This window comes from Streptomyces sp. NPDC002499 (assembly GCF_053595415.1).
This window is the reverse complement of sequence record NZ_JBSFXO010000001.1, coordinates 962920-1018549: the sequence shown is the minus strand read 5'-3', so window position 1 is coordinate 1018549 and position 55630 is coordinate 962920. Positions and strand designations below refer to the sequence as shown.

Below are 55630 nucleotides of genomic sequence, written 5' to 3'. Positions count from 1 at the left end.
CCGGCCGTGGCGCCCGACGAGGTCAGGAGATGACGTCCATGAGCTCCTTCTCTCCCGGATTCCGCGGGCGCGCCCGGTCCCTGGCGGACCGGCTGCCGCCCGGCCAGTACCCGACCGAGCAGTTCCCCGTGCTGTCCGCGGGGCCCACCCCGAAGGTGGCGACCGAGTCGTGGGCCTTCACCGTGACGGCCGAGACCGGTGAGACGCACAGCTGGACCTGGGACCAGATGCTGGCCCTGCCGCAGGAGGACACGACCAAGGACATCCACTGCGTGACCCGCTGGTCGAAGTTCGACACCCGGTGGCGCGGAGTTCCCGTCGAGGCCTTCCTCGAGAACGTCGACACTACGGCCGCATACGTCGTCGCCCACAGCTACGGCGGCTACACCACGAACCTCCCGCTGACGGACCTCCTCGGCGGCAAGGCGTGGCTCGTGCACACCTACGACGGCTACCCGCTCTCTCCGGAGCACGGCGGCCCCGCCCGGCTGCTCGTGCCGCACCTGTACTTTTGGAAGTCGGCCAAGTGGCTGCGCGGACTGCGGCTCACCCACGACGACCGGCCGGGCTTCTGGGAGTCGGTCGGCTACCACAACCACGGCGACCCCTGGCGCGAGCAGCGCAACTGGGGCGACTGACCATGGCCATCACCTGGCGCGCCGCCCGCCTCGACCGGCGCGGCCCGCAGACCGCCACGGCCCGCTCCCTCGTCTTCAGCGCGCCGGGCTGGCCGGGGCATCTGCCCGGCCAGCATGTCGACGTACGGCTCACCGCCGACGACGGCTACCAGGCCGTACGCAGCTACTCCCTCGCCGCGCCCGCCGACGGCGACCGGATCGAACTCGGCGTGCAGAGCGTCCCCGACGGCGAGGTCTCCCCGTATCTCACGGACGAGTTGCCGCAGGGCGCCGAGGTCGAGGTGCGTGGTCCGCTGGGCAACTGGTTCGTGTGGCGGCCGGAACGGACCGAGCCCGCCCTGCTGGTCGCCGGCGGCTCCGGAGTCGTACCCCTCGCGGCCATGATCCGAGCCCACCGCGAGGCACGCTCCGAGGCCCCCTTCCAGCTGCTGTACTCGGTGCGCACCCCCGATGACGTCTGGTACCGCGACGAACTGGCCGAGCGGGACCCGCACCTCGACGTGCGCCTGCTGTACACGCGACAGGCCCCGCCGGGTAGCCCCCGCGCGCCAGGCCGCCTGACGCAGGCCGACCTCGACAAGCCGGCCGCCCGCCTCGAACCCACCAGTCCGGTCTACGTCTGCGGCCCCACCGCCTTCGTGGAGACCGTGGCCGACCTCCTCGTCGACCTGGGACGGGACCCCACCACCATCCGTACCGAACGCTTCGGCTGACCGGAGGCCACGATGGCTGACGAAACCGCGCACCTCGACGGCAACTGCCTTGCCGGCCCGCTCTCGGAGATCCTCGCGGCGGAACCCACCACGGCCTGGTGGCGCTGCCCGGGATGCGCGAGGTCGGGCCCGCTCGCCCAACTCCACGTCTACGGGCCCGAACCGGGCCTGACCGCCCGCTGCCCCGGGTGCGACCACATCGCGCTCAGGCTGGTCAGGGAGGGGGAGTACGTGTGGTTGACGGTGGGAAGCGGTGACGGCGCTTTCCGGTTCGCCACCGCCACCACCACTGTCACTGCTGGGGCCGTCACGGGTGGGCGGCCAGGTACTCCGTGATCTTCTCCCGCATGAACACCGAGGACTCGCGAGCCCGTTCCTCCCACGCGAACACGCAGGCGGTGAGAGTGCCGTCGAAGCCGCCCGCCCTGAGTTCGCGGAAGAGTTCGTCGAAGTCGACCTCGCCCTGCCCGATGTCCAGATGCTGGTGGATGCGGGCCGGGGTGCCGGGTGGGTTGAGGATGTAGCGGTTGCCGGAGGACGCGATGTGGTCGAAGGCGTCGGCCAGGTGGACATGGGTCAGGAGGTCACCGGCGTACTTGATGATGCCGGGGGCGTCGGCGCCGATGTGGAAGGTGTGCGGGGCGCAGTAGAGGAAGCTGACGGCCGGGTGGTTGATGCCCCGGATCAGGTTGACCGCGTCGTAGCCGTTCTCGATGAAGTCGTCGGGGTGCGGCTCCAGCGCCAGGCCGATGCCCTCCCGCTCGAAGAGGGGGAGCAGTTCCTCCAGCGACCGCCAGAACTGGGCCTCGCTGCGGTCGGATTGCTCGGGGCGGCCGTTGAACTCGGAGATCATGCTGGTGACTCCGAGGTCCGCGGCGATCTGAATGGCGCGTTTCCAGTACCGTACGGCGGCCTGTCGGTCGTCCTCGTCCGGTCCTGACCAGCGGAACAGCGGCAGGAGCGAGGTGATGCCGACGCCGGCGGAGTCCAGGGCCTTGCGGAACGCGCGTACCGTGCCGTCGTCGACGCGCGGGTGCCGGAAGAACGGGATGAAGTCCTCGCGGGGTGACAGCTCGATCCACTCGTAGCCCAACTCGGCGACGACGGCGGGTAGTTCGAGCAGCGGGACGTTGCGGATCATGTACGGGTCGAGTGCGATCCTCATGGTGTCAGCGGGTTCCCTTCGCGGCGAACTTCGCGACGCTCGCGATGTCGGACTTGTCGACGAAGGCGGGACCGGTCAGCACCGGCTCCTCACCGCCGCCGCTGTAGTTGCCGTTGGTCTTGTAGAGCCACAGCGAGTCGACCGCCAAGTAGCCCTGAAGGTAGGGCTGTTGGTCGACGGCGAACTGGATGGTGCCCTTCTGGACGGCGGCCACCAGGTCCTTGTTGAGGTCGAAGGTGGCGACCTTGGCCTTGCTGCCCGACTCGGACACCGACTGCACGGCCGTCAGCGCGAACGGGGCGCCGAGGGTGACGACGTAGTCGATGGAGGAGTCGGTCTTGAGCTTGGCGGTGATCGTCGACTTCACGGACGGCATGTCGGTGCCGTTGACGTACAGGTTGTCGGTCCTGCCGCCGAATGTCTTCTTCACCCCGGCACACCGCTGTTCGAGGTTGACGTCACCCTGCGCCTGGATCACACACAGGACGTGCTTGGCTCCGGTGCCGTTGAGCTTGGTGCCGAGCGCCTGCCCGGAGACGGACTCGTCCTGGCCGAAGAAGGACAGCAGCCCCTGCTTCTTCCAGTCCGTGAGGCCCGCGTTGAAGCCGACGACCGGGATGCCGGCCTGCTCCGCCTTGGCGACCACGTCCTTCATCGCGTCCGGTTTGGCCAGCGTGACCGCGATGCCGTCGACCTTCTGGTCGATCGCGTTCTGCACCAGGTTGGCCTGGTCGGCGGCCGTCTCGTCGTTGGAGTAGATGAGCTTGACGTTGTCCTTGGCGGCGGCTGCCTGGGCGCCCTTGCGGATGGTGTCCCAGAAGGTGTCACCGGAGGGCGCGTGGGTGACCATCGCGATGGTCATGCGCGGGGTGGAGGCCTTCCCGGCCGAGACGCCGGCAGCGCTCTCCTCGGACTTCTTCCCGCCGGAACCGCTGGAACAGCCGGCGAGGGCGAGGGCGGCCACCGCGGCGACGGCCACGACGGGGGTGATTCTACGAACGCGGGGACTGGTGGGGCGAGTTGTCGAGTGGTTCATGGTCGATGCACCTCACTGTGCAACAGGGGGACGGGAGTCGGCGGCCTCATGCGGGCCGGCGTTCAGATGCGGGCCGCGGCGGCCCTGAGGTTCTCGGCGGCCAGGCGCAGGCCCTCGAACTGGTCGAGTTCCTGGTCCTCGTGCTCGATGTTCACGGCCATGCCGGGGTCGACCTCCCGCAGCGCCGTCAGGAACTCGGCCCAGAACTCGACGCCGTGACCGCGCCCGACGGCGACGAAGTCCCAGGAGGCGTTCTTCGGCCAGCGGCTGAGCGTGTACCGGCCGCCGAGCGAGACGGCGTCCGGCTCGTCGGGGAGCACGCGCTGGTGGCGGTGGTCGAGGACGCCGTTGATCCGGGCCTCCTCGTTGATCCGGGTGTCCTTGGCGGCCGCGTTGTAGACGAGGCTGCCGAGCCGGCGTACCGCCGCGACCGGGTCGATGCCCTGCCAGAACAGGTGACTCGGGTCCATCTCGGCGCCCACATGGGTCGCGTCGATCTCCGTGGCAAGGCGTTCCATGGTGCCGACGTTGTAGACCAGATTGTGCGGGTGCATCTCGATGCAGACCTTCACATCGGCGTCGGCCGCCCGCGCCTGGATGTCCTTCCAGTACGGGATCGCCACCTCGCCCCACTGGTAGTCGAGGGTGTCCAAGTAGGCGCTGTCCCACGGCAGTACGGACCAGGACGGCAGCCGGCCGGCCGGATCGGAGGCGGGCAGCCCCGACATGGTCACCACCCGCTTCACCCCGAGCAGGGCGGCCAGTTCGATCGCGTCGCGCACGTCCTGCCCGTGCTTGGCGCGCACTTCGGGATCGGGGTGCAGCGGATTGCCGTTGCAGTTCAGGGCGGTGAGGGTGACACCGGCGTCCGCGAAGAGCGCCAGGTACGCGTCCCTCGCGTCCTTGCTCGCCCTGATCTCGGCGATCGGAAGATGCGGGGCGGGCAGGAAGCCGCCGGAGTTGATCTCCGCGCTGTCCAGGCCGAGTTCGCGCAGGATCCGCAGCGCCTCGGGCAGGGGCTTGTCGTGCAGGACGGCGGTGTAGGCACCGAGCTTCATGGCGTGGCTCCTTGGTTCGTCACGGGGTTCGTCGACGGGCCGCTCACTGGACGGTGACGGCCTGGCCGTCGGCGCTCGCGGAGGCGACGATCGCGTCGAGCACCCGCAGGTTGTGCAGACCTTCGGCGAGGGAGGCGCAGTGCGGCAGCCGGTCCAGGCCCGCGATCTGCTCCAGGAAGGCGCGCGCCTGCCAGGTGAAGAAGTCGTTCTGACCGTGGCCCACGCTGGGGAAGTCCATCGGCAACCCGCCTGCCACATAAGGGTGTTGCGGGCCGACCACGACCTGCCGGTAGCCGCCGGTCGCGGCCGGCAGCGAGGAGTCCGCGAAGCCGAACTCGGCCGGTCGCGCCATGTCGAACGTGGCCGCGCCACCCTCCCCGAAGACCTCGAAACCAAGGGAGTTGGCGAGACCGCAGGCGATCCGCGAGACGGAGAAGGTGCCCACGGCGCCCGAGGCGAAGGTCGCGGTGAACGTCGCGATGTCCTCGTTCTCGACGGCCTCCCGCTCCTCGCTCACCCGGACGTCCGCCGAGTGCCCCACGGCGGTGCCCAGCGGCACGGGCCGCTCCCGCACCTGCGTCGACAGCACCGCACCCCGCACACTCCGCACCGGCCCGCAGAAGTACTCGCCCAGGTCGACGAGGTGACTGCCGATGTCCGACAGCGCCCCCGAGCCCAGCGGGCCGCGGTACCGCCAGCTGATCGGGGCGCCCGGGTTGTGCCCGTAGTCGCACCAGTAGTGCCCGTTGAAGTGCTGCACCCGCCCGAGCCCGCCGTCGCCGAGCTGCTGCCGTATGCCGTTGATCGCGGGCGAACGGCGCAGGGTGAACCCGGTCGCGGCCACCAGCCCGGTGCCCTCCGCCGCCTTCACCATCGCCTCGGCGTCGGCCACCGTCGGGGCGAGCGGCTTCTCGCACAGCACGTGCTTGCCGGCCGCCAGCAGCCCCTCGACGATCTCGCGGTGCAGCGGGTTGGCGACGACCACGCTCACCGCGTCGACGTCGTCGGCCTCGGCGATCGCCCGCCAGTCGGTCTCGGCCCGCCGGTAGCCGTAGCGACGGGCGGCCTCACGGGCGAACGGCTCGTGGGTGTCGGCGACGGCGACCAGCCGGACCTCGGGCAGCCCGGCGTCGTACAACGTCGAGGCGGTCCGGTACCCGCCGAGGTGCGCGCGTCCGGCCATGCCGGCGCCGATGACGGCCACGCCGATCGACTCAGAAGCCATGTGGAGTCCTCTCTCAGCCCTGATCCGGGTCCGAGACCCCTGTCCCGGTGCGGATCCATGTCCAGGCAATAGAACTTTTTAAAGCGCTTTAAGTCCTGGTACTATCAGACCGGTTTCACGGGCGTGTCAAGGGTGTTGCGCGAGGAGATTCCGACAGGAGGACCAGTGGTCGACGCAGGTTCCCGGCCCCGGTTGGAGGACGTGGCCGCGCGGGTCGGCCTGTCCACGGCCTCGGTCTCCCTGGTCCTGCGCGGCGCCCCCGGCCCCAGCGAGCGGACCCGCCGCCGTGTCCTCGACGCGGCCGCCGCCCTCGGCTACCAGCCGGACCGCAACGCCAGCCTGCTGGCCAGCAGACGCAGCCGGCTGCTCGGCGTGATGGTCGACATCCACAGCCCCTTCCACGCCGAACTGGTCGAGCACCTCCACACGGCCGCGGCCGAGGTCGGCTACGACCTGGTCCTGAGCACCCAGACCCGCACCCGCGACGAGCACACCGCGGTCGAGACCCTCCTCGCCTTCCGCAGCGAGGCCCTCATCTTGCTGGGCCCGATCGCCCCCGCCGACACCCTGGCCTCCCTCCACCGCAAGGCCCCGGTGGTCGTCGTCGGCCGCCGCATCCCAGGCGCCGAACTGGACGTCGTACGGACCGCGGACGACGACGGCGTCGGCCAGATCGTCGACCACCTGGCGGAGCAAGGACACCGCTCGATCGTCTACGTCGACGGCGGCAAGGGCGTCATCGCGACCGACCGCCGCCGCGGCTACCGCACGGCGATGCGCCGCCACGGTCTCGACGAGTACGTCCGTGTCCTGCCCGGCGACCACACCGAAGCGGCGGGCGAACGAGCCGCCCGTCACCTCCTCGAGGACGGCCAACTCCCCACCGCCGTGGTCGCGTTCAACGACCAGTCCGCCATCGGCGTGTTCGCCGCGCTCACCCGGGCCGGGGTCCGCGTGCCCACCGACGTCTCCGTCGTCGGCTACGACGATGACGCCCTGTCTCGCCTGAGCTGCTTCGACCTGACCACGGTCAGCCAGAGCGCGAAGGAACAGGCGGGGCAGGCGGTGCGGGCCGCGCTGGAGCGGCTGGACGAGGGGCGGACCGAGGCGCGGGAAGTGGTGTTGGCGCCGCGGTTGGTGGTGCGGGGGAGTACCGGGCCGGTCGGCTGACCCGGAGTGACCTGTCGAGGCTCTGCGGTACGACGGGTCAGCGCTCCGCCGCGCCCCTCGTCACGAGCCCGATCACCGCTGCCGTCGCCGCCAGTACCGCCACGCTGGTGAGGGCGGCGGGGAGGGAGAACCAGTCGGCCATGAAGCCGATCGCGGGTGGGCCGAGCAGCATGCCGCCGTAGCCGAAGGTGGAGGCGATGGCGACGCCGTCCGGGCCGGCGAGGGTGCCGGCGCGTTCGATGGCGACGGGGAAGAGGTTGGCGAGGCCGAGGCCGGTGATCACGAAGCCGATGATGGCGGCCCAGAGGGTGGGCGCGAGGGCGCCGAGCAGCATGCCGAGGGCGGCGACCGTGCCGCCGGAGATGAGGGTGCGGGTGCGGCCGAGGCGTTCGAGCAGTCGGGTGCCGGTGAGTCGGCCGACGGTCATGGCGAGCGCGAAACAGGAGTAACCGACGGCCGCCGCGCCGGCCGAGGCGTCGAGGTCCTGTTCCAGGTGCAGCGCGCTCCAGTCGGCCAGGGCCCCTTCGCCGTAGGCCGTGCACAGGGCGATCAGGCCGAAGGTGATGACGAGGCCGCGGGTACGGGAGTCCAGGCGGCGCGGCGGAGGCTGTTCGCTGGGCGCGGTCTCGGGCGGTTCCGGGGGTTGGATGCGCAGCAGGACACGGCCCGCGAGTGCGGTGACGAGCAGGCCGATCACGGTGAGACAGAGCAGGTGCTGGGTCGGGGTGAGCCAGCCGGCGACCAGTCCGCCGAGCCCGGCGCCGACCATGCCGCCGAGGCTGAAGGCCGCGTGGAAGCTGGGCATGATGGGCCGCCGCATGGCCCGCACCAGGTCGACCGCCGCGCTGTTGAAGGCGACGTTGATCCCGCCGTACGCGGCGCCGAAGACGAGTAGGACGAGGCCGAGGGTGAGGACGGAGTGGGTGAGTGGGGGGAGGGCGACGCTGAGGGAGAGGAGGATGGCGCAGACGACGTTGACCTGGTGGTTTCCGTAGCGGCGGCAGAGGCGGCCGGTGATCATCATGGTGATGACGGCGCCGGCGGAGACACCGAGGAGGGCGAGGCCGAGGGTGCTGGCCGTGGCGCCGGTCTGGTGCTTGATGGCGGGGATACGGACGACCCAGCCGGCGAAGATGAAGCCGTCGAGGGCGAAGAAGACGGTGAGGGCGGTCCGGAGGCGTGCGAGGTCGCTGTGGCTGCCCGGCACGGCGTTGTGCGATCGGGTTTTGTTTATTAGCGGCACAAAATCAGGCTAGGTGCATGAAGGGGGTGGGGACAAGGTCGGGGTGCGAGGCCGTTGCGCGCGGTCCATGGTCGAGCTAGCGGCACGGCCTCCTTCTGTCATGGCGTCCGAGGAGGAGTGGTGGGCCCGGGCTGTCGTCAGGCCGGGGCGCGGGCCCGGACGGCGTCGAGGTCGTCGCGGACCCACCGCGGCTCGGCGTCGAGCGGCCCTGGTCGACGCCGATGAGCACCATCGGCGACACGACTCCGGTCAGGCAGGGCGTGTGCAGGTCGAGGCGATGGAGCCAGGCCGCGCGCGCCATGGTCAGGGCGAGTCCGGTGGTGAGCATCTTCGGCCTGCTCGCCCGTTCCAGGAGCCGCGGCGCCATGCACGGGCGAGGACGACGTTCGCCCGTGCATGGCGACGTCGCCGGTCCCGTCGTACATGAGCGCCGCGCGGACGGTCGTGTCCTCCGCTTCAGGGTGGGGCCCGGTGTCGGACTCCCGGCCTTCGGTTCTCCCCATGACAACCCCGCGCGGGCGCAGGCGTGGGAGTCACTGGTCTTCCGGGTACTGGCAGTACCTCGCAGGTCCTCGCGGACAGACCTACGGTGAAGGTCAACGCACGATCGTCGTAGGCCGGGGCCGGACCGTCCCACCGGGACGCGAACGGACGGCGCCGGAGCTATGTCAGGGATCTGGACGATGGCAGACAGAGACAAGAAGAGCGTGGCCGCCGAGGTCCGCGAGTTCCTGAGCACCCGGCGTGCCCGGATCACCCCCGAGCAGGCCGGACTGCCGGTCTACGGCGGCAACCGGCGCGTCGCGGGCCTGCGTCGTGAGGAGGTCGCGCTGCTCGCCGGCATGAGCGTCGACTACTACGTCCGCCTGGAGCGCGGGAACCTCTCCGGCGCCTCGGACTCGGTACTGGAATCCCTCGCGCACGCGCTGCAGCTGGACGAGGCCGAGCGCACGCACCTCTACGACCTGGCCCGCGCGGCGACACCGCCGGGCCGGCACCCCACGGTGACGGCGTCCCGGGTGCGGCCCACGATCTTGCGTCTGCTGGACTCGATGACCGATGTACCGGCGTACGTTCGCAACGCGCGCTTCGACATCCTGGCCTCCAACACGCTGGGCCGTGCGCTGTACGCACCCCTCTTCGACTCGCCGCTGTTCGCTCAGCGCGGGCCGGTCAACAGCGCCCGCTTCATGTTCCTGGACCCCGCGAGCAAGGACTTCTGGGTCGACTGGGACAAGGGGGCCGGAGACGCCGTCGCCTTCCTGCGCACCGAGACGGGCCGGGCGCCCCACGACAAGGCGCTCACCGACCTGATCGGTGAACTGACGACCCGAAGCGACGACTTCGCCCGCCGCTGGGCCCGCCACGACGTGAGGTTCCACCGCTCAGGGGTGAAGAACCTCCACCACCCGCTGGTCGGCGATCTCGCCCTGCCCTACGAGGCGATGGACCTGCCGGCCGATCCCGGGCTCCGCCTCAACTTCTACACACCCGAACCCGACTCCCCGGCGCAGGAGGCCCTGGGCCTTCTCGCCAGCTGGGCGAGCACCGGGACCGTCGTCCCGACCGCGAACGACTGATTACGACCAATCACGACTATTTACTACTGTTTACGACTGCTTCCACCCGAGGAGAACCCCTTCATGCAGTACCGACCGCTCGGCCGCACCGGTGTCCAGGTCAGCCCGCTCTGCCTGGGCGCGATGATGTTCGGCCCCTGGGGCAACGAGGACGAGGCCGACTCGATCCGGATCATCCACCGTGCCCTCGACGCGGGCATCAACTTCGTCGACACCGCGGACGTGTACTCCGCCGGCGTTTCGGAGGAGATCGTCGGCAAGGCCCTCAAGGGCCGTCGTGAGGATGTGTTCCTGGCGACCAAGTTCTTCATGCCGATGGACCGGAACGACCCCAACCAGCGGGGCGGCTCACGGCGTTGGATCATCCGGGAGGTCGAGAACTCCCTGCGCCGGCTCGAGACCGACCACATCGACCTCTACCAGGTGCACCGCCCCAGCCCCGACACGGACGTCGCCGAGACCCTCGGTGCCCTCTCCGACCTCGTGCACCAGGGCAAGATCCGCTACATCGGCTCCTCGTCCTACTCCGGCTCCCAGATCGTCGAAGCCCAGTGGACCTCGCGGGAGCGCCACCTGGAGCGGTTCGTGACCGAGCAGCCGCCGTACTCGATCCTGGTCCGTGGCATCGAGGAGGACGTCCTTCCCACCGTGCGCCGCCACGGCATGGGCACCCTCACCTACAGCCCGCTCTCCGGAGGCTGGCTGTCGGGGCGCTACCGCAAGAACGCCGCCGAGGGGCCCGCCTCCGCGGCCCGCCCCCAGGCCCGCTTCGACATGAACACCCCTGCCAACCAGCGCAAGCTCGACGCCGTCGAACAACTCGCGCTTCTGGCGGAGAAGTCGGGTCTCACCCTGATCGAACTCGCCGTCGCCTTCGTCATCAACCACCCCGGTGTCACCTCGGCGATCATCGGACCGCGCACCATGGAGCAATTGGAGGCGTTTCTGCCCGCCGCCGACGTCACGCTGTCGTCCGACGTGCTCGACGCCATCGACGAGATCGTCGCGCCCGGCGTCACGGTCAACCCGGTCGACAACAGCTACGGCGACTTCGAACTCCTTGCCGACCAGCGACGCCGCTGACGCGTCCCGGGCCTGCCGGTCCCGCCGGTCAGCCGCACCGAATACGGAGATCGCCGACCGTTGACCCTGAGATCCCCGTACTTCGGTCAGAGTGAGCCGCGCGGCACCGTCACCACGTGCTTGCCCACGACGCCGCCGCGTTCGAATGCCCGGTGCGCGGCGGCGATGTCCGCGAGCGGGTACACGCTGTCGATCACCGGGCGCAGCGCACCCGACGCGACCTGGTCGGCCACGTCGCGCAGGACGGGGGTCTCGGGGTTGGCGCTGAAGGTGCGGATGCGGCGGGAGCCGTGCACGCTCGACGCCGCGATGGCGGCAATGGCGGACGGGGACAGCCCGACGGTGACCATCCGGCCGCCCTTGGCCAACCGGCCGCGGAAGCAGTGCAGTTCCGTGCCTACGGTGTCGACGATGACGTCGAACGGCCCGATCTGCTCCGAGGCGGTGGAGCGGTAGTCCAGGACCTCGTCGGCGCCGAGGCCGGTGAGGAGTTCGGCGTGGCGATCGCGTGCCAGCGCGGTGACGTGACCGCCCATGGCGTGGGCCAACTGCACGACGGCCGTGCCGACTCCGCCGGCCGCGCCCCGCACCAGGACCCGTTCCCCGTCCGCGAGGCGCACGCTGTCGCGCAGCGCGATGAGCGCCGTGGCACCGGCGACCACCAGAGAAGCCGCCTCGACCGACGAGAGGTCCGCCGGGGCGCGCGAGATACGGCTCGCGGGAACCACGACGTATTCGGCCGCACCGGCGAGGGAATGCCGCTGCCTGGGATGCACCATGCCCCACACGCGGTCCCCGACCCGGTAGCCCTCGACGCCGGTGCCGGTCGCGGCGACGGTGCCCGCGAAGTCCAGTCCCACGCCGATCGGGAAGCGGCGTCCCGACACCATCTTCAACTCTCCCGAGCGGACGATCACATCGTGCCCGTTCACGCTGGATGCCTCGACCGACACCAGTACCTCACCCGCACCGGGAGCGGGGCGCTCGATGTCGTTGACCCGCAGGACGTCCGCCGTACCGAAACCCGTGATCTGAACGGCCTTCATGTCGCTGTTCCTTCCGTGACCGGCTGTGGTGGATCCGATGCTGGACCCCGCGCGCGACATCACGGTCGTTCTCCTTTTCCTGGGTCCGGCAGACCCACCCTCGCGGGCCGCACCGACGGCATACTGACGCCGTGACCGACTCCTCCCGCGCCATGAGCGACGATCCCCGGCGCGAACTCGCCGACTTCCTGCGCACGCGCCGAACTCGGCTGCGGCCGGAGGATGTTGGACTGGAGCCCGGCCCGAGGCGGCGTGTCGCCGGGCTGCGGCGCGAGGAGTTGGCCCTGCTGGCGGGGGTGAGTTCGGACTACTACCAGCGCATGGAGCAGGGCCGCGACGTCCGCCCTTCGGAACAGGTCCTGGACGCGCTCGCGCGCGCCCTGAACTTCTCCGCCGAGGAGTCCCGGCACCTGCACGGCCTCGCCGCCGCCGCACGTACCCCGGCCCGACCGCCGCGTACCTACGAGCCGGAGGAGGTACCGGACACCACGCTACGGCTGCTGCGCACGACGACCTCGCCCGCTCTGGTCGTCGGGCGCTTCCTGGACGTGCTGGCCTGGAACCCGCTCGGTGGCGCCCTGTTGGGCGAGTTCACCCGACAGCCGCAGAGAGAGCGGAACCTGCTGGCTCTGTTCCTTCACCCCGAGGCCGACCTGACCTGCCCGAACCGGGCGGCCACCGTCGCCGAACTGATCGGGATGCTGCGGACCCAGGTCGCCGCCGATCCCGGCCACCCGCGCGCGGTCGAGCTGGTGGGTGAACTCGCCGTTCGCAGCGACGAGTTCGCGGCCCTGTGGGCCCTCCACGACGTGACGGAACCCACCCGCGGCCACATGAGCCTCACCCATCCTCAGGTCGGCGAATTGAACCTGGACTGGGACGCCTACCCGATACCGGGCAACCCCGGCCCCGCACTCATGGTGTGCACGGCCGCCGAAGGCAGCCCCGACGCCGAACGACTCCAACGGCTCGCCGACCTGTTGGGCACCCCTTGACCCACCACGGAATCGGGTGCTCGCGATCACCCACCGGCCAACTACCTTTTGGTGAATGCGTAGCCGTCTAGGACCGCGCCGCCGAAATAGGTCCGGGGGAAGGCCCCGAACTGGACGAGGGACTGACCGTTGACGGGGTCGAGGATCAACAGTCCTTCGCCCTGCACCCCGGCGATGACGACGAAGTGCGAGCCCCCGGAGTTCCAGGTGATAGCGGCGACGACGGGGCGGCCGGCATCGATCTCGCCGGCGATCTGCGCGAGGGTCAGGCCGGCGGACTGGTAACTGGCGTAGTTGCCGACCGTCTTGAGAGCGTCTGTCACGCCGCCGGATTTGAGGTAGCGCCGGTCGACCCCGAGCAGGGGATCGTCGAGGACGTACAGGGCGTTGCTGTTGTACGGGTCCGCGTAGCGGTTGGCGAGCGCCGGGTTGTTGTCGAGGGCCGCCTGGGTCGGGCAGGCCCCGGTGTCCGCTGGAAACCCATTGATCTTGTGCCCGATCTCGGTCATGACTTGGCACTGGGTCCAGGTACTCGCCGGGTAGTAGAAATGGTTGACGCTGGTGCCCGCAGCGATCCAGCACCATTCGTTGCACTCCTGGTACTGCATCCGCATACCGAGGTTGTGGCTGACGTCGGGCACATAGGTCTGGGTCTCAACGGGCTTGGCGTCCAGGACCGTGATGTCGGTGACAATGTTCAGCGGCGCACCCCAGTCGACGTTCACCACGAAGGTGACGCCGTGGTTCGGGTCGTGGGGCGGCCCATGCGGAGCGATGTTCTCCACCGTGATGGAAGCCGCGCCGATGAAACGGACCTTCTGCTGCGTGTACTCCGACACGGTGACGATCACAACCGAGTCGTGATCGATGGCGCCCCAGTTGTAGTTCAGGGTGACCCGGCCGTTGAAGGCACCCCAGTACTTCCGGATGGTCTGTGGCATCGGTGGCATCCCCGTCCCGGCGCTAGTAGTCCACCTCGACTGGAGGGCTGTCGAGAACGGTGATGTCGGTGACAATGGTCAGCGGCGCGCCCCAGTCGACGTTCACGACGAAGGTGACGCCGTGGTTCGGGTCGTAGGGCGGTCCATGCGGAGCGATGTTCTCTACGGTGATGGAAGCCGCGCCGATGAAGCGGTGCTCAGCCTCGGGCGGCGTGCTCACCAGGTACTCCGACGCGGTGACGAGCACCACTGAGTCGTGATTGATCGCGCCCCAGTTGAAGTTCAGCGTCACCCGGCCCTGGAACGGCCCCCAGTACTTTCGAATGGTCTGCGGCATCGTCCGGTGCCCCCGTTCCGAAGTCTGCGAGCAGTAATGCCCGCCATGGATATGGTGGGTTACGGCATGCTCTCCTGTCCATGAAATGGCGTGAGTTACGAATGATTACGCAATTCGTGAACGCTTGTACGAGTGAATCCATTAACAACGGCCAATAATATAAACAGATGCCATTTGCTGGGTACGTGCGAGATCGCCTCATTAAATCCACGCACCGCGCCCGGCGCGCCCCCGAGCCGGTGACAACCACCCGTGCCGGGCGCCAAGGTGTTCTCATGGCGCTGCGCTATCGGACCAACGACCCGGAGTTCGACTTCCCGCCCTTCACCGGACTGCCGCCCGTCCGTTACGTGCTCGCGTCGACCCCCCGATGCGGCAGCAACATGCTCGCCCGCGCCCTGTGGCACACCGGGCTGGCCGGCTTCGCCGAGGACTACTTCGCCGACGCCTACGTGCTGGACTACTTCGAGCGGTGGGGATTCGACTCCGATGATCCGCAGGAGCTGGCGGCGGGCTATGTGCGGCAGTTGATGACGTGCCGGACCAGCCCCAACGGCGTGTTCGGGCTACGGATCCACGCGGGGCATCTCGGGAACCTGGAGGTCGACCCGTACGACGTCCTCCAGGCACCCCGGTACATCTGGATCCAGCGCAGGGACCGGTTGCGGCAGGCCGTTTCGTACACCATGGCCGAGCAGACCGGTGTCTGGATCCTGGACGGGACCTTTCTGCCGGAGGGGAGCTCGCGTGCCGAACCCCGGTACAGCTACGCGGAGATCCGCCGGCATCTGCGGATGCTCGACCGCGACGCCGCGGTCTGGGAGGACTACTTCGGGCGGCACGGTGTCACCCCGTACACCGTCGTCTACGAGGACCTGGTCGCCGACTACGAGGCAGGACTGTCGGGCTGCCTGGACTTCCTCGGCGTCGGGGCGCCCGCGTCGGTGCCGGCTCCGGGGATCCGGCGTCAGGCCGACGAGTCGACGGAACGGTGGGTCGAGAGGTTCCTACGGGATCGTCGTGCTGAGCGGCCAGCGTCGTAGGCGGTACGGCGTCCACCACAGGTAGCGCCCGGCGCGATGGAGCAGGTTCTCGCGCAGGTGACGCTCCAGGACCCGCTCCGTCGACGCCGACGCGACCACTGGGACGCCGTCCAGCAGTCCCTGGAACGCCGTGCTCCGGGGGGCGTTGACGACCAGGCGCCGGAACGAGCCCCAGCGGTGGTCGCGGATCTCCAGGAAGCCGGGGCCGCGGCGGTAGCCGCACTTCGCGATGTGGAACGAGTCGCGCCACGCGGTGACCACGAGTTCCTCGCGAGCCTCTCCCGTGGAGCCGCGGAAGACGGTCGCCGGTGGGTGCAGATGGCTCAGCGCCCGCCACTGGGCCGGGTCGGGCATGCGCAGTGTCCAGTCCACCGCTATGCCGTGGCTGGTGAGTTCCCGGATGGCGAGGAGAACGGCCACCGCGGACGCGCCGTCCGGATCGGTGAGGTCCACGGGCTCGTGCACCTGGACGAACTGGACGCCGTCGGCGGCGAGTTGTGCGACGGCGTTCGCCGGGTCGTCCGGCGGTCCGTCGAGGGTGCCGCAGTGGATGCCCGGTAGGCGCATGGCCGCCGGGTCGCGGTCCTTCCAGAGGGTCAGCTGCGGCTTCATCGCGTGTCTCCCGCGGAGGGGGCCGCCAGAGCCGGGACCAGCGCCGTGTCGTTCCCGTGCAGTCCGGTGCCGTCGAGCCGCAGCAGGTCCTGGTTGGCCACCGCGGGCGCGACCTGCACGTAGTGACCGCCCTCGGCGAAGACCAGGCCGAGGGTCCGCCAGCGTGCCAGCAGCTCGGCGACTCGCTCTTCCGTCACCTCGCCGGCCGACTCCCCTGCGTCCCCGCACCGGGCGACGGCCTTGCGCAGCAGTGCCGCCGGGCTGTGCGGTGTGTCGAGCAGTCGGAACACCGTCACTTCGAACGGGTCGGTGAGGTCGAGGAGCCGCCAGGAGAAGTTCGGCCGGGTGTCGACCAGGACGATGTGTGTGCCGAGGTCGCAGTGGGTCAGGCGGCTGCGCGGGTACGCCCGCGTCCAGTCGGCGACGGCCGTGCGCAGCCGGTCCAGACAGTCGCCGGCGATGCCCTGGTTCGTGGAGTCGAAGATGTAGACCAGGTCGGCGAGTTCGTGCTCCGGCAGGTCGTAGATGTGGTGGTAGTGCGAGGCGGGGCGCAGGTCGGCGAAGCCCAGTTCCGGCCGGTCGAAGTAGGGGCTGAACCGCTCGACCTTCAGCCGGGTGGAGTTGGCCGGCGGTCCGAGATGGTGCAGCGCGGGCAGCTGGTCGACGATCTCGTCGTAGTCCTGGTCGGTTTCTCCGGGGAAGCCGTAGAGGTAGTTCCAGCTGAGGTTGACGCCGACGGTCTCCGCGTCCCGCAGCAGCCGTACGTTCTGGCAGCCGGTCACCCCCTTGTCCATCAGCTTCAGCACCCGGCTGCTGAGGCTCTCCACGCCGGGCTGCACATAGCTGACTCCGGCCGCGTACAGCGTGGCCAGTTGCTCGCGGCGCAGGTTCGACTTGATCTCGTAGCACAGCCGCAGGTCGTACCCGGACTCCTGGAGAAGCGGGGCCATGGAGTTGAGGTAGGCCATGTCGAGGATGTTGTCGGTGACCCACACGTCGAGGATGCGGTGGCGCTCGACCAGGCCGAGGATCTCGTCCACGAACCGCCGCGGGTCCTTGCTGCGGAACTCCATGAACGAGCCGTTGAGGCCGCAGAACGTGCAGTGGTGCTTCTCGCCCCACCAGCAGCCGCGCGAGGCCTCCACCACCAGCCGCGGCTCCACCCAGCCGCCCGCGGTGGACTGCGCGTGCCGCTCGAAGTAGTCCCCGTAGTCGGGGGTGACCAGTGCGCCCGGAGGCAGCGGGGCGGCGTTCATGGGATGGGCCACGGACCGGCCCTGCGCATCACGCTGGCACAGACCGGGGATGGCGGCCAGGTCGTCGGCGTCGCCGTCGCGGAGGGCTGCGAGCAACCGCGGGAACGCGATCTCGCCCTCGCCGCGCACGACGAAGTCGACGTACTCGAAGTTGCGGTGCAGCGCGGCGCCCTGCGGTCCGTCGCAGTTCGCGCCGCCGAAGACGGTGGTGGTGTCGGGTGCCAGTTCCTTGACCGCGCGGGCCGCGGCGAGGGCGGCCGCGTTCTGCGCGAAGGTGGTGGTGAAGCCGACCACGTCGGGTGCCGTGGCGGCGATCTTGGCGGCGATCTCTCGCACAAACAGCGGCGCGAGTTCGTGCAGTTCGCGGGCCTTGGCCAACATGGGCTCCGGCATCTTCTCGCCGAAGTGTTCGGTGAACTCGGCGACCCGCCAACGAGGTTGGGCGTTGAGCGCGGCCGAGAAGATCCACTCGCTGTGCCCGGAGAAGTACGAGGTCGAGCAGAACTCGTACTCGTCGAAGCCGTATTCCGTACGTGCGGACACCCAGTCGGCGAAGTCGAGGTTGGCGTGCACCACTTCGACGTCCGCGGCGCCGTCGGGGAAGACGTCGAGGATCCGGCGCTTGAGAATGCCGAGTGCGAGGGACGGCGCGTCGAGCGACGACCACGGCATGTCCACCAACACGATGTGCAAGGCGGTTCCTCTCCCCGTCACCACAGTCCGCGGCCGGCCAGTGCCTGCCGCGCGGTCTCGCGCCGGTCCGACGGCTCGGCCTCGAAGGCCGCTGCCACCCGCCCGGACACCACGCCGTGAGCCAGCCCGGCGGACGCGGTGAAGTACGCGTAGTGCACTTCGTCCGCGCCCTCGGTCTCGCCGGAGGGACGCCCACCGGCGGTGGCCCCCCAAGTGGCAACGGACGCCGCGGCATACGCACGCACGGCGGCATGGCCCCGGTCCGTGGGGACGATCCCCTCCGCCTCGATCACGAACGACAGCGGCTGCTCGCACGTCAGCGAGGTGAACAGGGCGATCATCAACTCGTGGGTCACCGTGTCGCGCAGCACCCCTGCCCCGACGCCGTCCAGCAGGTACCCCGCGAACGCCTCCTCCGCCGACAACCCGGGGGCGGTGTACGGGATCAGCCGGTACCGGGCGAAGTGCGGCGAGCCGAGAAATCCGGTGAGCAGGTCGGACTCCGTGACACCGGCGTCCTGGAGCAGCCGCAGGCCGCGCGGGAACGTGGTCGCGAGGCTGCCGCCGCTGCCGGGCCGCCAGACCTGGGAGCGCAACCGGCGTGCGGTGGTGTCCAGTTCATCCAGATCGACGGAGGCCAGGCACTCCAGCTCGCCGGCATCCGCCGCGACGGCCTCGGCGCCCCCGTCCGCGAGCCGGGCCCGCAGGTCCGCGTCCAGTAGCAACCGCATGAGCAGGTCGGTCAGTTGCTCGCCGTCCAGCGACGCACCCGGCTCCACCGTGGTCACTCCGCCTCCCCGCGCCGCCAGTCGGCGACCAGGTCCCGCAGCCGTGCGTAGTTCGGCCGGGACTTCTCGACCAACTGCCCGTCCTCGCGGTACATCGGGTCCTCGTAGGACACCCCGAGAAGGTTCGGGCAGCGCGGCAGCAGATACTCGGTGAGCTCCAACTGCTCGTCCAGCAGGACGCCGTGGTGCAGATCGCGGAACTTGCCGCCCACGATCTGGCAGCCCGACAGATGCAGTTCGCGGCAACGGGCGAGGGGCAGGGCCTCGATCCCGTCGTACATGCTCTTTCCGGTACGTCCCCTAAGCCACTGGTAGCTGAGCAGATGACCGACGTCGAGCGTCACCCGCACGTCGGCGTCCTCCGCCAGCCGGGCGAAGTACTCGAAGGCGTCCATATGCCCCAGGACGAACGAACCGCCCTCCGTGAAGCCGGGGAACTCGACGTGCAGCGGCGGTTCGAGCAGCCGGGCCGCCTCCGCCACGTTACGGGTGGCGATCTCCAGGCCCGGCTCGGTCAGCGGCGGCGGGAGCGGATACGGCATCGGTATGCCGCGCAGGCTCCAGATGCCCAGGTCCTCGACCACCCAGGAGAAGCCGTAGCGGGCGGCCAGTTCGTTGGTGAACTCGGCAGCCGGGCGGCGGTCGTAGCGCTCGGGCGTGCCCATGTTCAGCTCGGTCTGGTGGAAGGCGCGGGCCAGTCCGGTGGGCACGGCCTCGAAGAAGCGGTCGTACGCGCGCACGTAGTCGGCCGGCCGTACGCGGGCGCGTGAGCGCGGCTGGAACGCGAGGGCCGAGTAGGCGAAGTCGCCGCCGTGGCGGTGCAGGAAGGCGCGGACCCGGTCGGTGATGTCTCCGCCGCCGTCGTCGCTCTCCACGAATCCGATGCCGCGCCTGCCGAGGCGTCCACCGCCCCACGGCATGTCCATCAGGACCCCCAGGCCCATCCGGCGCGGGGCTTCGGTGACGGCGGCGGTTCGGGTGCCGCCGGGTGCGGTGCGCGGCGGTTGCGTCATGACGAGCTCCTGGCTGAGGGGGCCGGGTCGGCTGAGGCTGAGGGGGCCGGGTCGGGGGCGCCCGCCGCCGCGTCGGACAGGCGGGCCAGCAGTCGGCGGCCGCGGTCGGTGCGGGCTGTGAGCAGGCCGTCGGCACGCTGGTCCACGTCGGTGCGGGGGAGTGCGTAGAACCGCTCCCGGACTAGGTCGGCGAGGGTGACGCGGTCGGCCGTGCGGTCGTCGGCGTACGCGGGGACGGCGCGTACCCACGTGTGCGGGCGCAGGGCCGCGACGGCGGGCGTGCGAGGGCCGTTCGGGGTGAGGCGCGACGGTGCCGAACTGCTCGCCCGGCCCGGTCTCACGGTGTCGAAGACTCGCACCAGCCGGTCCAGTGCCTCGCCGCGCGTCGGGCCGCCGCGGACGGACAGGGGGTGGCCGACCCGGCCGGACAGGTAACTCAACTCGGGGTTGCCCGCGAGGCGTTCCGAGGAGTCGAGGGCCAGCCCGTACTCCTCCGGGCTGCCTACGAGCTTGCTGCCCGGCTCCGCCACCATCAGCTCCAGCGCGTCGATGCCGATCCGCCGCTCGTTGTCGACGAGAAAGCGCAGGGAAGCCTCGAACTCGTCCGGCGTCTCGTCCAGGACCTGGCCCATCACCGTGAACCGGACGGTGATGCCCGCCGCGTCGAGGTTGTCGAGGATCCGCTGGTAGTCGGCCGCGCGCACACCCCGGTCCACCCGGTCCAACAGGCGCTGCGAGGTGCCCTCGTAGCCGACCGCGATCATCGCGCAGCCGACCGCGGCGAGGTCGTGGCAGAACTCCGGGTCGGTGAGGGCGGTCTCCAGCCGGCTGCGCACGCCGAACCGGATCCGTATGCCGCGTTCGCGTACCGCGCGCATCGCTCGCTGGATCAGCCGCAGGTTGGTGTTCTCGTCCGCGACCGACACGAAACGGGTGCCCGTGGCGCGGACGACGGTCTCCACGGCGTCGGCGATCTGGGTCGCGGTGCCCTGCTGGTAACTCCCTTGCGGGAGCGACCGGTTGCCGTACGAGCAGAACGCGCACCGCCCCCAGTAGCAGCCGACGCACGAGACGATCGCGAGCTCCAGGGCCTCGTTGAGATAGGAGCGGAACGGCAGTCCGGTGAAGTCGGGCGGCCCGAGGTCACGGAAGAGCAAGGTCACCGGGGGCCCTGTGCGCGGCTCGGCCCCGGATCGTGGCAGCCAGGTCATGCCAGGTACGGCGGCGAGCGGAACCGTTCCGTCCAGCGCGTCCAGCCAGCGTTCGAGCGGCTGTTCCCCGGCGGTCGGGCACAGGGCGTCGACGGTTTCCCGGACTCCGGTCAGTTTGGCGAGACTGTCGTGACGGAGCATCACCTGCTGTCCGCCCAGGCAGATTTGGGTGTCCGGCGACAGCCGACGGACCCAGGCGGCGATCAGCAGCGCGGGCGCGAGCTGGCTGAAGAACGCCACCGACAGGCCGACCACCCGCGGGCGATGCCGGCCGAGCAGACCGGCCACCAGACGGTGCAGCGAGGCGACCGGTACGTCCGACGCGGTGGGCGGCCGGTCCGCGACCCGACGTACGGCAGCGTCGAGTTGGCCGAGGTCCTCCCAGGTCCGCACCAGGAAGGTGTCGCGGACCAGCAGTTCGAGGGCCAGGCCGGCGAGCCGGACCGCGCGGTCCGGGCCGAGCTCGCCGGCCGGCTCCTTGTGCAGGACGTGGGCACGCAACTCGCCGATGTGCGCGGCGAAGACGTCGGCCACCTCCCGGCGATACCAGTCGCCCACGGCCGTACCGTCGTCGCCCGTGTCCTGGGCGCGGACCGCGTCGTTCAGCAGCGCCGGACGTCGCAGCAGCTCGTGGAGCACGGCGATGTTCAAGTCGGCCTGGTGCACCCGCCGACCCCGGCGGCGCAGATGGCCGGTCAGGTAGGGCAGGCTCAGATACGGGAAGAACCTGGCCTCGGTCTGCGGCGGGAAGATCAACAGGACGTCGGTGCGGGTAGGGTCCGCCGACTGGCTGGACGGCACGACCCACCTCCTCGTCCCACCGGTCTCGTCCGTCGAAGAGTTGCCTCGGCTCCCGGACGTCCTAGTCGGGGATGTCCTCCGTGCTCTCCGCCGCGATGTAGGTGTACGTGTGGTAGGCCGCGCCGAGCTTCAGCTCGCTGGAATCGATCACCTGGAGTTCTTCGAGCTCACCGAATTCCTCATCGGCGAGTTTCTCAGGAGTTGCAGCAGTCATGACTCTCTCCCCTTCGCGAACGTGATGGGAATGTGCCGCTTGCCGTGTGTGCCACTTGCCGTACGTGGCGCCCACGCTAGCCAGACCGCAGGTGCGTCAACAGCCCATACGTCGTCGTTTGGGCGGGTCGGAATTCAGCCAGGTCAACGGCTCATGGAGACTGTGTAGCACCGGGGCTGCGCAGCAGCCGCCACAATGACCATGACTCATAATCGCCCTCGGCGCCGGGTGGTTCGGAAAAATAGCGGCCAACACGGTATAGAGGACAACGCCGTTGAGCTGCAGGAGGGCCGTTTGTACCGCCATGTCGACGCGGCCGTGGTTCGGGCGGCGGTCTGGCGTCCCGACCACCCGACGGTCTGGCCGGACCTGGTCGGCCCGTCCGCGCACAAGGAGTCATGGCGGGCGTGGCTTCAACAGCTGTGGCAGGTAACGGATTTCGCCACCGCGGTCGAGTTCTCCAGCCCGGACCTGGCGAGGCGCGTACATCAGATCTGCGACGGTGAGCCGGTGCCGGAACTCGCCGTGCGGCGCGCGGTGTTCTCGGTGCTGCGCTACCTGCTGCGCGCCCGCTCACGTGCCACTCCCTTCGGGCTGTTCGCCGGTGTGCAGGCCGCCCGTACCGGGGCAACTCCCTTGCTGCGTGCGGACATCGGGCATCAGGCGGTCACCAGACCGGACGCAGTGTGGACCGCGGCTCTGGTCGACCGGTTGGAGGAACACCGTCAGCTCCGACCGCGATTGACGCTGCTCGCTTCCAGCCTCGCGTTCGAGCGCGACGGACGCCTGATGATCGAGCACCGCGCGAGCAGTGCGAACGGCGGCGACCCCGTGCACGTGGGGATCCGCGCCACCGGGCCGGTCCGCATGGCCATGGAGGGTGCAAGGGGGCCGATTCTATGGGCAGTTCTCGCCGAGACGCTCTCCGCCGGCTTCCCGGACGCTTCGGCCACCGCGAGCGAGAACCTGCTCGCGAACCTCGTACGACAGCGGTTCCTGATCACCGGTCTGCGTCCCGCGGTCACCGCCTCGGATCCGATCGCTGTCCTGCTCGGGCAGGTGCAGCAGCTGCCCGCGGTCGAAACCGCCGAGTTGCGTGAGATCGCGGCGGGACTGGCACGGCACGACGACGTGACCGCCGCGGGTGCGCGTGCGGGTACGGGTGTGGGGGTGGGTGCTCGTGCTGAACGTGCCCGGGTGAGCGCCGTGATGAGACGGGTGTGTCCCGGTGCGGAACCCGCGCTCGCCCTCGACCTGCGGTTGGACTGGGACCTGGTGATCCCGGAGGTGGTGGCCGAGGAGGTGGCGTCGGCCGCCGCGGTACTGACCCGTCTGGCGCCGCGGGCTGCACTGAGCCCCGGGTGGGCTGCCTGGCACGGTCGCTTCCTGGAGCGCTACGGCCCGGGAGCGGTGGTACCTGTTCTGGACGCCATCGACCAACTCGGTTACCCGTCCGGCTACTTAGGGTCCGCCGGCGCGTCCACGGCCCCCACGCTGACCGCTCGCGACAGTCGGCTGCTGGGGCTCGCGTACACCGCCGCGATGAGACGCCGTCACGACGTCCGACTCGATGACGCCGCGATCGACGAACTGGCGGTGGCGGATCCCGACCGACCCGTGCAGCCGAGCACCGAGGTGACCGTGCGGATCCACGCCACGAGCGTATCCGCCCTGGAACAAGGGGAGTTCACGCTGCACGTCGTCGGAGTGGCCCGTGCGGCCGGAACGGCCACCGGACGATTTCTCCACCTGTTCGACGCCGACGACCGCCGCCGGATGAGCGACGTGTACGCCGGACTGCCCGGCGTACAACAGGACGCGCTGATCGCGCAGATCAGCACCACCCCGCTGTACGTACGTTCGGCGAACGTCGCGCACGCCCCGCAGGTGGCGGAACTGGTGATCCCCCTCGGTGACTACCAGGGCCCGGACACGGGCCAGTTGCCCGTGACGGACCTGGCGGTGACCGCCGATGACGAGCAGTTGCACTTGGTCTCGGTCTCCCGCCGCCGTCCGGTGCACACGTTGCTGCTGAGCGCAGTGGATCTGACCCAACACACCCATCCGCTGGCGCGGTTCCTGATCGAGGCACCGGTGGCACTGGCCGTCCCGTGCACCGGGTTCGCGTGGGGAGCCGCCGTTTCCGGGCTGCCGTTCCTCCCTGCGGTGCGTTACGGGCGCACGGTACTGTCGCCGGCCCGCTGGACCCTCGGCAGCGACGATCTGCCCGACGCGGGGACGCCGTGGCCGCAGTGGGACAAGGCCTTGGCCGAGTGGCGTCGTGACGTTGCCCTGCCGGATCACGTGTACCTGGGCGACGGGGACCGGCGCATGAACCTGGACCTGGCGGAGTCCTCGCACCGGGTCCTGCTCCGGACCCATGTGGAGCGCGACGGCAAGGCATTGCTACGTGCCGCACCGGAGCCCGGGGACCTGGGCTGGGCCGGTGGGCGCGCGCACGAGGTCGTCATCCCTCTGGCCGCTGTGGACCGGACCTGCGCGCCGGTCCGCGGATCGAGCGATGTCGTCGGACTCGTCGGTCAGGTTGATCAAGTCGGCCAGGTCGGCCAGGTCGGTCTTGTCGGTCCCGAGGACGGTCGTCTGCCTGGCTGCGGCGACCTGCTCTCCATCACGTTGCACGGGCACCGCGACCGACAGGATCCGCTCCTGACCCGGCATCTGCCTTCCCTGCTGGGGGAGTTGGGAGAGCCACGCTGGTGGTTCGTCCGCGACCGTGATCCCGAGGACCGCCTTGTTCTGCGTCTGGCCTGCGCGCTCGGATCACTCGGTACCGCTGTCGGGCAGGTCGGCGAGTGGACCCGGCGGCTTCGACGCGCGGGTCTGATCACCCACGCGAGCCTGGAGACGTACTACCCGCAGACCGCGCGCTTCGGCGGTCCCGCGGTGATGGACGTGGCCCAGGAGTACTTCGCCGCCGACGCGGCCGCCGTCCTCGCCCAGTTGACCGCGCAGGCCGGCGGGGGCGCTCCCGACGCCGGTGCGGTGACCGCCGCGAGCATGGTGGACATCGCTGTCGGCATGCTCGGGGACGACGTGACGGCGATGCGCTGGCTGATCGGGCACACCCACACGGACCGGAGCGCACCGCGCCGATCGGTCTACGACCAGACCATCGCCCTGACGACCGCCCTCTTCACGCCGAGGGCCCCCGGCACCCCGGTGCTGGACGCGTCCGTCACCGCGAGCTGGTCGGCACGCCGCGCCACGCTGGCCGCGTACCGCAGCGCGCTCGAGAGTGCGGGGACGCTGTCCCCACAGGACCTGCTCCCGGACCTGCTGCATCTCCACCATGTCCGCATGTACGGGCCGGGACTTCCCGAGGAACGCGCACACCTGCACCTGGCCAGAGCCGCGGCACTGAGCTGGACGGCAAGAGCCAAGGTGGAACCTCACTCTGAGTCGTGAGGGTGAGCGAAAGCACGGTCGTGCACCGGCATCGTTGCGGCGGCGGTCGGCCAGGGGTCTGGCAAAACGAGTTCAAGTTCGCGTCGGGTGTCCAGAGTTGGTCATTCCTCTTACCGTGTTTCCGGTAGTCCATCGACTGCCGGGAGAGTGCTGGGGAATCGGGGCACCGTTGAACGACTTCGTCGCGGTCTGTGCGGCTGAGCTGGTGAAGCGCATGCGGGACGACTCCTGGCCGGCTGTCCGCGACGCCCTGGTCACGTTTCTCGTCGAGAACGAACCGGGCGGCGAGACGCGCGCGACCGGCGTCCGGCAGGAGCTGGACCGAGCGCAGAGCGAGCTGCTCCACGCTGTCCGACGCGGCGAGCAGGACACGGCCGCCGACGTCGAGGCGGAACTGCGTATGCGTGTGCGCCGTGTGCTGCGGAATCGACCGCGGGCCGGCACTCAGCTGCGGACTCTGGTGAGCCGATTCGGGCCAACCGCACCATCCCCGCTCACCACGGTGAGGAAGCCGAATCCCGGCGTCTCGGAGACGGCGCCGCAGAAGGCCCCCGGACGCCGCCGCAAGGAGATCGTCGCGGTGCTGCTGTTCAGCGGCGGCCCCATCTTCGAGAGTTCCATCCCGCTGTCGGTGTTCGGGATCGACCGCCAGGACGCCGGCGTGCCGCGCTACCGACTGCTGGCGGCGGCCGGCGAGGACGGTCCGCTGTGGACCACCGCGGGCGTGGAACTCACCGCCCCGTACGGCCTGGAAGCGGTCTCACGCGCGGGCACGGTCGTCGTACCGGCCTGGCGCTCGATCACCTCCCTGCCCGCGGAGGACGCGCTCGACGCACTGCGCCGGGCGCATGCCGACGGCGCCCGTGTCGTCGGACTCGGCACGGGAGTGTTCGTCCTGGCCGCCGCGGGCCTGCTGGACGGCCGCCCCGCGACCACCCACTGGATGTACGCACCGACGCTGGCCAAGCGTTATCCGTCGGTGCATGTGGACCCGCGAGAACTCTTCGTCGACGACGAGGACGTCCTGACCTCGGCGGGCACCGCCGCCGGAATCGACCTCTGCCTCCACATCGTGCGCACCGACCACGGCAACGAGGCGGCCGACGCACTGGCCCGCCGTCTGGTCGTCCCGCCGCGCCGGACCGGACGCCAGGGAACGTACCTGGACCGCGCGTTGCCGGACGAGACCGCCGCCGACCCGCTCACCGACGTCGTCGCCTGGGCGCTGGAGCACCTCCATGAACAGTTCGACGTCGAAACGCTCGCCGCACGCGCGTACATGAGCAGGCGCACCTTCGACCGCCGCTTCCGTGAGCTCACGGGCAGTGCCCCGTTGCAGTGGCTGTCCACCCAGCGGGTTCTCCAGGCGCAGCGCCTCCTGGAGACCTCCGAGTACTCCGTCGACGAGATCGCCGCACGCTGCGGTTTCCGCTCCCCGGTGGCCCTGCGGGGTCACTTCCGCGGACAGATGGGTTCCTCTCCGGCCGCGTACCGGGAGGCGTACCGCGCTCGCCGCCCCGTGGACGGCGGGACCCCGCACACCTCGCCCGGACCCTCACCGGCCCCGGACGACGACGAAGGGTCGCCCCCGCCCGGAGTCTGATGGTCGGGCGGGTGCTGTCCGTGTGTCAGCCGGTCGAGCTGAGCCAAGGGACCGGGTCCGTGTACTGGCCGTCCAGAAGCACCTCGAAGTGCAGGTGGGGGCCGGTGGACAGGCCGGTGGACCCGACGAGACCGACCGGTGAACCCGCCGTCACCGACTGGCCGACGGTGACCTGGAGAGCGGACAGATGGCTGTACGTGGTCTCCAGCCGCTTGCCCTCGATGGTGCCGTGGTCGATGACCACGCGGAGTCCGTACGCCGTGGTCATGCCCGCGAACTCGACCCGGCCCTCCCGCGCGGCCGACACCTGGGCGCCCTTCGGCGCACCGAAGTCCACCCCGGTGTGCAGTTTGGTGACGCCGGTGAGCGGGTGCTTGCGCGAGCCGAAGGGGGAGGTGATCGTGAGGGTGGTCACCGGCGGGGACAGCAGGGCGGAGGCGTTCTGGCCCCCGGTGTCCTCGGGAGTCCGCCGTACGAGTGCGTCGTACTGCGGACGCCGTCCCTTGACCCCGTCGACGAACGTGAGCGCGCTGCCGGACACGCGGCCCGCCTTCGCCACCGCGTCCGTCCCGACCGCGTACGCGGCGAGGGTCAGGTCCGTGAGGTCGCCGTTGACGGTTCCCTTGGTTCTGAGGCCCGTTACCTTCTTCGCGAGCGAGCAGTCCTGCCGGCCGAGCGCCATGATCGCGTCCACCTGATCGTGCGGTGAGGAGCGGCCGTTGCCGTCGGCGTCCCGGCCCCACCTCCGCCACTGGGCGTCCGTGAAGCGGGCGATGCCCTGTTGCGAGAGGCTCGCGGTGTCGTCGCTCCAACCCGAGAGCTGATCGATCTGGGCGGCGAGCACGGCGGGCGTGACGACCGTGCAGTCGGCGGTCGCCTTGCGCAGCCAAGGGACGTACGAGGCATCGACGTTGCTGATGTCCGTCGATGCCGGATCCGCGCCCTGGGACAGTGCGGGGGAGAGGCCGCCGGTGAGGGCCAGGTAGCCGGACACTCCGACGAGCGCCAGCAGGGCGGGTGCGACGATCAGGAGGAAGGGACCGGGGCCGCGACGGCGCGGACGATCTCCGTTCGGTGGCGGTGGGGTGCTCAACGCCGGCTCGGCAGCTGCCCGTTCGGCGCCATCGCGGACGGCCGGAGGCGTCGGCGGGATGTTCGAGCTCACGCTCGGACGCTAGCGGCTGTCCGACAGGACGTCTCCGGCCGCGAAGACAGGGACGGGGGCAGTGGAATTGCCCCAACGGGCAAGTAGGGTCTCCGCATGGGCGGACGGTTCACGGGGTGGCCCGAGGGGGCCTTCGACGTGCTGCTCCGACTGGAGGGCGAGCCCTCGCAGTCGGTGCGGGAGCAGTGTCGGAAAGAGCGCGAACAACTGGTGCGCCGGCCGATGATCGCGCTGCTCAACGATCTGGCGGACAGGGACACCGCGTACGAGGACTTCTCCGTCTGGCACTACCGGACGAACTCCTGGTGGTGGCAGCACCAAGGAGCCGTGATCCGGCTCGCGCGCCATGTCGAGATCGGGCTGCGCTTCGACCTCGACGGACTGCGGATCCAGGGGGCTTGGTGGTACCCCGTCCCCGAGGAGATCCGCAGGTTCCGGCAGGCGGTGGCCGCCGAGGGCAGCGGTCGTGAACTCCCTGCCATCGTCGAGGAGTTGAGGAAACGGGACTACGACATCACCGGCGACCTCATGAAGCGGGTCCCCCGTGGCTACCCGGCCGACCACCCGCGTGCCGAACTCCTGCGGCACCGCTCGCTGATCGCGGTCCGGCCGCTGGGGTGCGAGGGCTGGCTGCACACCCCGGAGGCGGTGGATGCGGTGGCGGACGCCGTCGGGGACTTGAGCGACATGATGTCCTGGCTCGTTCGGCACGTGAGCGTCTGAACGGAGTCCTCCGTCTCCCGACGTCCTTTCTACGGCCGGTGCTTGCTGAAGTGGGTCACCGGTCGCTCCAGACGTTCGCCGTCCACGGTGATGTCGAGGACCTCGTTGTAGAAGGCGAGCAGCCCTTGGATCGCGCCCACCGCGGGGAGCGGAGCGGCGTAACTCCACACCAGGTTGGGCGGGACGTCCCCTTCGCCGGCCCAGGACCAGTACGCGGCGGTGCCCTTGTAGGGGCAGCCGGTGTGGTGGTCGGTGGGGGTGAACAGCTCGAGGCGGACGTCCTCGCGCGGGATGTAGTAGCGGGTCGGCAGCCCGGTCTCGAAGAGGAGCACCGGGCGGTGCGTGTCCGCGACGACCGTGCCGTCGATCTCGACCTGGACGTGCCGGCTGCTCGGGATGGCGTCCACCCGCTTGTGCGGGTCGCGCGGGTGGATGAAGATCTCCTCTTCCTCCTCGTACCAGTGGTCGAGGCCCTTGCCGGTACGCCGGAACCACTCGAAGGCGATGTGGTCGGCGAGGTCGGCGGCGGGGAACGTCCAGGCGGCGTTCTCCAGCAGCTCGCCGTCGACCTCGAGGTCGTAGAAGATCTGCGAGCCGGTGTGCGTGCCGGTCGGCGGGTTCTTCGCGGGGCGGAGCAGGTCCTCGCGCACCTCCGCGCGAGGGAATGCGTACAGCGGCACGGGGACACCCGGCTCCCAGACGAGGACGGGATGGCGGCTGTCGACGACGGTCACCTTGTCCTTTCGGCCGCGTACCCAGCGATCACTGGGTTCCCACAGGAGGCCTTCCGGGGTGCTGTGGAGAGACTCGGCGGTGGTGAGTGCGGTCATGTCCGTTCTCCTTCTCCCTCGGGTTCTCTCCAGTCGATGATGACAGGCATGACTCTGTCGACAGCGTTCACGAAACTGTTCGGTGTACGGCACCCGATCGCGTCGGCGCCCATGGGCGGGTCGGCCGGCGGGGCGTTGTCCGCCGCCGTCTCGCGCGGTGGCGGGTTGGGCCTGGTCGGCGCAGGGGGCGGTGAACGGGATTGGCTGGCACGGGAGTTGCCGGTCGTGGCCGGGGGCGGGCAGCCGTGGGGAGTCGGGTTCCTGTGCTGGGCGGCCGATGTCGGCGCGGTGGAACAGGCCCTGGAGTACGGCCCCGACGCCGTGGTGCTCTCCTTCGGTGACCCGAGCCCCTTCGTCAGGAGTGTCCGGGCCACCGGTGCGGCGCTGATCGTGCAGGTCACCGATCTGGAGGAGGCCCGCCGGGCGCTCGATCTGGGGGCCGACGTCATTGTGGCGCAGGGCACGGAGAGCGGTGGGCACGGGGCGCGGCACGGGCGGGCGACGCTGCCGTTCGTGCCGGTCGTGGTGGATCTGGCGGGAGCGGTGCCGGTGCTGGCGGCCGGGGGGATCGCCGACGGCCGTGGCGTGGCCGCCGCTCTCGCGCTGGGGGCCGCGGGCGCGCTCATCGGCACCAGGTTCCAGGCCACGGCCGAGGCCCTGGTCGAGCCCGCGACCGCCCGGGCGATCGTGGCGGGGCGCGGGGAGGACACGGAACGCAACCGTGTGCTCGACATCGCCAGGTCGTCGCCCTGGCCGGACCGGTACACGGCTCGTACGCTCGGCCATCCCTACCTCGACCGCTGGCGGGGCAGGGAGGCGGAACTCGCCGCCGACCCCCGAGCCCGTGACGCCTATCAGGCCGGCGTCGCCCGGGGCGACCTGCCGCCACTGCCGGTGTGGGCCGGCGAGGCCGTCGACCTCGTCAACGACCTGCCGCCCGCGGCGGAACTCGTCGCCACGCTCGCCGCCCAGGCCGAGGACGCCCTCGCGCGAGCGACCGAGGGGCTCCGGCCCCGGTGACCCCGTCGCGGCGCCCGCCCCCTCCAACACGCCCTGCGTCCCGCTAACTTGATCCGCATGGCAAGCCAGATCATCACTCTCGTCGGCGTCCTGCTGGGCGCTCTCACCTCGTACTTCGCCACGAGCGTGGCGGAGCGGGCCAAGTTCCGGCAGACGATGGCCACACGGTGGGACGAGCGCAAACTCGACACCTACATCGACTACATCTCCTGTGTGAAGGAGGCGGCCCGAGCGGCCCGGCAGGCGGTCGAGGCGCACGGACGGGACGAGGACAACGCCGCACCACTGGCGGCGATGGAGGCCGCGGAGGCGCGACGCTCCGTCCTGTTCGAGGGACTGATGCTGCTGGGTGACGACGCGGCTTCGCGGGCCGCGATGACGGTCAACGAGCGCCTGTGGGCGGTCATTTGGTTCGCGCGGGTCCCGGCCGGCAGTGCGCCCACCTACTCCCCGGCCGGCGGCGTGCCCGCCGACTACAAGGAATTGAGCGCGTCGCTCATCGAGGCCCTAAACTCCCTGCACAAGGCGGCCCGTACGGACCTGGCGATAGGAACTCCCTAGAAGGCAGGGGCCCTTCAGCCTTCACCCCGCCCCGCCAGATCCAGCGCGATGTCCGTGATCATGTCCTCCTGGCCGCCGACCATCCCACGCCGGCCCACCTCCACCAGCACCGAGCGGGTGTCGAGGCCGTAGCGGGCCGCGGCCGTCTCGGCGTGCCGCAGGAAGCTGGAGTACACGCCGGCGTAGCCGAGGGTGAGGGTCTCGCGGTCCACCCGCACGTCGCGGTCCTGTAGCGGCCGTACGACGTCGTCGGCCGCGTCCATGAGCGGGAACAGGTCGCAGCCGTGGTCCCAGCCCATCAGGTCCGCGACCGCGACGAACGCCTCCAGGGGGCAGTTGCCGGCCCCCGCGCCTTGGCCGGCGAGGGACGCGTCGACGCGGGTGGCGCCCTCCTCGGCGGCGACGACCGAGTTGGCCACGCCGAGGGCGAGGTTGTGATGGGCGTGGATGCCGGTCTCGGTCGCCGGGTCCAACACGTCGCGGTAGGCGCGGAACCGGTCGCGCACGCCGTCCATGGTGAGCCGGCCGCCGGAGTCGGTGACGTAGACGCAGTGGGCGCCGTAGGACTCCATCAGCTTGGCCTGGCGGGCCAGTTCGGCCGGCTCCGCCATGTGGGACATCATCAGGAAACCGGCGACGTCCATGTCCAACTCCCGCGCGGCGGAGATGTGTTGGGCCGAGATGTCGGCCTCGGTGCAGTGGGTGGCGATCCGTACCGAGCGGATGCCGAGCGAGTGGGCCTGCTTGAGGTCGTGCACGGTGCCGATGCCCGGGAGGAGCAGGGTGGTCGGCACGGCCTGGTGCGTGGCGCCGACCACCGCCTCGATCCACTCCCAGTCGGTGTGCGCGCCCACCCCGTAGGTGACGCTGGACCCGGACAGGCCGTCCCCGTGGGCGATTTCGATCGCGCCGACGCCGGCCGCGTCCAGGGCGGCGGCGATGGTGCGGGCCTGCTCGACGGTGTAGCGGTGGCGGACGGCGTGCATGCCGTCCCGCAGGGTCACGTCCTGCACGTACAGCCTGGTCACTTGGCCGCCTCCGGGGTGTGGTGCGTCGCCACGCGCTCCGCGGTACGCAGCGCCGCGGACGTCATGATGTCGAGATTGCCGGCGTAGGACGGCAGGTAGTGGGCGGCTCCCTCCACCTCCAGGAAGACCGAGACCCGGGCCGCCGGGCCGCGGGTGGCGGCGGGCAGCAGTCCGCGCAGCGGATCGTCGTCGGCGACCCGGTCGAACTGCACCTTCTGCTTGAGCCGGTAGCCCGGCACGTACGCCTGCACCCGGCCGACCATCTCCTCCACCGACGCCGTCACCGCGGCCTCGTCGCACTCGCCGACCAGGCAGAACACCGTGTCCCGCATGATCAGCGGCGGCTCGGCGGGATTGAGCACGATGATCGCCTTGCCACGGGCCGCGCCGCCCACCTTCTCGATGGCCGACGCGGTCGTCTCGGTGAACTCGTCGATGTTGGCGCGCGTTCCGGGGCCCGCCGAGCGGGAGGAGATGGAGGCCACGATCTCGCCGTAGTGGACCGGCGTGACCGCGCGCACGGCGGCGACGATCGGGATCGTGGCCTGGCCGCCGCAGGTGACCATGTTGACGTTCGTGGCGTCCAGGTGTTCGTCCAGGTTGACGGACGGCACGACGTACGGTCCGATCGCGGCCGGCGTCAGGTCCACCACCCGGCGTCCGAGGTCCCGCAGCACCCGGTCGTTGTGGTGGTGGGCGCCCGCCGAGGTGGCGTCGAAGACGATCCCGATCTCGTCGAACTCGTCCAGCCGCACCAGGCCGTCGACACCCTCGTGCGTGGTGGCGACCCCGAAGCGGCGGGCCCGGGCCAGACCGTCGGAGTCCGGGTCGATGCCGACCATGGCGCCCATCTCCAGGACGTCCGAGGTGCGCAGGACCTTGATCATGAGATCGGTGCCGATGTTGCCGGAGCCGATGACGGCGACCTTGGTACGGGCCGAAGTACCTTCGTTCGTACGGGACTTAGGGAGGGCGTCGGTCATCGCCGGTCTCCTTCGGTGGACGTCTCCGTCGGTTCTTCCGACGCCTCTTCCTCCGCCGCGAACGTCACCCGCACCGATCCCAACCCGGAGATCCGCGCCTCGAAGGTGTCGCCCGGGTCGACGGCCACCATCGGACCGAGCGCCCCGGTGAGCACGATGTCGCCGGCCCGCAGCGGATCGCCCGCCGCCGCGAGGGTCGACGCGAGCCAGACGGCCGCGTTGAGGGGACCGCCGAGGCAGTCGGCGCCGGTGCCCGCGGAGACCTGCTCGCCCGCGCGGCTCATCGTCATCCGTACCCCGCGCGTGTCGAGCGCGGTCAGCGGCACCGGGCTGGTGCCGAGGACGAAGAGGCCGGAGGAGGCGTTGTCGGCGACCGTGTCGACGAGGCTGATGTCCCAGTCGGCGATCCGGCTGTCGACGATCTCCAGCGCGGGCAGCGCGAAGTCGACGGCACGCAGCACGTCGGCCACCGTGATCCCGGTGTCCGGCAGATCGGCGCCCAGCACGAGCGCGACCTCCGCCTCGATCTTGGGCTGGAGCAGCCGCCCGGCGGGCACCGTGCCCCCGTCGGGGACGGCCATGTCGGCCAGCAGCGCGCCGAAGTCCGGCTGGTCGACGCCGAGTTGGCGCTGGACGGCGGGGGAGGTGAGGCCGATCTTGCGGCCGACGACGCGGGTGCCCCGCTGCTCCAGGGACCGCGCCACGTTGAGGCGCTGCACGTCGTAGGCGGCCGTGATGTCGCCGTCGGGCAGCAGGGACCGTACCGGCGGACAGGGCACCGCGGTACGGGCCGCCTCGACCAGGGCGTCGGCGGCCTTGACCACCGCGGCGGACGGCCGGTCGGCGCTGGGGGGTGTCGGCATACGACCACTCCAAGGGACGAGGGACGAGAAACAAAGGACGAGAAACAAAGGACGAGGGATGAGGACGTACGGCGGGCGCACGAGGGTCTGATGACGTCCGGTATAGACGTGGCTGTGCCACACCGGCAATCATTGTTCCGTGACACGGAACACCGACCAGGGCAACATGCTCGCCAAAGCCGCGGTCATCCTGGACTGCTACCGCCCGGACGGCGGCTCGTACCGTCTGACGGAACTCGCCGAGCGCACCGGCTTCAGCAAGACCACCACGCACCGGCTGGCCGCCGACCTCGTACGGCTCGGGTTCCTGGAGCGGTCCGGCGCGGTCTACCGGCTCGGCGGCAAGCTCTTCGAACTCGGCACGCTCGTGCCCCGCCGCCACGGCCTGCGCGAGACGGCACTGCCCTTCGTCCAGGACCTCTACGAGGCCACGCACGAGACCGTCCACCTCGGTGTCCGCGACGACCACGACGTGGTCTACCTGGAGCGCGTCCACGGTCACGACCCGCTGCCCCTTCCGTCCCGGGTCGGCGGCAGACTGCCCCTGACCTGCACCGGCGTGGGCAAGGCGCTGCTCGCCTTCTCCGGCCCCGAACTCACGGAGCGGATCCTCGCCGAGCCGCTGCCGCGCCTGACCCCGCACTCGGTGACCGACCCGGTACGGCTGCGTACGGCCGTCGAACAGGCACAGGTCTCGGGCCTCGCCTACGAGGAGCAGGAGGCCGCCCTGGGCGTGTGCTGCATCGCCGCCCCGGTCTTCGACGGCGGCGGTACGGCCGTCGCCGCACTCTCGGTCGCCGTGCCGCGAGCCCGCTTCAGCCCCGCCCAGCTCGCCCCGGCAGTACGCACCGCGGCCCTCGGGCTGTCCCGGGCGCTGCGCCAGGCGAGCTGAGCCGGGATCGCGCCCCTGAGGGTCGCCTCAATCGGATATACGCGCCTCTATCGGGACAGTCGCCGGGAGCGCCATCATTCGGACATGACGACTCTCGACGACGCGAGCGCATTCGGTGCCGGATCCGCCCTGCCGGCCCTGCCGGAGGACTGGGAACGATGTCTGGCCGTAGCCGCACATCCGGACGACATCGAGTACGGGACGGCGTCCGCCGTGGCCCGGTGGACGGCCCAGGGGAAACAGGTCACCTATCTGCTCGCCACCCGCGGCGAGGCGGGCATCGACGGACTGCACCCGGACCAGGCAGGACCGCTGCGGGAAGCCGAGGAACGGGCCGGGGCACGCGAGGTCGGCGTGGAGACGGTGGAGTTCCTCGACCACACCGACGGGATCATCGAGTACGGCCCCGCACTGCGCCGTGACATCGTGCGCGCGATCCGCCGCCACCGGCCGGAGGTCGTGGTGTCAGGGGCGTTCGACGTCCGCATGATCGGCGGGATGACCAACCAGGCCGACCACCGCGTGGTCGGACTCGCCGCGCTGGACGCGACCCGGGACGCCGGCAACCGCTGGATCTTCCCGGAACTCGCCGAGGAGGGCCTGGAACCCTGGGGCGGAGTCCGCCTCGTCTGCTTCGCCGGTACCGGCCGGCCCAGCCACGGCGTGGACATCACCGGCGAGCCCTTGGAGCGCGGGATCGCCTCGCTTGCGGCACACGCCGAGTACACCAAGGGGCTCGGCGCGCACGGCTTCGAGCCGCGCCCGTTCCTGACCTGGGCGGCCGGCATGGCGGGCCCGGCGCTCGGTGTGGCGGCGGCGGTCCTCTTCGACGTGCATCAACTCGCCTTCGAAGGACCGCCGCCCTGGGAGCAGTGACGCGGCGGGGTGCGAGGGAGCGACCTGCGGGGTCCGGCCGTCAGCCCTGCGTCTCGCCGATGTTGACCATCCACGGGATGCCGAACTTGTCGGTACACATACCGAACACGTCACCCCACATCTGCTTGTCCAGCGGCACGATCACCGTGCCGTCGGCCGACAGCTTCTCCCACCAGCCGCGCAGGTCCTTCTCGTCGTCGCCGCTCAGGCTCACCGAGAAGTTGCCGCCCGGGGTGTACTGCATCTCGGGCGGGGTGTCCGCGCCCATGAGAGTGAAGCCGCTCGGCGTCTCCAGCATGCCGTGCATGATCTTGTCGGCGTGGGACGCGTCGGGCCGGCCGAACTCCCCGAAGGTGTTGAGCGCGAGGGTGCCGCCGAACACCTCCTGGTAGAACTCCAGCGCCTGACGGGCATCGCCGTCGAAGCTGATGTAGGGGTTGAGTCGTGACGTCATGAGAGCCTCCTGTACAGGGGCAGAGGTCAGATGTCGGCACAGTAACGCGGGGCACTGACAACGGCCCGCCGGCCGGTCCCGCGAGCCCTGTGGCACGCCCGTCGACGCCGCTCCACCGCTGGTCGAAAACTGTCTCTGTGATTGGCATGGACCTGGCTGAATGACGCCGCTAAGCTCTGCCGCGCACGCTTGAGAGCGCTCTCACGCACCCGCTGTTCCACCCCCACCTTGTTGGAACGACGAAGGGCAACTCCCTTGAGATCTCCCTTGAGACGCAGGCGACTCATGCACGCCGGTCTGGCCGCCCTGCTGATGCTCGGCGGCTGGACCGCCGCGGGCACCCTCCCCGCGGCGGCGAACGACTCCGCCGCGTCCCCCACCGAACAACCCGCCTCGGCCGGACTGCTGTCCGCCATGCAACGGGACTTCGGCCTGACCGAGTCCCAGGCGAAGGCCCGACTCAAGGCCGAGGCGACCGCCACGGACATCGCCCCGAAGGCCCGCAAGGCGGCCGGAGCGACCTACGGCGGCTCCTGGTTCGACGCGAAGACCAACCGGCTCACCGTCGCCGTCACCGCGAAGGCCTCCGCCACCACCCGCCAGGCCGTCCGTGCCACCGGCGCCACGATCCGTACCGTCCGGCACAGCGCAAGAGAACTCGACGCGGCCAAGGCGCGCATCGACCGGCTGAACGCCCCGGCCGGCGTGAGCAGTTGGCACGTCGACCCGGCCGCCGGCGCGGTCGTCGTCGAAGTCGTCCGCGGCGACCGAGCTGACAACGATGTCCGGCGCTTCCTGTCCCAGGCCCGCCAGGCGGGTCCGGTCACCGTCGAGACGGTCTCCTCGGCGCCGGGCACCTTCGCGGCCGGCACGGTCGGCGGCGACCCGTACTACACGGGCAACGTCCGCTGCTCCATAGGCTTTTCGGTGTACGGCGGCTTCGTCACCGCCGGGCACTGCGGCCAGCCCTCGGCCGCCGTCTACGGCTGGGACCGCTCCTACGTCGGCACCTTCCAGGGTTCCTCGTTCCCGGACAACGACTACGCCTGGGTCAGCGTGGGCAGCGGCTGGTGGACGGTTCCCGTGGTCCTCGGCTGGGGCACCGTCTCCGACCAACTGGTGCGTGGCTCGGCCGTGGCGCCCGTCGGCTCCTCCATCTGCCGCTCGGGCTCGACCACCCACTGGCACTGCGGCAACGTCCTGGCCCTGAACGAGACCGTCAACTACAGCCAGGGCGCGGTGCGTCAGCTCACCAAGACGAGCGTCTGCGCCGAACCGGGCGACTCCGGCGGGTCGTTCATCAGCGGCGACCAGGCACAAGGCGTCACCTCCGGCGGCTGGGGCAACTGCAGCAGCGGCGGCGAGACCTGGTTCCAGCCCGTCAACGAGATCCTCAACCGGTACGGCCTGACCCTGCACACGGCCTGACCCCGCACACGCCCTGACCGCACTCCTGGCTCAGGGGGCCTTCGCCGGCCGGTGACGGCGAAGGCCCCGGTGCGGTTCGGGTGTGGGGGCGATCATTTCCCGAACACGGTCGCGAGGGCGGAACCGACCAGCTCGTAGCCGACGGGCACCCCGTACGTCACCGCCCCCACGACCGCGATCGCGCCCAGACAGCGCACGGGCCATCGACCGCCCACCACTTGAGGGAAACGACCCAGCAGGCCCGGCACGGGCACCGCCTCCCGTATCGAGATCGCCGAGGCGAGCAGGGCCACGGTCACAAGCGTCCCCCAACCCACCACGGACTCAGACCCGACCTTTTCGAGACCCACCACCGGCTCGTCACGTACCGAGATCGTGGAGCCGACCTTGACGTTCGCCAGGATGGCCGCGTCCGGGTCCAGCAACCGGCCGCCGGGGGAGCGGAGTTCGCCGCCGCACTCCGTGGACGCCTTCGGCTCGTGCGTCGCCCAGCACGACTCCACGTGCAGGCGCCCGGGGGTACCGACCAGTCCGACCGCTCCGAGGAGACTCCACCCAGCGAATACGCCCACGTACAGGAGGGCGAAGAGGCATGCCGCGGCTGTCGCGGCGTGGGTGACCGCCCTGAGCCGTCGCCACGGACGGGATGCGGCGGCTTCTTGTGCCGCCTTCCGCTGCGCTTCCTGATGCTGCTCTGCCCTCAACGCCCACATCTGTTGGTTCCTGGCCCTGCGCCGGGATGCCTTCGACGCCATCCTCGTGTCTCCCCTCCGTCACTTCAGGGCGTCGGCATGCCCGCAGGCCGGGCCGGACGGCCCAGCCGCACCGGGACGCCGGGGGAGTACAGCACGCTGACCGGAGGCTCGGTGGGGGCGGGGAGGCCGGCCGCCGTGACGAGATCCTGGTCGCAGGTGAGGAGTTCCGCGCGGTACAGGGGCCAGCGCGGGTGGTCGTTCGGGAGGAACGCCAGGGCGTCGGGGCCGCCGAAGAAGGCGTTGTGCATGCCCCAGCGGGCGGTGAGGAAGTGCTCCAACTCCGTTGGTTCCCCGATGGGTTCACCCGTCCGTACGGTGATACGGCTGTGCGCGCCGCGTGGGCCCGGCCAGCGGCGGGAGCTGCGGTAGGTGACGGTGTCGCCGTCCGTGCGGACGGTCATCCGGGACCACAGGTACGGCAGCCGGAAGCCGAGGCGGCCCATCACCACCGGGATCAGCCGCGAGGCGTCCATCGAGCGGAACACGACACCCCGCCGCCCGTGCGCGTCCACCGAGTAGAGCCGCACATTGGTCTCCGGGAAGGTCCCGAGGTACGGCACCCCGGGCAGCCGCAGCCAGCCCACCCGGTCCATCCGGAAGGCGACGAGCCCGACGAAGGTGACCCCGTCGTGCGTGTCCGGGACGGTACCGGGCGGCAACAGCGGTGCCACGACGTCCGGTTGGACGGCCCAGTGGATGAACGTGAGGTCGAGCCACTGCTGGGTGAGGAGCGGGGCGCGTATGAGGGCGGGCGCGTCGGGCGTGACGGGGGCGGGGTTCGGCACGAGGGTCAGGATGGCAGAGGGAGGAGTCGGGTCATAGCGTGGTGGGTGCCCCGGAAGGGTCCGTGACGGTCGAGGTGATGGTGACGCGATGTGCTGGAGTGCGACGGCCGATCTCTGGGCGGGTACCGCCATCGCCTCCGTCGGCGCGGTCTGCGTGGCGCGGACCCGTCGTCGCCGGGACGTGCCCCTCGCCGCGCTGCCCCTGCTGCTCGGCGCCCACCAGCTGGTCGAGGCCCAGGTCTGGCACAACGGCGGGGGCACGGGACCGGCCACCGTCGCCTGGGCCGTCATCGCCCTGCCGCTGCTCGCGGTGTTCGTCCCGGTCGCCGTGCTCTGCGCCGCGCCCCCGCGCGCCAGGCCCCGGCTGATGGCTCCACTGGTGGCCGGAGTCCTGACCGCCGCCGTGCTGGCCTACAGCCTGGCCACCCGTTCCGTGCGCGCCGACATCCGCGGCCACACCGTCGGCTACGCCATCGGCCTTGACCACGGGCGCCTGCTCATCGCGGGCTACCTGCTCGCCACCGTCGGCGCGCTGCTGCTCGCCGGTGACCGCTGGCTGGTGGGGTTCGGTGTGCTGGCCGGCGTGGGGGCGGTGATCTGCTCGGCGCTGTGGCGGACGGAGTTCGTCTCGACCTGGTGCGCGCTCGCGGCGGTGTGCTCCCTGGTGCTGCTCGGCTGGGCCGGACGCCGCCCGGCCCGTCACCCGGCCGGTGTCGGAATCTGATCCCCGACCGGTCGCCCGACCGTCACCTGTGCGCATGATGGGCTCGAAACGAGTTCCTATGACCGGAGGAACAGATGGACATCGGGATCGGCCTTCCGAACACGGTTCCCGGCACCGAACCACAGAATTTGCTCGACTGGGCACGGCAGGCGGAGGAGGCGGGCTTCAGCACGCTCGGCACCATCGGCCGGCTGGTGTACCAGGGCTACGAGGAGCTGATCGCCCTCACCGCGGCCGCCGCCGTCACCAGCAGGATCCGGCTGACGACCAGCGTGCTGCTCGCGCCGCTGTACGAGAACGCCGCGCTGCTGGCGAAGCAGGCCGCGTCACTCGAACGCATCTCCGGCGGGCGCTTCGTCCTGGGCGTGGGGCTCGGCGGGCGCGACGACGACTTCGCCGCGAGCGGGCTGTCCACCAAGGGGCGCGGGAAGCGCTTCGAGGAACAGATCGACGACATGAAGCGCATCTGGGCGGGCGAGGAGCGCGGATTCGCCGGCGGGATCGGACCGGCGACCGTGCGGAAGGGCGGTCCCGAGCTGATCCTCGGCGGCTCTACCGACGTGAGTTTCCGACGGGTGGCCGAGCTGGCCGACGGCTGGATCATGGGCGGCGGCACGCCGGACATGTTCGCGCAGGCCGCGGTCGGTGTGGACACCGCCTGGCAGGAGGCCGGACGTTCCGGCAAGCCCCGCAAGCTGTCCCTGGCCTATTTCGGGCTCGGCCCGAACGCCCGCGCCCAGGCGGACGGATACCTGCTGGACTACTACGGCTTCCTCGGTGACGTCGCCGCACAGGTCGCCGGGAGCGCGGCGGTGAGCCCCGAGATGGTCAAGTCGTACGTCGCCGCGTTCGAGGCGGCCGGCTGCGACGAGCTCATCTTCGTCCCGACCGGTTCGGGTCTGGAGCAGATCGAACTGCTCGCCGAGGCGATCGCCTGACGTTCGGGGCTGCCGTTCGGATCAGTCCGGCGGAGCCGCCGTGCTCCGCCGGACCAGCAGCCGGGCCGGCACCAGATCCGTGCCGGGGCGTGGCTCGCCGCCGGTGCGGATCTGCTGGAGCACCTTGCGCACACACCGTCGGCCCACCTCGGCGAAGTCCTGGTGGACGGTGGTGAGCGGCGGCACGAAGTACGCGGCGTCCGGGATGTCGTCGAACCCGACCACACTGACGTCCTCCGGCACGGACCGCCCGCGCTCGTGGAAGGCGCGCAGCAGTCCCAGCGCCATCTGGTCGTTGGACGAGAACACCGCCGTGCAGTCGGCCTGTTCGGCAAGCGCGAGACCCGCCGCGTACCCCGACTCGGCCGACCAGTCACCGTGCAACGGCGGCGGCACCGGACGCCCCGCCTCCTCAAGTGCCGCTCGCCAGGCCTCGGTCCGGCGCTGCGCGGAGAAGGACGTCTCCGGCCCGGTCAGATGCCATACGGTGCGGTGGCCCAGGTCGAGCAGGTGCTGCACGGCGGTACGGGCGCCCTCGCTCTGGTCGGTGTCGACCACGCTGTAGCGGTCGCCGGCGTCCGAGTCGACGACCACGACGTGGACCCCGGGCGGGAGTTGGAAGGATCCGGTGCCGGTGTCGAGAAGATGGATCTCCATGATGACGATCACGGCGTCGACGGCCAGCTCGCCCATGCGCGTGAAGGCCCCCAGGACGTTGTCCTGCGTCGGGACGTCGATCGGGATCAGCGTGATCGCGTACCCCTCGGCCGCCGCGTGCGTGGCGATCGCCTCGACGGTTCTGCTGTTGCCCGTGGAGGAGAGGCTGAACAGGATCACGCCGATGGTGTTGAACTGGCCGTAACGCAGCGCGCGCGCCGCGCTGTTGGGCCGGTAGCCCAGCTCCCGCATCGCGGCGAGGACCTGCTCCCGGGTCGAACCGACCACCCCGGCCTGGCCGTTGGAGACCCGCGAAACCGTCTGCGACGAGACACCCGCGAGCCGGGCCACGTCGGCCATGGACACGCGCTGCTTGCGCCGCCCGCCGGGCACACCCGAACCACCCCGCTCCACCACGGCTGCCTCCTTCGACCGATGCCCGAACTCCCTGCGCGCACCGGATGTTACGTGTGGGAAACCTTGACGGTCGCCAGGGCGGATGTCACGATTCCGGCGCCTCCGAGTTTACGTAAACATCGCTGCGGCGATCCGGACTCCGCCTCCTCCCAAGCCACTCCCGCCGCCTCTTGCCGCACAGCATGTTTACGTAAACATCCGGTCCTCCTGAAAGGGCACGTCGATGCGCAAGACCCCTGCCACGAGCCGCCGCACCCCCCGGCTGCGCGCCGCCTTCGTGGCGCTGGCGATCACCGCGATCAGCGGGGCGACCCTCACGGGCACCCCCGCCTCCGCCACCGCGCCGAGCACCGGCACGACCCAGTTCAAGGGCGTGAACTGGGCCGACCCGCGCGACAACTTCGCCGACGACCTCCTCCAGCTGTCCGGTCTCTCCACCACCGACGGCTACGCGAAGACGTACGCCAAGGCGAGCCGGATCATCGCGGCCTTCCGCGCGAACCTCGGCGCCAACACCGTGCGGCTGCCGATCAACCCGTACACCGTCAACGGCGCCTACTGGAAGTCGTATCGCGCGGTCGTCGACGCGGCCTCGGCCCAGGGCTTCAAGGTGATCGTGTCCTACTGGGAGGGCACCGGCGCGCAGAAGGACGGGTTCATCGACGACGAGGCCACGTACTGGCCGATGTGGAACACCGTGGTCAAGGCCTACAAGCACAACCCGTTGGTCTACTTCGAGCCGATGAACGAGCCGCACGGCTACACCGACACCGAGTGGGCCGACATCGCCGCGAAGTGGCTGGCCACCTACCCCTCGGTGCCCCGCAACCGCGTCTTCGTCAGCGGCGCCGGCTACAACGACCACGTCACCTCGGTCTGCGCCGACCCGCGCCTGAAGGGGACGTACCTGTCCCTGCACCACTACGGCTTCTGGAAGAGCTACGCCACCTACGACGAGTGGGTGGCCGACCTCAAGGTGCGCATCGGCGACTGTGCGGGGCGTACGGTCGCCGACGAGTTCGGAGCGCCGATGACCACGGGCCTCGACTACAACAAGGCGACTCCGGACGACAACTTCGTCAACTTCATCCAGGCCGTGACGGACACCTTCCGCGAGCTGAAGATGGGTTCGGTGTACTGGCCCGGGCTGCGCACGGACGACACCTACTCCATCCAGACCCTCACCGGACCGGTCGCCCGCCCCTGGCTGGCCACCACCAACCAGTCCGGCGCCGACCGCCTCGCCTGGGCCTGGGGCCGGGGCAAGCCGGTCAAGCCCTGACACCTCGGTTCACACGGCCGGCCGCGGTGCGCCCGCCCGCGGCCGACCGTTCGGCGTCGGCTCAGGCCGCCGCCGGGCGGACCAGCCCCGACTCGTAGGCGAAGACCACCGCCTGCACGCGGGCCCGGGCGCCGATCTTGGCGAGGATGTGGCTGACGTGGGACTTCACGGTGGTCGGAGCGATGGAGAGGCGTTCGGCGATCTCGGCGTTGGACCAGCCTGAGGCGACGCCGGAGAGGATCACGCGCTCGCGCCCGGTGAGCGTGTCGAGGCCCACCTCGCGGGTGGCGCGGGCGGGTTGCCCCTCGCGGACCGCGTCGATGAGGGCGCGGGTCAGATCAGGCGTGATGACGGCGTCCCCGGCGGCCACGATCCGGACGGCCGCGATCAGTTCCTCGGCCGTGGCGTCGGGCTGGAGGAATCCGCCGGCGCCGGCGCGCAGGGCCGCGTAGGGATAGGCCTCGCTGTCGGCTGGCGTCAGGACCAGCACGCGCGGCCGGCGCTCGCCGACCGCGCCGGATCGGGTGATACGGCGGATGGCGTCGACGCCGATCGTGTGGGAGAAGCGGTCGTCCACCAGGACCACGTCGGGGTGGAGTGCGGCACTCTCGCGGATCGCCTCGTCCGCGCTGGTCGCCTCGCCGACGACGGTCAGATCGGGCTCGGCGGCCAGCAGCATGCGCAGGCCGAGTCGCTGCAGTGAGGGTGCGTTGACGATGAGTACGGAGGTCATGGCGGGGCCCTTCGTGAACGAAACGGTATCGTTCCCCTAGGGCTTCAGCGTAGCCCCGCACCTATCGAAACGCTAGCGTTTTTCTTCTGTGGTTTCGATCACGCTGCGCCAGGGCTGAACGTCCGCCGGGACACACCCGTACCTCCTGTCGAGCCAACACTGAGCAGGAGGCCCTTTGTTCCAGCAGCGAGCGCGAATCGACGTCGATCGCGTCCCGTCCCCGGCCCGCCGGCCACGGGCCGTCGCTCTCGTCGGCGGCCTGGCCCTGCTGCCCCTGGCCGTGGCGTGCAGTGGCGGCGAGGACGACCGCGCGGAGACGAGGACCGGCAAGATCGCGGTGACCGCCGCGCCCGAGGCAGGGGTCGTGGCACCGGCCAAGGTCGAGGTGATCGCCGGGCTGATCGGCTGCAAGCCCAAGATCCGGGTCGAAGCGGACGAGCTGCGGCAGGGCGTGTGCCACACCAAGGCGGCCGACCAGGTCATCACCACGTTCCCCGAGGAGAAGTACAAGCTCGCCTGGCTCGACGCCGCCAGCGGCTACGGCGGACAGCACCTCGTCGGCTCCCGCTGGGTGGTGAGCGCGAAGCCGGCCAAGCTGAAGGAGTTCCGCACCAAACTGGGCGGCGAGATCCAGCAGTTGCGCGGCATCGGCCCGGCCGCCCCGAGCGCGTCCTGACGGTGGCCGCGCAGGATCTACCCGAACGTCACCTGGGCCGTGGCGTGCCGGCCCTCCCGGTGGGTGGCCGCCCACAGCTCGGCACCCTCCCCGGCCGGAGTGCCGCAGGCCGCCAGGTGCTCGCCTCCGAACACCGGCTTGTGGAGCCGGTACGACAGTGAGCGCACCCGGCGGTCCGGTGCCCGGCGGCGGGGGAGTTCGAGCATGAGCAGGGCGAGCAGCGGGCCGTGGACGACGAGGCCGGGGTAGCCCTCCTCGTCACGGCAGTACGGGGCGTCGTAGTGGATGCGGTGCGCGTTCGCGGTGAGGGCGCTGAACCGGAACAGCAGCGCGGGATCCGGGTGCGCGGGGAGCTGCCAGGGCGAGTCGGTGTCGGGGAGCGTCAACTGATCGAGGACACCTGGGTGTTGGCCCGCACTGCGTCCCGACCGGTACACGCTGTCCTGCTCCTCGACCACACAGAGGCGCCCGCGCTGCCGGAACTCACGGCGCTCGGTGACGAACAGCAGCTCCCCGGTGCGGCCCTGCTTGGCGGTGAGCGCGCCCAGGCTGCGCACGCGCTCGGCCGGTTCGCCCAGGCGCAGCGGTTCACGGATCTCGCAGCGGCCCCCGGCCCACATCCGTTGGCGGTGCGGGACCGGCGGCAGGAAGTGGCCGTCGAGCGGATGGCCGTCGGGGCCCAGCCCGCCCTGCGCGGGCCAGCTCAGGAAGTACAGCCAGTGCCACAGCGGAGGCAGCGGATCGCCGGCCTTCGCCACGGCGTCGGGCAGATCCAGGACCGCCGACAGGGCGGCCACCGGACCGACCGGCAGCGGATCCTCGTCCGTGACCGGACCCGGGGTCCACGACTCCACATACGAGCTGAGCGGCGCGGCACCGGACACCGGCACCGGCTGGTCCTCAGGTTCCATCGTCCTCCTGTCCTCGGCCGTGGACTCAGTTTAGGAACCGCGCTGTCGAGCGCACGTGATGTGCTCCCCGGTACCCCCGTACCCGCCGTACGAGATCCTCGGCGGCCGTCGGCCAGTCCGGCCGGCCGAAGTCGAAGCCGGCCGCGAGCAGGCGGCCGGGGACGACGCGGCGGCTCTTGAGGAGGAGTTCGGTGTCCGAGCGGAGCGCGAAGGCGCCGAGTTCGGCCATCGCCTTCGTCGCGGGCAGGCCCACCGGGGTGCCCCAGGCGGCGCGGAGGTCACGCATGAAGTCCCGTTGCGGCAGCGGGTTCGGGGCGGCGAGGTTCACCGGTCCGCTCAAGTCGTCCCGCTCGACGAGGAATTCGACCGCGCGGACGAAGTCGTGGCCGTGGATCCACGAGACGTACTGCGCGCCGCCCGCGACCGGGCCGCCGAGCCCGAGCCGCACCAGCCGCAGCAGCATGTCGAGGACACCGCCCCGGCCGGGGCTCATCACCATGGCGGAGCGCAGGGCCACCTTGCGGGTGCGCGGGGTGTCGGCCGCCTCCAGCTCCCGCTCCCAGGCCCGGGCGATCTCGATGCTGTACGCCCAGTAGTCGGGGACGTCCGGCTCGGTGCCGCCGATGACGCCGGTCGCCTCGTCGTTCGGCGCGTCGAAACGGTGGGAGTAGATGGTCGCGGTGCTCATCTGGAGCCAGACGCGGGGCGGCCGGGCGGCGGCCGTGATCGCCTCGCCGACGGCCCGGGCGGAGTCCACCCGCGAGTCCATCATCGCCCGCATGTTGGCGGGCGTGTAGCGGCAACTGACGCTCCGCCCCGCCAGGTTGATCACCACGTCGCTGCCGTCGATCACCTCGGCCCAGGGGCCCTGGCGCACCCCGTCCCACGGGATGTCGCCGGGGCGCCCGGGCCGTCGGCTCAGCACCACGACCTCATGACCGGCCGCGGTCAGTTCGCGGCGCAGCAGCGTCCCCACCTGCCCGGTACCCCCGGGAATCACGATCTTCATCCGGCTCGCCCCCTCTGTTCTCGGAGCGAGCATACGCCGATGTTGAACGTGTTCAAAACAGTGCGGTGGGACCTCCTGAGGGTGGTCAGTGCCGGGGCCGGTAGGCCTTGGGCAGACGCAGGCCGCGGTCGGCCATGATCTGGCGGACGCGGTCGGGGTAGTCGGTGATGATGCCGTCGATGCCCATGTCCATGAGCGCCTCGATGGTGGCCGGATCGTCACAGGTCCACGGGATGACCTTCAGGCCCCGGGCATGGGCCTCGGAGATCATCGTGGGGTCGGGGTAGAAGCGGAAGTCAGGGTCGCCGATCTTGCCGCTCTGCGGGAAGCCGTAGTTCGGGGAGAGCGCCTTGAGGCCCGGGACGGTGGCCGCCGCCTTGACGAAGTCGCCGTCGTAGTCGTCGGCGTCGATCCCGCCCAGCCAGGGGGAGGCGCCGGGCTTGCCGACCTGAAGGAAGTCGTAGTTCGTGAGCGCGACCAGCGGCCATCTCGGTGCCAGCTTGTGCATCGCCTTCAGCGCGCCCCAGTCGAAGGACTGGATGGTGACCTGGTCCTCGATGCCGGAGCGGTGGATCTCCTCGTAGACGCGGCGCACGAACAGCTCGCGCGGGGCGGTCTGTTCGGGTGCGCCCGCCTCGACCTTCGTCTCGATGTTCAGCTTGACCTGTTTGGCGCGGTAGCTCTTGACCAGGTTCAGGACGTCCTTGAGCTCGACCATCCGGAAGCCCTTGACCACCTCCTGCTGCGGGAATCCGGGCAGTTGCTGGTAACCGCAGTCCAGGGTCTTGATCTGAGCCAGCGTCAGATCCTTGATGTACTTGCCGACATACGGGTACAGGGGGTCGCCGGGCGTGACCGGTGCCGTGTCCCTGCACTTCACCCCGCTGATCTGCCGGTCGTGGTTGACGACGACCTTGCGGTCCTTGGTGATGTGCGTGTCCAGCTCCAGGGTGGACACCCCGAGCCGCAGGGCCTTGCCGAACCCCTGCAACGACTCCTCGGTCGTCAGCCCCAGGCCACCGCGATGGGCCTGCAGATCGAACAGGGCTCTGTGCGCGGGCGGTTGGGGCGTGGGCGTATGCGTTGTCGTTGTCGCGTGGGCGGCCGTCGGGAGGGCGAGCACCGGCGCCAGGGCCAGGCCGGCGAGGGCATGTCGTGCGGACATCGAAACCTCACTCGTGTCGGTTCGGGCGAGCAGGAGACGCTAGTTGAGCCATGGGCGTACGCAACAGCGTGGACATGTTCCCGCCATGAACCCTCACCGAACGGCCGCCCGGACTCAGCCACGCGGACCCACTGAGCAGCCGTACGCCTGCGCCCGTCAGCCGCGCAGATACGCCCCGAGCCGAGCGATCGCCGACGGGTTGCGGGGGCTCTCCACCAGGTCGACGTAGTCGAGGACGAAGATCCGGCGGTGCTTGACGGCGGAGACGTTGCGCAGCGGGGCGTACGACAGCAGGAACTTCCGCTTCTGCTCGGCGCTCACGTCCCCGTAGTCGCAGATCACGATGACGTCGGGGTCACGCTCGACGACACTCTCCCAGCCGACGGTGGTCCAGGAGTCGGCCAGGTCGTGCATGACGTTCTCGCCGCCGGCCGCGCTGATGATCTGGTCCGGGGCGGCGTGACGGCCGGACGTGAAGGGCTGGTCCTGGCCGCTGTCGTAGAGGAAGACCTTGGGACGCTCGGCCGGTGCCTTCGCCTCGACGTCGGCGATCTGCTTCTTGAACCCCGCGATGAGGGTGGCGGCCCGCTGCCGCACCCCGAACAGCTTGCCCAGGTTGGTGAGGTCCTCGTACAGCGCGTCCAGCGGCGGCATGATGCCGCGCGAGCTCTCCGTACGGCCGTTGTGGCACGACTCGGTGAGGGTGTACGTGGGGATGCCGAGCTTCTTGAGGGCGTCCGGGGTGAAGCCACTGTCCTCGCGGAAGCCGTAGTTCCAGCCCGCGAAGACGAGGTCGGCGCGGGCGTCGAGGACGTTCTCCTTGGTGAGCTGGTCCTTGGAGAGCCACTTGACCTTCTGGTAGCCGTCCTTCCAGGGGACGTCGGTGAGGTCGCCCTTGTCGTCGGGCATGGCGAACCCGGCCATGCGGTCCTCCAGCCCGAGCGCGAACATCAGCTCGGTGATGCCGACGTCGTTGGTGACCACGCGGTCGGGGACCTTGTCGTAGGTCACCTTGCGGCCGCAGTTGGTGAGCGTGACGGCGGTGGACTTAGCCTTCGCGTCGGCCTGCGGCTTTTCGACGGTGGCACCGCAGCCGGTGGCGGTCGCGGCGAGGCAGAGGGCGGCGATGAGCAACTTGCGCACAGGGATCCTTACGCGGGTGGGGGCAGGGTTCTCGAGTGGGAGCAGGGTTCTTACGAAGTGGCGGGGAGCAGGTCGAACAGCAGCTGGACCGCGCCCGTCTCCGGGTGTCGTACGGGATGCGCGCGCACCCCGAACACCTCGGCGAGCAGGGCGGGTTGAAGGACTTCGTACGGCGGCCCCGACGCGACGATCCGGCCGCCGGCGACGACGTACAGCCGATCGCAGTGCGCGGCGGCCAGGTTGAGGTCGTGCAGGGCGGCGAGCGCGGTCAGGCCGCTGCGACGGACCAGCGCGAGTACGTCCAACTGGTGTGCGATGTCGAGGTGGTTGGTGGGTTCGTCGAGGACCAGTACCCGGGGTTGCTGCGCCAGCGCGCGGGCGATGAGGACGCGCTGCCGCTCACCGCCGGACAGGGCGAGGAAGCCGCGCTCGGCGAGATGGCCGACGCCCGTGCGCTCCATGGCCTCGGCACACACGGCACGGTCCCGCGCGGCCGTCCGGTCCCGGTGCGGCAGCCGACCCATGGCGACCACCTCGGCGACCGTGAAGTCGAACTCCGCCGCCGACTCCTGGGGCAGCGCCGCCAACACCCGTGCGGCGGCCCGGGACCGCATGCCGTGCACGTCCTCCCCGTCGAGCCGTATCGCGCCCCGGTTCGGCCGCAGCGCCCGGTACACGCACCGCAGCAGCGTCGACTTGCCGCTGCCGTTGGGTCCGACCAGCCCGACGAACGCCCCGCTGTCCACGGCGAGTTCGATGTCGTCGACCAGCCGGGCGCCGGCCACTTCGACCGTCACACCGGTGATGTCGAGCCGCATGGTCACCTACCTCCGAACGCGTAGTGGCCGCGCCGCACGCGCAGTTGAGGACCGCCCGGCACGTCGTCCATGTCGATCCGCACGCTCACCGCCCTCCGAACGCATAGCCGCCCCGCCGCATCAGCAGCAGGAAGGCGGGCACCCCGACCACGGCCGTGATCACTCCGACGGGCAACTCGGCGGGTGCCAGCAGGAGTCGGGACAGCACGTCCGCCCACACCAGCAGGACGGCCCCGACCAGGGGCGCCACCGCCAGTACCCGGCGGTGGTCGGCGCCGACGAGCATCCGTACGACGTGCGGGACCATCAGCCCGACGAACCCGATCGCTCCGCTGACCGCGACCACCGTCCCGGTCACGGCCGCGGTGACGAGGAACAGCTCCCGGCGCAGCCGGCCCGGCCGGACCCCGAGCGCGGCGGAGGTCTCGTCACCCATGGCGAGCGCGTTGAGCGCCTCGGCACGCCACCGCAACCACGCCCATCCGGCCGCCACCGTCACCGCGGCGAGCGGCACTTGAACCCAGGTCGCGCCGCCCAGACTCCCCAGCAGCCACATCATCGCCGACCGGGCCGCCTCGCCCCGGGCCGCGCCGAACACCATCACCGTGGTCACGGCCTCGAAGCCGTACGCCAGCGCCGTCCCGGTCAGGACCAGGCGCAGCGGGGTGAGGCCGTGCGGGGAGCGGGCCACGGCGTAGACCAGGACCATCGCCGCGAGCGCCGAGGCGAACGCCGAAGCCGACAGCGCCCACACCCCGAGCCCCGCGAACGCCCCGAGCAGGATGACCGCGTTGGCGCCGACGGCCGCGCCCGAGGAGATGCCGAGCACGAAGGGATCGGCGAGCGCGTTGCGGACCATGGCCTGCACGGCCACGCCGACGGCCGCGAGCCCCGCCCCCACGACGGCGCCGAGTACGACCCGCGGCAGCCGGATCTCCCAGACGATGGTGTACGCGGCGACATCGTCGGCATGCACGGTCCCACCGGTGAGCCCGGCCCACAGGAACCGGAACACGGCTGCCCAGCCGATCCCGGCCGCCCCGAGTCCGACCCCGCACACGAGCGAGACCAGGAGCAGCAGCGCCAGGCCGAGGAGCAGCGGCGGCACGGGTATGCGGGTGGGGGTGGCACTTCGGCGCACGGCGGGGGTGGTCCTTCACCTGGGGCCACCTGTGGGACCTCAAGCAGGAGACAGCCCGTACGACCGTGCCGGCCGCGCGGTCCCCTCTCGCAGTCCACGGCGAGCAGTCGACGGGTCGCGCCACCCACAGGCGATCGGGCTCACACGGCACGTCTCTCTCAAGATGCCGCGCACACCGTTGCGGGTCAGCGCCGGACTCTCACCGGACTTCCCCCGCGGGAGGCTCCGGGAGCGTAGCAAACGCCCCAAAGGGGTCTGTCACCCAGGTCCTTGCTGCCGCACGCGCCGGGCGACCTTGCTGTCCTCGGTCTCCCACCACGGACGGACCAGGTCCGGCCCCGCCGTCCGCGCGACCGGCACGAGATCGGTGTCCAGGCGTCGGTCCAGTACGACGTTGCGGGCCCGCTCCGTCCGCGCCCACTGCACGAGGATCGCCAGCAGGAAGGGGAGCGCCACCAGTTCCGCGATGCTGATCATGGCGCCGCCGCCGACCTGCTGGTCGTGGTGGACGTCCGGCGCCCAGGGCGGGGCGTGGTGCAGATACCAGGCGCCGGCGATCAGCGTGCCGTGCGTCATGACGACGACACCGGGCACGGCGTCCACGATCCCGTCGAGGAAGACGAGCGCGGCCCGCACCGGATGCGTGCACCAGCCGGGCAGCGTCTCCTCGCCGGTCAGCACCGGCACCACGAACAGACAGCCGGCGAGCAGGAGATGCAGATACATGAGGTCGTGCAGCGGCCCGTACCGCAGCGCGGTCGCGAAGTACGGCGTGAAGTACACCGTCAGCTCGGTCGCCAGCACCAGCGCCGTGCTGACCAGCGGGAAGGTGAGCAGTCGTACGACCCGTCCGGTCATCGTCCGCCGCAGCCGGCCGGCCGGGCCCGCCGGCAGTGCCCGCAGCGCGAGGCCCAGCGGGTCGCCCAGGGCCAGCCCGATGGGCGCGACCAGATCGAGGAGGACGTTCTGGACGGCGGCCGGCCAGAACAGCACCCGGTCGTAGACGGCGAGGCCGGACATGGTGGCCGCGGTGAGCGTGCCGAGGCCCAGCAGGGCGAAGGCCGCGGTGCGGGCGAGGGGCCAGTGCTCGCCCCGGCGCGCGAGCCGCAGCACGCCCGCCGCGTACAGGCCGCCCAGCAGGACGACGAGGAGCAGCGCGGGCACGTCCGGTCGCCAGGAGGAGAGCAGCCGTCCCGCGGTGAGCTCCGGCAGACTCCCCATCACCAGGTCTCTCCTCGCTCCGTGTCGCGTCCGATGCGCGAGGGACGTTACGCCGCGTGGAATACCGACACCGGCCATACATGGGGCGAAACAGGCGACTTCGTACCAGTCTCATACCAACTTCCTACGAACGGCGTCGACTTCCTGTGAAAATCGTCGGCCCGTGGAATTGATCGTGTCGACCCACTCGCAGTCGTCCGCCGCGAGAGGCACTCTTGACGACGTGCGTACTGTTTCGCGACGTTTGAGAACTGCGGGAATCCGTGTCCCGGGGTGGATCGGGGGCGGAGGCGGGTACGCGTCGTGGATCGGCGGGTAATCAAACAGTGGCGCGTCGCGCACAGCGCGTCACGGGGGGAGCAGATCAGACGTGGAAGTGACGATCCACAGACTTGAAGACTTGACCGCCTCGCTCCGAGCGGCTTGGCACGGGGCGATGGACGAGTCGCCCGAGTACTCGAATCCCTTTCTCGCACCGGAGTTCGCGCTCGGGGTGGCCAGACAGCGGGACGCGGTGCGGTTGGCCGTCCTGCGGCAGGAGGGGAAGCCGGTCGGCTTCTTCCCGTACGAACGAGATGCTCTGGGCATCGGCCGGGCCATTGGTCTCGGCCTTTCGGACTGTCAGGCCCTGGTGCACCGGCCCGGGGTCACCTGGGACGCACAGGAGTTGCTGCGGGCCAGCGGACTGTCCATCTTCGAGTTCGATCACCTGGTCGAGGAGCAGACGCCTTTCGCCGGCTATGTCACCGGCCGGTTCGCGTCGCCGGTGGTGGATCTGAAGCCCGACGAGAGCGGCTACCCGCAGTGGCTGCGCGGCGCGTACCCGGGCCTCGCCAAGACGACGCTGAAGAAGGAACGTCGCCTCGGGCGTGACGTGGGCGAAGTGCGGTTCGTCTTCGACGAGCGCGACCCGGCGATGCTGCGCACGCTCATGCGCTGGAAATCCGCCCAGTACCGCAGGACCGGGCGGATGGATCGTTTCGCCCGGCAGTGGATCGTCGACCTGGTGGACGACCTCTTCCAGGTCCGCGAGGACCACTTCACCGGTGTGCTGTCCGTGCTGTACGCGGGCGACCGGCCGGTGGCCGCGCACTTCGGACCGAGATCGCGCACGGTGCTCGCGGCCTGGTTCACCGCCTACGACCCCGACCTGCACTACTACTCGCCGGGACTGATGATGCACCTGCGCACGGCCGAGGCGGCGGCCCGGGCCGGGGTGACGATGATGGACCTGGGGCGCGGCGACAAGGAGTACAAGGACTGGCTCAAGACCCGCGAGCTCCGCGTCGGCGAGGGCTTCGCCAGCCGCCCGCACCCGGTGGCGGCGGCGTACCGCGTCTGGCGCAGACCTGTGCGCGGTCTGCGCAACACGGTCAACGCCCACCCCCGCCTCCGCGAACCCGCCGACCGCCTCCTCAAGACGGTCGGCGGCCTGCGTACGTCACGCCGGTCGCCGTCCGGCGGGGGAGCGGGCAGCGCTCCCTGAGGCCGGTTGCCACGGGCGGGCCGGCATGCGCGGGCCCGCCCGGCGGTTGGATCTGCGCGGCTTGACGCGTGTCTCCCAGGCCGGTCCCGACGTGTCTCCGGGGCCGGTCCCGACGTGTCTCTGGGGCGGTCCCGAGTTTGCCGAATCGGCAACAGGCTTCGTGCACGCCGTGTCGTCCGTCGGATGATCGGTGTCGAAGCCGTCGATCGCGAGGGCTGCCTGGTCCGGTGGACCCGACGGCCCTCGCGTCACCCGGGAGGACCCCATGCCGCAGCCGACCCCAGCCGACCGCACGCACGGCCTCGTGACCTCGCCCGCCGGCCGTACTCACCTCGTGGAGCAGGGCGAGGGCCCGCTGGTGCTGCTCGTCCACGGGTTCCCGGAGTCCTGGTACTCCTGGCGCCGCCAGCTGCCCGCTCTGGCCGCGGCCGGCTACCGTGCCGTGGCCGTCGACGTCCGTGGCTACGGCCGCTCCTCCAAGCCCGCCGCCGAGTCCGCGTACCGGATGCTCGACCTCGTCGAGGACAACGTCGCCGTCGTGGACGCCCTCGGGGAGAGCTCCGCCGTGATCGTCGGGCACGACTGGGGCGCGAACATCGCAGCCACTTCCGCACTCGTACGCCCCGACGTCTTCCGCGCGGTCGGTCTGCTGAGCGTCCCTTACACCCCGCCCGGCGGCCCCAAGCCCAGCGAGGTCTTCGCGGGGATGGGCGGCGAAGAGGAGTTCTACGTCTCCTACTTCCAGGAGCCCGGCCGCGCCGAGGCGGAGATCGAGCCCGACGTACGCGGCTGGCTCGCCGGCTTTTACGCCGCGCTGTCGGCCGACACCATGGCCGAACCCGGCGCCCCCGACCCGCACTTCGTCACCCGCGGCGGCACGCTCCGCGACCGCTTCCCGCAGGGGCGTCGGCCGGCCTGGCTCGGTGAGGACGAACTCGACGTCTACGCGGGGGAGTTCGAGCGCAGCGGGCTCACCGGCGCGCTGAACCGCTACCGCAACATGGACCGCGACTGGGCGGACCTGGCCGGTCACCAGGGCGCCCCGATCCTTCAACCCTCCCTGTTCCTGGGCGGTTCCCTCGACGCGTCCACCACCTGGCTGGCGGACGCGATCGAGGCGTACCCCACCACGCTCCCCGGCCTGACCGCCTCCCACCTCCTGGACGGCTGCGGCCACTGGATCCAGCAGGAGCGGCCCGAAGAGGTCAACCGGATCCTGGTGGAGTGGCTGGCCGGGCTCGACGCCTGACGTGAACGGGCGGGCGGAAGTGCCGAGTCACCAGGTCGGGATGAGGCCGCCGTCGATCCTGATGTCGGCGCCGAGGACGTTCCCGGACCGGGGACCCGCCAGGTACAGCACCGCTTCCGCGACCTCGGCGGGCTGGGTGAACCGGCCGCTCACCATCGACCGCGCGGCACCCTCCGCGACCGCGGCCCGGTCGGCGCCGGTCGCCCGGCCGACCGTGGCCGCCACCCCGCTGTCCGACAGCCACAGATCGGTGGCGACCGGTCCGGGACTCACCGTGTTGACCCGGATGCCCTGCCCGCCCACCTCCTTCGACAGGCCCTTGGAGAAGGCGGCGACGGCTGCCTTCGAGACGCTGTAGTCGAGGACCAGGGGATCGGGCAGGGAGGAATTCACCGAGGCGATGGTCACGATGCTGCCCTCGCCCCGCGCCAGCATCGCCGGAAGCACGGCACGGGTCGTCCGTACCGTCGTCAGCAGGTTCAAGGTGAAGGTGGACAGCCAGTCCTCGTCGGTGATGGACAGGAACCCGTCGGGGCGGACCGGGGCGGCGCCGACGTTGTTGACCAGGATGTCGACGCGGTCGCCCGCCCGCTCCACCAGCAGGGCGGGACCGTCCTGCGTGGCGAGGTCGACCTCGACCACCTCGACCGTGCCGGACTTGGCCAGTTCCGCCAGCTCGTCGGAGGTGTGCCGGGCACCCGCGATCACCCGCGCGCCCTCGGCGGCCAGTGCCCGGACGACGGCGAGGCCGATGCCCCGGCTGGCTCCGGTGACGACCGCGGTGCGACCGTCCAGTTCGTGGACCAT

At 70.7% G+C, this 55630-nt stretch carries 53 protein-coding genes and 1 pseudogene; 22 read left to right on the top strand and 32 right to left on the bottom strand.

The window, feature by feature from the left end; genetic code table 11:
* Window positions 1-38: 38 nt before the first annotated feature.
* The 3 genes from ACWD5F_RS04575 to ACWD5F_RS04565 are packed head-to-tail and all read left to right on the top strand — an operon-like array spanning window position 39 to window position 1687.
* Window positions 39-638: a sulfite oxidase-like oxidoreductase gene (locus ACWD5F_RS04575; RefSeq protein WP_451250965.1), complete on the top strand. Its 600-nt coding sequence runs from the start codon at window positions 39-41 to the stop codon at window positions 636-638.
* A gap of 2 nt (window positions 639-640) precedes the next feature.
* Window positions 641-1351, top strand: coding sequence for a ferredoxin reductase (locus ACWD5F_RS04570; RefSeq protein WP_451250963.1), 711 nt, complete (start codon window positions 641-643; stop codon window positions 1349-1351).
* A 12-nt stretch (window positions 1352-1363) separates the two neighbouring features.
* Window positions 1364-1687 (top strand): DUF6510 family protein, encoded by a 324-nt coding sequence (locus ACWD5F_RS04565; RefSeq protein WP_451250961.1) that lies wholly within the window; start codon window positions 1364-1366, stop codon window positions 1685-1687.
* Here the strand turns inward: ACWD5F_RS04565 and ACWD5F_RS04560 are convergent.
* The 4 genes from ACWD5F_RS04560 to ACWD5F_RS04545 all read right to left on the bottom strand — a co-directional run bounded on the left by ACWD5F_RS04560 (window position 1659) and on the right by ACWD5F_RS04545 (window position 5835).
* The gene (locus ACWD5F_RS04560) at window positions 1659-2516 is read right to left on the bottom strand and encodes a sugar phosphate isomerase/epimerase family protein (RefSeq protein ID WP_451250959.1); all 858 of its coding nucleotides are present in this window, start codon (window positions 2514-2516) and stop codon (window positions 1659-1661) included. The two genes, ACWD5F_RS04565 and ACWD5F_RS04560, sit on opposite strands and share 29 nt — an antisense overlap.
* 4 nt (window positions 2517-2520) lie before the next feature.
* On the bottom strand, window positions 2521-3552 hold the full coding sequence (locus ACWD5F_RS04555; protein ID WP_451250957.1) for a sugar ABC transporter substrate-binding protein: 1032 nt from the start codon (window positions 3550-3552) through the stop codon (window positions 2521-2523).
* A gap of 62 nt (window positions 3553-3614) precedes the next feature.
* Window positions 3615-4610, bottom strand: coding sequence for a sugar phosphate isomerase/epimerase family protein (locus ACWD5F_RS04550; protein WP_451250955.1), 996 nt, complete (start codon window positions 4608-4610; stop codon window positions 3615-3617).
* A 43-nt stretch (window positions 4611-4653) separates the two neighbouring features.
* A complete protein-coding gene (locus tag ACWD5F_RS04545; protein WP_451250953.1) occupies window positions 4654-5835 on the bottom strand; it encodes a Gfo/Idh/MocA family protein in 1182 nt (393 codons plus the stop codon).
* A 165-nt stretch (window positions 5836-6000) separates the two neighbouring features.
* On the opposite strand from ACWD5F_RS04545, the gene ACWD5F_RS04540 reads away from it, so the two are divergent.
* Window positions 6001-7005, top strand: a complete 1005-nt coding sequence (locus ACWD5F_RS04540) for a LacI family DNA-binding transcriptional regulator (RefSeq protein ID WP_451250952.1) — start codon at window positions 6001-6003, stop codon at window positions 7003-7005.
* 37 nt (window positions 7006-7042) lie between these two features.
* Here ACWD5F_RS04540 and ACWD5F_RS04535 read toward each other — a convergent pair whose 3' ends face one another.
* Window positions 7043-8212, bottom strand: coding sequence for an MFS transporter (locus ACWD5F_RS04535; RefSeq protein ID WP_451250950.1), 1170 nt, complete (start codon window positions 8210-8212; stop codon window positions 7043-7045).
* 719 nt (window positions 8213-8931) lie between these two features.
* Here ACWD5F_RS04535 and ACWD5F_RS04530 point away from each other — a divergent pair.
* Both ACWD5F_RS04530 and ACWD5F_RS04525 read left to right on the top strand, forming a co-directional pair.
* Window positions 8932-9828: a helix-turn-helix transcriptional regulator gene (locus tag ACWD5F_RS04530; protein ID WP_451250948.1), complete on the top strand. Its 897-nt coding sequence runs from the start codon at window positions 8932-8934 to the stop codon at window positions 9826-9828.
* A 63-nt stretch (window positions 9829-9891) separates the two neighbouring features.
* Window positions 9892-10911, top strand: a complete 1020-nt coding sequence (locus tag ACWD5F_RS04525) for an aldo/keto reductase (RefSeq protein WP_451250946.1) — start codon at window positions 9892-9894, stop codon at window positions 10909-10911.
* A gap of 86 nt (window positions 10912-10997) precedes the next feature.
* Here the strand turns inward: ACWD5F_RS04525 and ACWD5F_RS04520 are convergent, their stop codons facing one another.
* A complete protein-coding gene (locus ACWD5F_RS04520) occupies window positions 10998-11957 on the bottom strand; it encodes an NADP-dependent oxidoreductase (RefSeq protein ID WP_451250944.1) in 960 nt (319 codons plus the stop codon).
* A 152-nt stretch (window positions 11958-12109) separates the two neighbouring features.
* On the opposite strand from ACWD5F_RS04520, the gene ACWD5F_RS04515 reads away from it, so the two are divergent.
* Window positions 12110-12952 carry a helix-turn-helix transcriptional regulator gene (locus tag ACWD5F_RS04515; RefSeq protein WP_451251049.1) on the top strand — a complete coding sequence of 281 codons (843 nt, stop codon included), beginning with the start codon at window positions 12110-12112 and terminating at the stop codon, window positions 12950-12952.
* A 41-nt stretch (window positions 12953-12993) separates the two neighbouring features.
* Here ACWD5F_RS04515 and ACWD5F_RS04510 read toward each other — a convergent pair whose 3' ends face one another.
* Together ACWD5F_RS04510 and ACWD5F_RS04505 are read right to left on the bottom strand one after the other, a co-directional pair.
* Window positions 12994-13893 carry a papain-like cysteine protease family protein gene (locus tag ACWD5F_RS04510; protein WP_451250942.1) on the bottom strand — a complete coding sequence of 300 codons (900 nt, stop codon included), beginning with the start codon at window positions 13891-13893 and terminating at the stop codon, window positions 12994-12996.
* A 22-nt stretch (window positions 13894-13915) separates the two neighbouring features.
* Window positions 13916-14230: a hypothetical protein gene (locus tag ACWD5F_RS04505; RefSeq protein WP_451250941.1), complete on the bottom strand. Its 315-nt coding sequence runs from the start codon at window positions 14228-14230 to the stop codon at window positions 13916-13918.
* Window positions 14231-14505: 275 nt separating this feature from the next.
* On the opposite strand from ACWD5F_RS04505, the gene ACWD5F_RS04500 reads away from it, so the two are divergent.
* Entirely contained in the window at window positions 14506-15273 is a 768-nt protein-coding gene (locus ACWD5F_RS04500) for a Stf0 family sulfotransferase (RefSeq protein ID WP_451250939.1), read from the top strand.
* Here the strand turns inward: ACWD5F_RS04500 and ACWD5F_RS04495 are convergent.
* From ACWD5F_RS04495 to ACWD5F_RS04470, 6 genes are all read right to left on the bottom strand, one after another.
* On the bottom strand, window positions 15238-15885 hold the full coding sequence (locus ACWD5F_RS04495) for a DUF5825 family protein (RefSeq protein WP_451250937.1): 648 nt from the start codon (window positions 15883-15885) through the stop codon (window positions 15238-15240). The genes ACWD5F_RS04500 and ACWD5F_RS04495 overlap by 36 nt on opposite strands.
* Window positions 15882-17825 (bottom strand): RiPP maturation radical SAM C-methyltransferase, encoded by a 1944-nt coding sequence (locus ACWD5F_RS04490; RefSeq protein ID WP_451251047.1) that lies wholly within the window; start codon window positions 17823-17825, stop codon window positions 15882-15884. The genes ACWD5F_RS04495 and ACWD5F_RS04490 overlap by 4 nt, the downstream gene beginning before the upstream one ends.
* 26 nt (window positions 17826-17851) lie before the next feature.
* Window positions 17852-18622, bottom strand: a complete 771-nt coding sequence (locus ACWD5F_RS04485; RefSeq protein ID WP_451250936.1) for a hypothetical protein — start codon at window positions 18620-18622, stop codon at window positions 17852-17854.
* A complete protein-coding gene (locus tag ACWD5F_RS04480) occupies window positions 18619-19635 on the bottom strand; it encodes a multinuclear nonheme iron-dependent oxidase (RefSeq protein WP_451250934.1) in 1017 nt (338 codons plus the stop codon). The genes ACWD5F_RS04485 and ACWD5F_RS04480 overlap by 4 nt, the downstream gene beginning before the upstream one ends.
* Window positions 19632-21647: a B12-binding domain-containing radical SAM protein gene (locus ACWD5F_RS04475; protein ID WP_451250932.1), complete on the bottom strand. Its 2016-nt coding sequence runs from the start codon at window positions 21645-21647 to the stop codon at window positions 19632-19634. Before ACWD5F_RS04475 ends, ACWD5F_RS04480 begins: the two co-directional genes overlap by 4 nt.
* A gap of 61 nt (window positions 21648-21708) precedes the next feature.
* A complete protein-coding gene (locus ACWD5F_RS04470; RefSeq protein ID WP_401728454.1) occupies window positions 21709-21861 on the bottom strand; it encodes a hypothetical protein in 153 nt (50 codons plus the stop codon).
* A gap of 294 nt (window positions 21862-22155) precedes the next feature.
* Here ACWD5F_RS04470 and ACWD5F_RS04465 point away from each other — a divergent pair, with 294 nt between their 5' ends.
* Together ACWD5F_RS04465 and ACWD5F_RS04460 are read left to right on the top strand one after the other, a co-directional pair.
* The gene (locus tag ACWD5F_RS04465) at window positions 22156-25287 is read left to right on the top strand and encodes a lantibiotic dehydratase (protein ID WP_451250930.1); all 3132 of its coding nucleotides are present in this window, start codon (window positions 22156-22158) and stop codon (window positions 25285-25287) included.
* A gap of 502 nt (window positions 25288-25789) precedes the next feature.
* Window positions 25790-26878: pseudogene (locus ACWD5F_RS04460) on the top strand (GlxA family transcriptional regulator); the annotation flags it as partial.
* A 37-nt stretch (window positions 26879-26915) separates the two neighbouring features.
* Here ACWD5F_RS04460 and ACWD5F_RS04455 read toward each other — a convergent pair.
* Window positions 26916-28055 carry a M23 family metallopeptidase gene (locus ACWD5F_RS04455; protein ID WP_451250928.1) on the bottom strand — a complete coding sequence of 380 codons (1140 nt, stop codon included), beginning with the start codon at window positions 28053-28055 and terminating at the stop codon, window positions 26916-26918.
* Window positions 28056-28151: 96 nt separating this feature from the next.
* Between ACWD5F_RS04455 and ACWD5F_RS04450 the strand changes: the two genes are divergently transcribed.
* Entirely contained in the window at window positions 28152-28778 is a 627-nt protein-coding gene (locus ACWD5F_RS04450) for a DUF2461 family protein (protein ID WP_451250926.1), read from the top strand.
* Between the two features lie 29 nt (window positions 28779-28807).
* On the opposite strand, the gene ACWD5F_RS04445 is transcribed toward ACWD5F_RS04450, so the two are convergent.
* Window positions 28808-29608: a DUF427 domain-containing protein gene (locus ACWD5F_RS04445; RefSeq protein WP_401728459.1), complete on the bottom strand. Its 801-nt coding sequence runs from the start codon at window positions 29606-29608 to the stop codon at window positions 28808-28810.
* Between the two features lie 48 nt (window positions 29609-29656).
* On the opposite strand from ACWD5F_RS04445, the gene ACWD5F_RS04440 reads away from it, so the two are divergent.
* Together ACWD5F_RS04440 and ACWD5F_RS04435 are read left to right on the top strand one after the other, a co-directional pair.
* Window positions 29657-30628 (top strand): NAD(P)H-dependent flavin oxidoreductase, encoded by a 972-nt coding sequence (locus ACWD5F_RS04440; protein ID WP_451250924.1) that lies wholly within the window; start codon window positions 29657-29659, stop codon window positions 30626-30628.
* 57 nt (window positions 30629-30685) lie between these two features.
* Entirely contained in the window at window positions 30686-31189 is a 504-nt protein-coding gene (locus ACWD5F_RS04435) for a hypothetical protein (protein ID WP_451250923.1), read from the top strand.
* Window positions 31190-31203: 14 nt separating this feature from the next.
* Here ACWD5F_RS04435 and dmpG read toward each other — a convergent pair whose 3' ends face one another.
* The 3 genes from dmpG to ACWD5F_RS04420 are packed head-to-tail and all read right to left on the bottom strand — an operon-like array spanning window position 31204 to window position 34063.
* The gene (dmpG, locus tag ACWD5F_RS04430) at window positions 31204-32217 is read right to left on the bottom strand and encodes a 4-hydroxy-2-oxovalerate aldolase (RefSeq protein ID WP_451250921.1); all 1014 of its coding nucleotides are present in this window, start codon (window positions 32215-32217) and stop codon (window positions 31204-31206) included.
* On the bottom strand, window positions 32214-33200 hold the full coding sequence (locus ACWD5F_RS04425) for an acetaldehyde dehydrogenase (acetylating) (protein ID WP_451250919.1): 987 nt from the start codon (window positions 33198-33200) through the stop codon (window positions 32214-32216). The genes dmpG and ACWD5F_RS04425 overlap by 4 nt, the downstream gene beginning before the upstream one ends.
* Window positions 33197-34063 carry a 2-keto-4-pentenoate hydratase gene (locus ACWD5F_RS04420; protein ID WP_451250917.1) on the bottom strand — a complete coding sequence of 289 codons (867 nt, stop codon included), beginning with the start codon at window positions 34061-34063 and terminating at the stop codon, window positions 33197-33199. Before ACWD5F_RS04420 ends, ACWD5F_RS04425 begins: the two co-directional genes overlap by 4 nt.
* Before the next feature lie 166 nt (window positions 34064-34229).
* On the opposite strand from ACWD5F_RS04420, the gene ACWD5F_RS04415 reads away from it, so the two are divergent.
* Both ACWD5F_RS04415 and ACWD5F_RS04410 read left to right on the top strand, forming a co-directional pair.
* Window positions 34230-34955, top strand: coding sequence for an IclR family transcriptional regulator (locus ACWD5F_RS04415; protein ID WP_451251045.1), 726 nt, complete (start codon window positions 34230-34232; stop codon window positions 34953-34955).
* Between the two features lie 84 nt (window positions 34956-35039).
* Window positions 35040-35831 carry a PIG-L deacetylase family protein gene (locus ACWD5F_RS04410; RefSeq protein WP_401728470.1) on the top strand — a complete coding sequence of 264 codons (792 nt, stop codon included), beginning with the start codon at window positions 35040-35042 and terminating at the stop codon, window positions 35829-35831.
* A 40-nt stretch (window positions 35832-35871) separates the two neighbouring features.
* On the opposite strand, the gene ACWD5F_RS04405 is transcribed toward ACWD5F_RS04410, so the two are convergent.
* Window positions 35872-36285 carry a VOC family protein gene (locus ACWD5F_RS04405; protein ID WP_451250915.1) on the bottom strand — a complete coding sequence of 138 codons (414 nt, stop codon included), beginning with the start codon at window positions 36283-36285 and terminating at the stop codon, window positions 35872-35874.
* A 267-nt stretch (window positions 36286-36552) separates the two neighbouring features.
* Between ACWD5F_RS04405 and ACWD5F_RS04400 the strand changes: the two genes are divergently transcribed.
* Window positions 36553-37713 carry a S1 family peptidase gene (locus ACWD5F_RS04400; protein WP_451250913.1) on the top strand — a complete coding sequence of 387 codons (1161 nt, stop codon included), beginning with the start codon at window positions 36553-36555 and terminating at the stop codon, window positions 37711-37713.
* Between the two features lie 92 nt (window positions 37714-37805).
* On the opposite strand, the gene ACWD5F_RS04395 is transcribed toward ACWD5F_RS04400, so the two are convergent.
* Together ACWD5F_RS04395 and ACWD5F_RS04390 are read right to left on the bottom strand one after the other, a co-directional pair.
* Complete coding sequence (locus ACWD5F_RS04395) at window positions 37806-38285, bottom strand: hypothetical protein (RefSeq protein ID WP_451250911.1); 480 nt, start codon at window positions 38283-38285, stop codon at window positions 37806-37808.
* Between the two features lie 206 nt (window positions 38286-38491).
* Entirely contained in the window at window positions 38492-39253 is a 762-nt protein-coding gene (locus tag ACWD5F_RS04390; protein WP_451250909.1) for a YqjF family protein, read from the bottom strand.
* An 88-nt stretch (window positions 39254-39341) separates the two neighbouring features.
* Here ACWD5F_RS04390 and ACWD5F_RS04385 point away from each other — a divergent pair, with 88 nt between their 5' ends.
* Together ACWD5F_RS04385 and ACWD5F_RS04380 are read left to right on the top strand one after the other, a co-directional pair.
* Window positions 39342-39977, top strand: coding sequence for a DUF6629 family protein (locus tag ACWD5F_RS04385; protein ID WP_451250907.1), 636 nt, complete (start codon window positions 39342-39344; stop codon window positions 39975-39977).
* Window positions 39978-40051: 74 nt separating this feature from the next.
* Entirely contained in the window at window positions 40052-40915 is an 864-nt protein-coding gene (locus ACWD5F_RS04380; protein ID WP_451250906.1) for an LLM class flavin-dependent oxidoreductase, read from the top strand.
* A 21-nt stretch (window positions 40916-40936) separates the two neighbouring features.
* Here the strand turns inward: ACWD5F_RS04380 and ACWD5F_RS04375 are convergent, their stop codons facing one another.
* A complete protein-coding gene (locus tag ACWD5F_RS04375; RefSeq protein ID WP_451250904.1) occupies window positions 40937-41989 on the bottom strand; it encodes a LacI family DNA-binding transcriptional regulator in 1053 nt (350 codons plus the stop codon).
* 223 nt (window positions 41990-42212) lie between these two features.
* On the opposite strand from ACWD5F_RS04375, the gene ACWD5F_RS04370 reads away from it, so the two are divergent.
* A complete protein-coding gene (locus ACWD5F_RS04370; protein ID WP_451250902.1) occupies window positions 42213-43271 on the top strand; it encodes a glycoside hydrolase family 5 protein in 1059 nt (352 codons plus the stop codon).
* A 61-nt stretch (window positions 43272-43332) separates the two neighbouring features.
* Here ACWD5F_RS04370 and ACWD5F_RS04365 read toward each other — a convergent pair whose 3' ends face one another.
* The gene (locus tag ACWD5F_RS04365; protein ID WP_401728482.1) at window positions 43333-44004 is read right to left on the bottom strand and encodes a LuxR C-terminal-related transcriptional regulator; all 672 of its coding nucleotides are present in this window, start codon (window positions 44002-44004) and stop codon (window positions 43333-43335) included.
* A gap of 175 nt (window positions 44005-44179) precedes the next feature.
* Between ACWD5F_RS04365 and ACWD5F_RS04360 the strand changes: the two genes are divergently transcribed.
* Complete coding sequence (locus tag ACWD5F_RS04360) at window positions 44180-44680, top strand: hypothetical protein (RefSeq protein ID WP_451250900.1); 501 nt, start codon at window positions 44180-44182, stop codon at window positions 44678-44680.
* 17 nt (window positions 44681-44697) lie between these two features.
* Here ACWD5F_RS04360 and ACWD5F_RS04355 read toward each other — a convergent pair whose 3' ends face one another.
* From ACWD5F_RS04355 to ACWD5F_RS04325, 7 genes are all read right to left on the bottom strand, one after another.
* The gene (locus tag ACWD5F_RS04355; RefSeq protein ID WP_451250898.1) at window positions 44698-45591 is read right to left on the bottom strand and encodes a hypothetical protein; all 894 of its coding nucleotides are present in this window, start codon (window positions 45589-45591) and stop codon (window positions 44698-44700) included.
* Window positions 45592-45616: 25 nt separating this feature from the next.
* Window positions 45617-46600: a TIGR01777 family oxidoreductase gene (locus ACWD5F_RS04350; protein WP_451250896.1), complete on the bottom strand. Its 984-nt coding sequence runs from the start codon at window positions 46598-46600 to the stop codon at window positions 45617-45619.
* A gap of 85 nt (window positions 46601-46685) precedes the next feature.
* Window positions 46686-47765, bottom strand: coding sequence for a glycerophosphodiester phosphodiesterase family protein (locus tag ACWD5F_RS04345; protein ID WP_451250894.1), 1080 nt, complete (start codon window positions 47763-47765; stop codon window positions 46686-46688).
* A gap of 156 nt (window positions 47766-47921) precedes the next feature.
* Window positions 47922-48908, bottom strand: coding sequence for an ABC transporter substrate-binding protein (locus ACWD5F_RS04340; protein ID WP_451250892.1), 987 nt, complete (start codon window positions 48906-48908; stop codon window positions 47922-47924).
* Between the two features lie 50 nt (window positions 48909-48958).
* Window positions 48959-49726 (bottom strand): ABC transporter ATP-binding protein, encoded by a 768-nt coding sequence (locus ACWD5F_RS04335; RefSeq protein WP_451250890.1) that lies wholly within the window; start codon window positions 49724-49726, stop codon window positions 48959-48961.
* 85 nt (window positions 49727-49811) lie between these two features.
* Window positions 49812-50867, bottom strand: a complete 1056-nt coding sequence (locus ACWD5F_RS04330; protein ID WP_451250888.1) for a FecCD family ABC transporter permease — start codon at window positions 50865-50867, stop codon at window positions 49812-49814.
* Between the two features lie 258 nt (window positions 50868-51125).
* On the bottom strand, window positions 51126-52088 hold the full coding sequence (locus ACWD5F_RS04325; RefSeq protein ID WP_451250886.1) for a cytochrome c oxidase assembly protein: 963 nt from the start codon (window positions 52086-52088) through the stop codon (window positions 51126-51128).
* 370 nt (window positions 52089-52458) lie between these two features.
* Here ACWD5F_RS04325 and ACWD5F_RS04320 point away from each other — a divergent pair, with 370 nt between their 5' ends.
* Entirely contained in the window at window positions 52459-53574 is a 1116-nt protein-coding gene (locus ACWD5F_RS04320) for a GNAT family N-acetyltransferase (protein ID WP_451250884.1), read from the top strand.
* A 265-nt stretch (window positions 53575-53839) separates the two neighbouring features.
* Window positions 53840-54823 carry an alpha/beta fold hydrolase gene (locus tag ACWD5F_RS04315; RefSeq protein ID WP_451250882.1) on the top strand — a complete coding sequence of 328 codons (984 nt, stop codon included), beginning with the start codon at window positions 53840-53842 and terminating at the stop codon, window positions 54821-54823.
* Between the two features lie 27 nt (window positions 54824-54850).
* Here ACWD5F_RS04315 and ACWD5F_RS04310 read toward each other — a convergent pair whose 3' ends face one another.
* Window positions 54851-55630 carry an SDR family NAD(P)-dependent oxidoreductase gene (locus ACWD5F_RS04310; RefSeq protein ID WP_451250880.1) on the bottom strand — a complete coding sequence of 260 codons (780 nt, stop codon included), beginning with the start codon at window positions 55628-55630 and terminating at the stop codon, window positions 54851-54853.

What these genes read in the sequence shown, in the direction of transcription:
- ACWD5F_RS04575 (WP_451250965.1), top strand. Translation starts at nt 39, where the DNA reads ATGAGCTCCTTCTCTCCCGGATTCCGCGGGCGCGCCCGGTCCCTGGCG.
- ACWD5F_RS04570 (WP_451250963.1), top strand. Translation starts at nt 641, where the DNA reads ATGGCCATCACCTGGCGCGCCGCCCGCCTCGACCGGCGCGGCCCGCAG.
- ACWD5F_RS04565 (WP_451250961.1), top strand. Translation starts at nt 1,364, where the DNA reads ATGGCTGACGAAACCGCGCACCTCGACGGCAACTGCCTTGCCGGCCCG.
- ACWD5F_RS04560 (WP_451250959.1), bottom strand. Translation starts at nt 2,516, where the DNA reads ATGAGGATCGCACTCGACCCGTACATGATCCGCAACGTCCCGCTGCTC.
- ACWD5F_RS04555 (WP_451250957.1), bottom strand. Translation starts at nt 3,552, where the DNA reads ATGAACCACTCGACAACTCGCCCCACCAGTCCCCGCGTTCGTAGAATC.
- ACWD5F_RS04550 (WP_451250955.1), bottom strand. Translation starts at nt 4,610, where the DNA reads ATGAAGCTCGGTGCCTACACCGCCGTCCTGCACGACAAGCCCCTGCCC.
- ACWD5F_RS04545 (WP_451250953.1), bottom strand. Translation starts at nt 5,835, where the DNA reads ATGGCTTCTGAGTCGATCGGCGTGGCCGTCATCGGCGCCGGCATGGCC.
- ACWD5F_RS04530 (WP_451250948.1), top strand. Translation starts at nt 8,932, where the DNA reads ATGGCAGACAGAGACAAGAAGAGCGTGGCCGCCGAGGTCCGCGAGTTC.
- ACWD5F_RS04525 (WP_451250946.1), top strand. Translation starts at nt 9,892, where the DNA reads ATGCAGTACCGACCGCTCGGCCGCACCGGTGTCCAGGTCAGCCCGCTC.
- ACWD5F_RS04520 (WP_451250944.1), bottom strand. Translation starts at nt 11,957, where the DNA reads ATGAAGGCCGTTCAGATCACGGGTTTCGGTACGGCGGACGTCCTGCGG.
- ACWD5F_RS04515 (WP_451251049.1), top strand. Translation starts at nt 12,110, where the DNA reads ATGAGCGACGATCCCCGGCGCGAACTCGCCGACTTCCTGCGCACGCGC.
- ACWD5F_RS04510 (WP_451250942.1), bottom strand. Translation starts at nt 13,893, where the DNA reads ATGCCACAGACCATCCGGAAGTACTGGGGTGCCTTCAACGGCCGGGTC.
- ACWD5F_RS04505 (WP_451250941.1), bottom strand. Translation starts at nt 14,230, where the DNA reads ATGCCGCAGACCATTCGAAAGTACTGGGGGCCGTTCCAGGGCCGGGTG.
- ACWD5F_RS04500 (WP_451250939.1), top strand. Translation starts at nt 14,506, where the DNA reads ATGGCGCTGCGCTATCGGACCAACGACCCGGAGTTCGACTTCCCGCCC.
- ACWD5F_RS04495 (WP_451250937.1), bottom strand. Translation starts at nt 15,885, where the DNA reads ATGAAGCCGCAGCTGACCCTCTGGAAGGACCGCGACCCGGCGGCCATG.
- ACWD5F_RS04480 (WP_451250934.1), bottom strand. Translation starts at nt 19,635, where the DNA reads ATGACGCAACCGCCGCGCACCGCACCCGGCGGCACCCGAACCGCCGCC.
- ACWD5F_RS04470 (WP_401728454.1), bottom strand. Translation starts at nt 21,861, where the DNA reads ATGACTGCTGCAACTCCTGAGAAACTCGCCGATGAGGAATTCGGTGAG.
- ACWD5F_RS04450 (WP_451250926.1), top strand. Translation starts at nt 28,152, where the DNA reads ATGGGCGGACGGTTCACGGGGTGGCCCGAGGGGGCCTTCGACGTGCTG.
- ACWD5F_RS04445 (WP_401728459.1), bottom strand. Translation starts at nt 29,608, where the DNA reads ATGACCGCACTCACCACCGCCGAGTCTCTCCACAGCACCCCGGAAGGC.
- ACWD5F_RS04440 (WP_451250924.1), top strand. Translation starts at nt 29,657, where the DNA reads ATGACTCTGTCGACAGCGTTCACGAAACTGTTCGGTGTACGGCACCCG.
- ACWD5F_RS04435 (WP_451250923.1), top strand. Translation starts at nt 30,686, where the DNA reads ATGGCAAGCCAGATCATCACTCTCGTCGGCGTCCTGCTGGGCGCTCTC.
- ACWD5F_RS04425 (WP_451250919.1), bottom strand. Translation starts at nt 33,200, where the DNA reads ATGACCGACGCCCTCCCTAAGTCCCGTACGAACGAAGGTACTTCGGCC.
- ACWD5F_RS04420 (WP_451250917.1), bottom strand. Translation starts at nt 34,063, where the DNA reads ATGCCGACACCCCCCAGCGCCGACCGGCCGTCCGCCGCGGTGGTCAAG.
- ACWD5F_RS04415 (WP_451251045.1), top strand. Translation starts at nt 34,230, where the DNA reads ATGCTCGCCAAAGCCGCGGTCATCCTGGACTGCTACCGCCCGGACGGC.
- ACWD5F_RS04410 (WP_401728470.1), top strand. Translation starts at nt 35,040, where the DNA reads ATGACGACTCTCGACGACGCGAGCGCATTCGGTGCCGGATCCGCCCTG.
- ACWD5F_RS04405 (WP_451250915.1), bottom strand. Translation starts at nt 36,285, where the DNA reads ATGACGTCACGACTCAACCCCTACATCAGCTTCGACGGCGATGCCCGT.
- ACWD5F_RS04385 (WP_451250907.1), top strand. Translation starts at nt 39,342, where the DNA reads ATGTGCTGGAGTGCGACGGCCGATCTCTGGGCGGGTACCGCCATCGCC.
- ACWD5F_RS04380 (WP_451250906.1), top strand. Translation starts at nt 40,052, where the DNA reads ATGGACATCGGGATCGGCCTTCCGAACACGGTTCCCGGCACCGAACCA.
- ACWD5F_RS04370 (WP_451250902.1), top strand. Translation starts at nt 42,213, where the DNA reads ATGCGCAAGACCCCTGCCACGAGCCGCCGCACCCCCCGGCTGCGCGCC.
- ACWD5F_RS04365 (WP_401728482.1), bottom strand. Translation starts at nt 44,004, where the DNA reads ATGACCTCCGTACTCATCGTCAACGCACCCTCACTGCAGCGACTCGGC.
- ACWD5F_RS04355 (WP_451250898.1), bottom strand. Translation starts at nt 45,591, where the DNA reads ATGGAACCTGAGGACCAGCCGGTGCCGGTGTCCGGTGCCGCGCCGCTC.
- ACWD5F_RS04350 (WP_451250896.1), bottom strand. Translation starts at nt 46,600, where the DNA reads ATGAAGATCGTGATTCCCGGGGGTACCGGGCAGGTGGGGACGCTGCTG.
- ACWD5F_RS04345 (WP_451250894.1), bottom strand. Translation starts at nt 47,765, where the DNA reads ATGTCCGCACGACATGCCCTCGCCGGCCTGGCCCTGGCGCCGGTGCTC.
- ACWD5F_RS04335 (WP_451250890.1), bottom strand. Translation starts at nt 49,726, where the DNA reads ATGCGGCTCGACATCACCGGTGTGACGGTCGAAGTGGCCGGCGCCCGG.
- ACWD5F_RS04325 (WP_451250886.1), bottom strand. Translation starts at nt 52,088, where the DNA reads ATGGGGAGTCTGCCGGAGCTCACCGCGGGACGGCTGCTCTCCTCCTGG.
- ACWD5F_RS04315 (WP_451250882.1), top strand. Translation starts at nt 53,840, where the DNA reads ATGCCGCAGCCGACCCCAGCCGACCGCACGCACGGCCTCGTGACCTCG.
- ACWD5F_RS04310 (WP_451250880.1), bottom strand. Translation starts at nt 55,630, where the DNA reads ATGGTCCACGAACTGGACGGTCGCACCGCGGTCGTCACCGGAGCCAGC.